This is a genomic window from Enterobacter cloacae complex sp. SYL003 (assembly GCF_049236925.1).
Lineage (GTDB): Bacteria > Pseudomonadota > Gammaproteobacteria > Enterobacterales > Enterobacteriaceae > Enterobacter > Enterobacter intestinihominis.
This window is the reverse complement of record NZ_JBMKJK010000021.1, coordinates 1-54939: the sequence shown is the minus strand read 5'-3', so window position 1 is coordinate 54939 and position 54939 is coordinate 1. Positions and strand designations below refer to the sequence as shown.

Here is a 54939-nt window from a genome sequence, read left to right as displayed (position 1 = left end):
CATATGCGTCTGGCCAGGCTGACAATGGTACCTATGTCCGGAACCATCATGAACGAGGCTCTGCTGGACAGCATCAGCTGGGTTAAGGTGGATTTGACCTACTTCTGGCAGTACGAACAGCTCAGCTCTCATCTGGGACCCATCCAGATAACCCACAAGGCACTTGTACGCTTCGGGCACCTGGCAAAGAATGATGAAAACTCCAGTGCCATAAGAATTCTGCGTCAGCGTCTGTCTTCAGAATTCTTACAAGAATTTCAGATGGCTGAGGATGAGCTAAAGCGCAAACAGTCGTTGATGGGCACCATGGACGTGAAAATGCTGTTTCATGCTCATTACCCCAGCCAGAAGATGCTGGTGGCTCGATATAAAAATGGTTGGGTAATGGTGGATTGTTTTCTGTTTCACCATACCAAACCTAAGAAAAAAGCAAAAAACAAAACTACTGTGGCTAAGCCTCAACTTAAACAGACTAAAAGAGAAGGGAGTGAAAATGGAACTGGGCATTATGGTGTGCATCGTGTTGTTACTCTCAGTGGCGGCGGCGTGGATCAGTAATAAGACAGTTGATTTGCTCGAAAGATTCTATTTCAAGCGTCCGCTGAGCATGGAGTACGCGGCATGGCTACGTGTAATGTGTGCAGGCTTGTTATTAGTTTTTATTCAGGTTGCTCCCCAATTTACACTCCTGTATACCCTTAAACTTGTCACGCTTATTAATCTTGGAATCCAGACAATGAAATTAAATGGCGTGTACAAATATAAAAGGACGGGAATTTTGCCTCCGGGAGGGGCACTCTCTAATCTCACCAGACTTAACCCGTTCAAGAAAAAATAAAGTTATGCGCCCGTGAGGGCGCTATTCATCAAAGGCATTTCGCATAAGCTTGATCATGGCTTTTTTACCAGCTTCAATATTGCGAATGTAGCGCATAACCATTTCTTCATTCGACCAGTTCCCCATTTCCATAATCTGTGGTAGCGAGTAACCTTCAATATCCAGCTGTATCGCACCGCCTACACGAACGCTGTGCCCTGTCCAGTAACGGGTTTTAGTCTCATTTGGATAAAGCTCATTCCACATTTCTTTAAATGCCCGTAAAAGGGAATTTTTGCTGAGCATACCGGCATCGTCCACAGTGTCTTCCTCATCTTCATCGTTCAGAAGACTTTGTTTAGCACGGTAGGGCAGGTTATGCCGTTTAAGAAGCTCAGATAGCTCATTCCCTTTACTCCGAAGCTTCCAGCCGGGTGGCATATAGCCTGTATCATGGAAATTTACGGCCTGGAAAAGGTATTCATCCGGATGACTGTGCTGATCCATTTTCACAAGGTTCATCAATCTCAAGAGGCAGTTAGTTAACTGACGTGTCAGCCGGTAGGTAAGAAGTGTACTGATGTTCGTTTTTGTACGGTATACCGTCAGGTTAAATTCACCGGTCATACTATCCAGAGACAGATCTTTCAGACGTATACGGCGAATTTCGGATGAACGGAGCAGTGTTTCAAAGCCTGTCCAGATCAGGCACAGGTCACGAAGCTTACGAACTGAGTTTGTAGTACTGCGTAACTTTATCAGAGCCTTGAGATCGCCAATAAGAAAGGGAGTTGCCTGTTTAGTCGTCTTTCGCTTCCGGGCTTCCGATTGTTTTAAGGCTTCCAGCATGTACCATGCTTCAGACGTAATAATCCCGGGCAGGTTAAGCCCTTTTTTATGGATACTGTTTAAGGCCTGAAGACAGCTGTTTATGCTGCTTCGTGACAATTTGCCTTCAAGATGCCCCATAAACGCCAGCAGAGCTTCCTCAGACACGGGGAGCGAACTTACTGGCCAGTCTGTATGCAACCGGGCATTCGCCTGATACCATTCGTTCCATACTCGTAGCCAGTGCAGATAGGTTTTAGCTGTGTTGTATCTCAGATGGGAAAAGTAACGGATCAAGCGTGAAAGCTGTTTATCATGGTTGCCGAACGTTTCCAGCTGCTGATGCAATTCGCTTTCCGAAAACTGTCTGATCACTGATTGATTCTTCATCCTGCTCACCGGGATACACTGGTTTTATTTACAGTCATTTTAGCACTCATGTACCTGGTTATGAACAGGGTGGAAACAACGAAAAAGGTTGTGAAATCGTTAGGCTTAAGTGAAAAATGATATTAAGATTATCCCTGGCCAGTTGAGGCCTGTCTAAAGAAGGTTGATTATGTCTGACACAAAGCAGTCTTATTTAATGAAATTCCGTAAGTGTAGTTCGTTCGAAACGCTCGAAAAAGTATTTGAAAGGTTATGTGAAAAAAACTCGGGTGTCGCCTCTCTTGAAATTTCTGGTGCTTATGATCATCGTAAAGCTGAACTGACAATGAAAAAGTTATATGACAAAGTTCCTGCGAGTGTGTGGACCTTTGTTCGCGAGTAATTATTGATATTGGCACAACAAAAAGACTGTGTCTGGATTTGAAAATAGTTTATGCCCCTTTCGGGGCTAAAGGCACTGTAATAGCCTGTCTTTTTAACTTTCTTATTAAGTTCGGAGAAAGACTTTAATCATAAGCCAAGCCCACTGCTAAATACATCCGATATTCTCCTTAATTTTAGAAGTTGTGATAAAAGTTACTTTACCTAAACTTCTCTCTCCATATTTGTAAGGCTCTCATTTGATTCTTGTCAAACATTAATCTGGAAAACTAAAAAATCATTTCTTTTAATTCGTTTTACAGAAATCCTCCTCCGTTATTTCGGATATAGTTTGAATAATTATCAAAAACGGGGTGCAGCCATGCGTAAGAGTTACACATTTGGTATTCCATTTGGACTCCAGAGAGAATCAGGACTCTTTTTAGATATTACAGAGGTCAGCCGGGGTATCGACTGTAACTGCATCTGCCCCGCTTGCAAAACTGATCTGTTAGCAAAGCAGGGGGAGGTCAAGCTTTGGCATTTCTCACACAGTACTGCTGTAGCCGGTGACTGTGATGGTCTGATGGAAGCCATCCGGGGAAAAATTATTGAAGTCATCAACGAGCACCAGGTTCTTGGTTTCCCAAATCTTCTCGCTGGCGACGATGGTGGGCCGGTTTCACTGAATGAGGTTATTGGAAGCGGCAGTATGTTCGGAGGCACAGCTGATCTGTTCGTAAAGGTTAATGATTTATGTGTGGCCGTCTTTCTGGACAGGGATCGTAGCATTTCTGCGAAGTTAACCTTTGACCACCTTCATCCTTCCGAAAGAGTTGCCGCATTGCGTATCGATCTTCCAGATATTGAATATGAAATCAGTCAGGTGCAGCTCGGGCGACGTAAAACAACATACAGTGAGTGCATTGAAAGCCTGATCATTGATGAGACCAGTTCCCGGGAATGGCTATATCATCCATTAATGCATGAACTTGAATCTGAACCTCTTCAGGAGTATCGGGGACGGGAGCCTTCAGAGGAAGGGCCTCTTCTTCAGCGCCTTGCTGACTGTAAGATGAAATTGCCTGATATCCTTCCGGGCAGTCATAACGCGTTAGTCAGGTTACAGCAGGATACGATTGTATGTCTGTGTAGGTTAACGGTTCGGGCTTATGACATCGCTCAGACCGATGAATTTCCTTTGTTCCTTCGCTATTTCAGGTTGCACTGCCTGGAAAACAGCGAACATGTCAGTTACGAAAGACTGATCTGCTGGCAGGAAATGATTTCAAAAACCCAGGAAGGCCAGTCCTTGACACAAAACGAACTTGAATATCTTCATGAGATTGTCCGCATCGCCTTATACAATCACCGGCTTAACAATGTCAGTATTTCAGATGTTAAAAACCATGACACAGGAAAGGAGAGCGGCAGGGTAGAGCCACAAAACTATTCACTCTTATAAATAAATTGGGCTTTGCGCATTAAACCCTTGCCGCAGGAGGTGTACCGCATATCCGGCACAGACAGTCAGTTTTTCTGGCAGCTTAAATTTGACACAGCTTAATATAGTGATTCATTAAACAGGTTCAGTATGCTGCCAGAACGTTTTAGTCGTTATGGGCGTCCGTTAGTTTTCTACTAACTGAACGACGACCAGCCTGCCGCCTTCCTCCTTTGACAGAACAAACTGAGCGTTATTCGTCAGTTCAATTTTTTCCCCAATGGCAATCTGTCGTTTATCCGGTAATGACATAAGCCCATTTATGCCTTCATTTACTAACCACCACTGATCGTTATGGAAAACAAAATACCCAACTCGTTTCCTTTGCAAATCGGTTGTACGCTCATTTGGCGCAATGAGGCGATTCACATGCCACGCATAGATTGACTGCCCGCTCCACACCATCAACCGGTGGTCGTCAGGACGATAACTGCCTTCCTTTCGGGAAGAATATAAATTTAGAACCGGTAATTTACCCTTGTATGGCGTACCGCAGTAGGGACAAACCGGCTTTGTCTTACCCGAGAAAACGTACCATTTCTGTTCACACGCCTTGTTCTGGCAGGGCTGTATCAGATCGACTGTTTTAACCAGGGCGCTTTCCCACTCATCGGCGGTCGGGCGTTTAGTGGCATCGTGTAAGCCATCTATAAAGGCGCGCTCAAACAAAGGTGTCAGATAAGGGCCCATGATGGTGTAAGGAATTTTCTCCGGGTCAGCCCAGGGCAGTGAAAAGGACGATAGCTGACTGACTTTGACTGCATTGCTTTTGTCTGTCGGATGTTCAATGAAGAGTGCCTTCTCACCCATAGATAAGGTCTCATCACGTACTTCATCCGACATGTCATGTATTTTTCCGCCACGTAGCGGATGACGGAAGAACAGATACATGTAGATAAGCACCGACAGCGCATGACGGTCAGTAGTAATGCTTGGCAATACGCGGTTCGGATCCTCTTTGGAAAGATGACTGGTTTTCACCACTTCCGGAGCGATAAAATCCGGGGTGCCCACCACGTCGGGAGGATACTTTCCAGGGACAACCAGGCCGTCTACGTCAATGATGCAGGCATGTCCCATTTCTGGATCGATAAGCACGTTTTTATAGCTTAGATCGCTGTGACAGAGACCTGCCGCATGCATCCTTCTGACGGCTCTTGTCAGCAGCAGACAGACCTTGAGATAGGTAAGCGTATTGCCTCGTTCACGTGGGTCGAGAAATTTGTTCTGGTTGCTGGCGCTGGCAAACCATTTGCCTTCCTTTTCACGACCTTTTATGCCAAGAAAATCATCGTTTTTAGAGCCGTATTTAAAGAAAAAGTAGCTTTTGTAGGTTGGAACCACGATGCCGATTTTATGCCCATGCTCAACAACATGGGTCGGCCAGCAAAACAGGTCCTTCCAGTATTCACCTCCGGACTGGCCAAAAATGTTTTGCCTGTAGCGTCCGGTGATCATATCAATCCGATCCCGGGCCTGCTCGTTCTGCGGTTTATGATAAAAAGCGACGACGTATGATTTATCAGGCGAAAAGTAAACATCCTTCATCGAGCCCGAACCAATTACCTCGTCAACATACTGGACTGTTTCGCCGTCCTTTGTTTTGCACGTAACGATATTTGCCATATTGATCACCGAAAAAGCGTATCCCTTACCACAACACCGCAATAGTGCGGTCATCATGGTTCCCTGTGGAGAAAAAGTTAAGCCAGTCGCCTAACCTCTCAGGCGCAATACTGGCGTCTGTAAGGACAGGGTTGAGCTCATCAACGAGACGGGTCCATTTTTCGTCACTGCGAAGCCCATTATCCGTCTCAAACAGAGGGTCTGAGACGCCGTCTGTCATGAGGATCAAGTGAGATACATCATTCCATTTACCCACGCTGATGCGGCCGCTAAACGAGGGGTCTGCGATAATGCTCTGGTCAAGGAAACGGGTTTGTCCTGCGTATTCTCCGCTATCGGGATTTCCCAGTATCCTGACTTTACCGGAAGGGCTGTATGCACCTATCGCACCATCACCAAGCCAGAATGCAGCCGCAAACAGCTCGTTATCAGTTCGTAGCGCTACAGTTGCCAGAAGGGTTGTTGAATAGGATTTCACAGGTTGTTCTGCACAAATGGCTTCGTTCTGGATACTGTTGACCGCGAGCGTAGCTGCCTGTTTAAAATGATGAAGCATGGCGTTTATTGTTGCCTGCTGATCGCTCCCTTCCCACGCCGTGATGTGCTGCTTTAAATGGACGCCTTTCACACCACTGAGCTGATTTAAAAGGTAATCGCCAGCCGTTTTGACTGCAATCCGGGAGCCTTCCCGGGAATTTACCGCACTACCGGCTCCGTCTGCGACCAGCATGACAGACCATCCTGTTTCCTGGCAGTGGTTGATGTAGAAGTCGTCATCTCTGAAGCTTCCGGCATGCTCATGAGAGCGTCCCCGGCGACTGGCGGCAGCAATACGTATATCACCCCTGACCAGGCCAGCAGCGTCCAGATGGGACTTAGGGTAGGGAGCGTCTGCTGGTGGCTCTACCACCTTCCACAGGCTTCTCGGATCGGGATTGATTATAAATAGCTGTTTTGTTTCACATTCGTCGTGCGACGTGCATGACCAGATTACTGAAAGCTCTATATCGCCGCTTTCGGTGGGAGTACCTGTCAGCAACTCCTGTTCTTTGTCAAAAGACAGGCCAATGTTCCGGGGAAAGACAACGTCCCTGACAGTAGCCTGCTGGCCCTCACCCAGAACGATAGCAACCGGCGAAGAGAAACGTTCGCCTGCGCGGGCGTTGGGGATCGTTATTTTAGCTCTCGGGGGAACGGCAGGTGGCACAGCTAAGCTGGCCCGCTGCTGGCCTGTCGGTATCTGCCCGGGTTTTAATACCAGGGAAGACAGGTTTTCGTCTTCCCTCTGTGCTGGTTTATCAAATTCGTAATAAGGCATCAGCTTCCAGAACGGAGGATGAGGCTCATTTTCTGGCAGGGGTTGCAGTGCTGATGTATCGGTAGCGTCAATGCCCGGGTTATCAGCAACACTTACGACCGTTTGTTGCTGATCGGAAAGACTGGATGCTGACGAGGCGGCAATCTCTGCGTCGTTATCACCTTCGCTAACCCGCGCAGATAAACCCTGTGCAAGGCTCTCAATCCGCTCTTTAAGCCGCATAATTTCTTCGGTAAGGGATGGGTCCTGCGATAGAAGTAAAAGCCGCTCACCTTCAACAGGGTGGCCCAGCTCAGACAGAACTAAGCGGATAATCTTCTCTTCAAGTAAAGCATTTTGCGACATCAACCTCTCCCTCTGTTTACGTCGAAGTTAGTGTTTCCGCCATCATTGCTGAATGACAGGCCTGTTTCACACCACGGGCAGATCACGTCATCCGGGCCGTCAATACACAGCAACTTTCCGCATGAGCACAGGGCAAACGCACTGGCATTACCGCAGTGGGGGCAACCCGGTACGCCATGCAGTTCGCTGGTATTTACCTGCAAACCGGTAGCGGTGGCATCTGACCACGCAAAATAGTCCTCATCGATGGGATAGCATCCGGCAATATTAAAGCTGTTCAGGTTCAGACTGAAATCGAGCCCGGAAACCCTTGCTGGTGGCCGTTCATACTTCATCAGGTACGGACGACGGGTCTTGCTGCAACGGCCGGTAAGCGTAACGCAGTTTTCGTCGTACGCTTTTACTGGCTCGTCCTTGGCCAGCCGGACTATGTATTCAGTCTGGCTGAGCTCAGGTTGTTTGTCGTCCCCGACGCTGCGGCTGTGCGCCGTAACCGAGGCCGTGATCCATTTGATGAAGCGGGTAAAGTCCCCTTCCTGAGATTCGGTGAACAGCATGACATTCTCTGTCAGTTGCCGCAGGATATTCAGGTCCGCTGACGGCCCCAGGCCAACGGCAATGAGATTCACTTTACTCGCGTAGTGATCCTTCCAGCGCTTCACTTCTGCGGTTGTGTCGTCAGTCGGACGTCCGTCGGTAAGGAGATACACGACGGGTTTCCAGTCGCCTTTAGCCTCATGAGTGGTTTTTCTGACCTGGGTATCAATTTGCACGGTCAGCTCACGCAATGCAGCTCCAAGGCTCGTACCGCCGCCAACGGGAAGGCGGGGAGGGTAGAACGAGGCAATTTCGTGAAGAGGTACAATCGTACGGGCTACACCGGCAAATGCGATTACCGAGACCCAGGCTGTTTCAAGTGCGTGTGGATCCTTTCTTAAATCTCCGACGATCATTTGCAGACCATCAGTCATTTTTTTCAGGTTTTCACCAATCATGGACTCTGAACAGTCCAGGACAAAAAACACGGGAAGGCGTCTCATAATTTTCCTCGTACGGCTGGTACGGCCAGCAGAAAACGTTGCTGTACAGAAAGGTGCTGCCCGGAAACAGCACCTTTCTGTCTGTCAGAGCACCAGCTGGATTTCTGGTGGAGGAGGGGGAAGGGTATCAGTTCCGTTATTAATCCCCGCGCTTGTGCTGCCGGAAGACACGCTGGCCGATACCCATTTAAAGAAACCTGCAAACGCGGTTGAATCTAGCGTCTCCAGAGACACAACCTTATCGGTGAGCTGTTTTAAGTGCTCATGGCCTGCTTTAGGACCAACGGCGCAGGCAATGATGGATCCGAATCCCCGGCCGCGAATCGCTTTTACCGCTTCACCGTACGCCAGGGCATCAGAAGGGGTTCCATCAGTCATCAGGAATACCAGAGGACGCCAGTCTCCTTTGGTATCACCATCTGAGCGACGTACATCCCGTTCAACACACTGCATCAGACATTCAAGGGCAGCACCGGTGAACGTCCCGCCTGCGCTTGGCACAACGATGTCAGAAAACTGGAAGTCTTCCAGCGGCGTGAGAGGAATGAACTCACGCGCCTCATTGTCATAGGTGATAATGGAGATATGAACGCTTTCGAGGGCGTAGGGATCCTGGCGAAGAGCGCTAAGCATCGCCTGAATTCCAACGTTAACGGAATGGATTGACTCACCGCGCATCGAGCCGGATGTGTCGATAACAAGGTAAACAGGCAGGCGGCGCATCACATGTAATTCCTCAGGTGCGAGACAAACGAATCTGATTCTGAAGGCTCACCAATTGCCCTGAGTTTCCAGCCTGTAGCCTCGCGTATCAGCTCGGCAAAGACCATGGAGCGCTGGCTGGCGAAGGCGGGTCCGCCAGAAAGATCGAATCGTGCCATTTCAATATTACGGGCATCTACTGCCCGGATGAAGGCATTCTGAACTTTACCAAAGTGCTGCTGGAGCTTTTCACCATTGTAGATCTGAACGATGAACACAATTTTCTCGTACTGAGCGTCAAGGGAATTCAGGCGCACAATAATTTGCTCATCGTCACCGTCACCGGCTCCGGTTCGGTTATCGCCCGTCAGCCAGATATTGCCTGACTTATGGCGAAGGCTGTTGAAAAAGATGATATCGCCATTCACAAGCGTTGGTTTACCATTTTCCACATTGCCGAGATCGGTCACCTTTCCGGCTGAATTACACAGGAAAGCGATCACATCAAGGTCGTATTCTTCTTCTTTTTTACCAAAGATCCCGCCGAGAAAACCTTTCTTTTCCTCATTAATATCCCAACCGAGGCCGATAGTAACGGACGAGAGATCGTATTCATTTTTTTTCAGGCTTACGCCCTGGCCTTTGCTCAGACTGACAGACATGATATCCCCTTAATCAATAAAATTATAAGACCACATTTACTTCTGGCGGCGGCGGTGGCAGGTCTTCAAGACCGATCACTTCTTTTTTGCTGGACTCCACTTTCTGACTGCCTACCGAAATGCTCGCACTGACCCATTTAAAGAAAGCTTTAATCGTCGAACTGTCAGCTGTATCGAGCTGAACCACGATTTCAGTGATTTCTTTGAGGACGCTGGTATCGGCATCATGCCCGGCTGCACATGCCACAACAACGCCGGTTCTGGCCGCTTTAAAGTCATTCAGGCCTTTACGCCAGTCATCATTCGGACTTCCATCCGTCATCAGGAATACAAGGGGACGCCAGTCACCTTTAGTGTCAGCCGTCGTTTTCTGTACTTCTTTGGCAATGGAGCTGGCCGTGAGGGAAAGCGCTTCGCCAAGAGACGTGGTGCCGCTGGCTGTTAGTGCTGGCATCTGGAAACTCAGGAGGTCTGTCAGGGGGACTGCCTGTCGGGCTGAAGAATCAAAGGTGATCACTGACACGTGAGCCGTTTCGAGTGCATACGGATCCTGTTTCAGCGTGGTAAGCAGCGTCTGAACGCCATTTTTAACCGCTTCGATAGGCTCTCCGTGCATAGAGCCGGACGTGTCGAGTAGCAGATATACGGGTAAGCGTCTCAAATGTAATTCCTTCTTAAGAGATCGGAAGAGGAGAGTAGTTTCAGGAAGAGGCCAGGGTTTGTTGATTTGATAAAACGGCACGACATCTGTCGGGTGGAGATTAAATACTCAGAAGCGGCATTAAAGAAATAAGTTAACCACCATAGAATTACCGACATGTGAATGGCCTCTTATCAACAGAAAAATAATTCAGACCGGACTGGAATATAAGATTTCTGAAAAAACTCGGACAAATAAACTGTCTTATGTATGAAATTCATCATACATCACAGATCTGCATGAATGGAGTGTAAAACGCCCAAAGATTGATGTGTAGCACAAGAGGATGTCAAGACACCAGGTTTTGTAGTCAGTAAGGCGCTGCTGGCATTGCGGGAGGAGAATAGATCAAAACTACGTCACGCCAATACAGAGGTAAAATATGACAAAACCGGGGTTTTCACCCCGGTCTGAGATTTAGCGTCAGGACTTTTTAGCGCTGTATTCTTTTATCAGTTCGTCAACGGAGTGCAGAGCCAGCTTCTCTACCGCTTCACTTCGGGTCGAGCCACTCAGCGCAGCCAGACGGTCAATTTTTCTTAAGATCCGCATGCGTAGCGATAAGGACACGGCTGTTTTTTTATCCTTATCGAGTACGACCTTCCCTGTAGACTCACCGGTTTTCAGTTCAGCATTCTGTGCGAGCGCTTCATTCATCCGGCGAAGGGTCTTTTTATCCAGCTGGCCCGGATTAACGAGATGGTAGGAATGACCTGCCTTGCTGTATTTGATCTCCGCAGAATATGACTCGCGTAGCTCTTTGAGGGCCCGGGTTAATGTCGGCTCTGAGCATTCCAGACTGGTTATAATGTCGGCAGCGGAAACGGGCTTGCCGGTGCCCAGTAAGTTGGCAAGCTTAAAAATCCGGGCCTGTCTGGTATTTAATTGCATCGTAAGATTTAGCCTGCTTAAAGGGTTAGTGGTTCAATAGGCTGAAAAATGAAGGTACTGCTCATCTTTCGAATAACCGGGTGATCGCCTAACGCTTCAACCGGATCAATGTGTTCTATGCCTGCAAAATTTACTGACGACATCTGGCTGCGAGTGCATTTGCAGGACAGGATATACTCATCCTCCAGATAGCCGGTCCGCTTACTGACCCGTTGCGTAAAGCCTGACACAATCACGTTGTCGAAAGGTAGCGTATGTAAAACGATACCGACCAGGCGGAACAAGCAGCCATGGACGTGGCGGGCATAGTTTTCGCGTACGGCTTTTTGCGTCATGGCTTTTTCCGTCAGCTCCGTGCCCCGGGCATTAACGCCGTAAATCTTATCAGGGAAATCTTCAATCTCAGCTAAATCAACGTCCAGCAGGACTGCTGATAGCTCCGGCTTTACTTCAAATGCAACAATCGTTTCACGCGGCCATTCAGTTTCTGCCAGCACACCCGCCAGGTATGATTCGAAAAACGCGGCGTCTGTCCGGAACTGCTGCCGGGCATCTGCCTGAGCCGTGGCGAGCCGTTTTTCATGTTCTTCTGCTTCAAACTTCCAGTTTGCATACTGTTCGGCCCAGGCCGTCCGTTGTTGCTGGTACCGGTGCTGTCGAAGGGTATTCTCACGCTCCACATCAATCAGCTCCTGCTGCCACCGGCGAAGATTTTCGGCGTGGCGCTCAGCTTTAGCTGATTCCGATTCAAACCATTTACCCAGAAAACTAATGCCTTCGCTCTCGGCAGGCTTTTCCGGCAATGCAAGGTAGTCTGGCTTTTCTGGACGCACCGGTGCCGGAACCTGAAAAGGCGACGTTCTGTTATGCAGGTATACTGCTTCCAGCTCTGCCCAGCTGATGCCTGTTTTTGGATCCGGCGTCAGCTCGTGAATATTACGGATTGCGGTTACCGCTGACATGAGTTCAGCGGCTTCCTGCTCAAGCGCCTGTCTGAGCCCCGGGTCGGTTGCCGTCCGGTTTCCACCTCCGGAACGCGCGGCCCGGTCAAGCCGGGTACGGTAACTCAGCCCGGTACCGGGCAAGCCCAGATTGGCATAGGTCCCCCGGCTACCAAAAGAAACGGAAGCACCTCTCGGCCCGACACTCAGGCTCGGTGCACCGTTACTCAGGTTGAGGCGAACGCCAGGAATAATGTTGATCGACTTTCTGAACCTGAACCCCATTATGATTTCCTTAATGATGCTGGGTCACGGTAAGTAATCTGATTCCATCAGCGCTTTGCTCGTTCTGTAACCCATAAAAACGAGCTCTGTCCAGAATGCCAGCCGCCCAGCGGCGATGTGTGGCGGGTTCACACATTGCTCCCTGCGACTTAAACACGGCCTGGGTAGAGTTCAGGATCCGCAGAGCGTCAGAATACTCACCCTGAGTGACCATCAGCGCGTTTTGAATGACCTCTATCTGACCCGGGTGAATGGCCGTTTTCCCAACAAGCCCATGTGCCATATCAAGAGCCAGCTCTCTGGCCATAACGGCATGATCGTCAATATGCTCACATACGGGCGCGGTCAGGGCAAAATCACGCGGGCCGAAGACTGAAACGAGCATTTTGATGACGTAGCCCATCGGGCTGTCATACAGCGTCAGGTCCCGGGGGCGGCGAAGCGACACAACGTTCATAAGATCGTTGCCGCCGATTCGAAGCGCAATAATGCGGTCGTGGCAGGGATGTTCCACCAGGCGAGTGGCCAGCTCGCGCATCTGAACCACGTCAAAGACGTCTTCTGTTTCCAGCGTTGGCATCATGCACAGGTGAGTCCCGCCCATGATATCCCACCATTCAGCTAACGAACTGAGGGTAAATTTCGGCAACACAAACCCATCGACAGCGGAAAGATCATAATGCGCTTTTAACCATCTGCCCATTTCGGCATGCCGAGGGCGAATGAACACCAGAGGCCAGTCATTTTTACCCAGGCTACGCATGCTGTTACTGAGCTCGTGCAGCAGGTGCTCCAGATTTTTGAGGGCGATGGGGATGTCTGCTTCACTGACAGCATCCTCCAGGCAAATCACCAGAGAGCGCAAACCCGGGATTTTCCCGTGCAGGACGGCATCAGCAATATCTTCCCGTGTTGCAGGCATGTATAGCGTGGCTCCCAGATTCCAGGGAGAAAGACGATTTTTCATCAGAGTACCTTCTTGATAATGGTTACAGCCCGATACTGGCCGAGGGTTCCCCCCATTTCTGTAACAACTATTCCCTTTTCACGAGCAAGCCCTACAAGCAAGGCAACGTCCGGGTCGTCAATAGAACGCACAAATACATGGTCCGGTACCCGACGTAATACAGCCCGGGTTGCTTCAGCAATACCGGGTTTAATACGATTGACGCTGTCCACTTTAAATTCATCGGCCAGGAACGCGATAACGTCGCGACTTGTCTGCCATAAGACCCGGGCTGACTCCATATTCCAGCTCAGGGTAGCGAGGGATGACGGGGTTAACTTCTTACGGAAATGGGCGACGGTATCGACAAGCATCCGGCTGCATTCGAATTCACTGAGATGCTCGCAAACCATGCACCCATGTAATCCTTCAGAGGACCATACTGACCGGGAGATCAGGCCTGATACCGGCGCACCCATGATGCCAAAAGGAATGAGCCAGTCATCATCACTGGCTGCAAGCCAGGAGCAGCCACAGGGATCGGCCAGGACAACCAGTCGCGGCTGCTCAGGATAGCCCGGGCGATCTTTCAGTGCGCGTACAAGCTCTCCGGTAATTGCGCCTTTACCTGTCCATCCGTCAACAAAGACAATACCGCTGGTACCATGGCGCTCTTCAATGACGTCGAGGGCTGCACCGTCAATTCCACGATCCCGGATAATGCTGATACCGTAATGCCATGAGGTTTTCCCCATGTCACGCAGGGCCTGGTGCAGCATAACGCCGAGCGGCACGCCAGCTCTGACGAGACTGGCCAGTACAATGGGCTCATCACCGAAGCGTTCGGCCAGAGCAATAGCGAGCTGTGTGACTTCTTTTGCAAGTCTCTCTGCGCCCCGATCCAGCGCCCGGTGAAACAAATCAAGATGCCATTGTGTTGGCGCTGGCTCCTGACTGAGCATGTCCGAATAATGTTTCTTCCCTGACTGAATCAGCTCTTCTTTTTGCTCAACCGGCGTCATCTCAATGACTACCGGCTTTAGCAGAAATTCCACGTCACCGGGCTGGTATGAGCCGGTAAATGTGTCATGTGGCTGCATTTTAATTTTCTCCAAAAATTCGCTGTGAAATGGCATCTGCAAACTGACTCTGACGCGGGATGCCAAACCAGCTGCACAGTTTCATAAAACGATGATCGCTCAGGCTGTCGCCCAGACCAATTACGGGGAAGACTCCGCGTTCAGCCCGAAGTTTTTCAAGAAGCCATCTGACTGCCAGCCCTTTCTCAACCGCGGTGGGAAGCCAGGCCACGTTATTACTGTTGCGGTGGATGTAGAAGCCCTCGGTCGGAAACACCGTTTCTATCTCATCTGCAATGGCATTGAGCTCGTCAAGGCGGGTGCTGTCGCGGTGCTTCATCACCATATAAACCGCCGTTTCACCGTATTCGAAGTTCAGCCTTGCCCAGGCATTGATCCCTTTTGCGTCCATCATTTCAGTGATCAGACGCTGCATCGATGTCAGCTTTTCCTGATAGGGAGCCAGCTGGCCGAGCATATGGGCCTTCCACTCCTCGTCGGGTTTGCCTTCTGGCGTGAGAATGACGGCCCCGTGAGTGGTGATTGCCCAGGAGTGGAAAGGGATCCGTACGCGGCTGATTTCTTCAGTTCCCCGTGCGGTAACGGGTATGAGTTCAGCCTGCTCCAGGAGCCAGTCCACCAACATGGACTGTTCTTCCGTCATAAAGCTTCGTGGATTCAGGGTGCGATCAACGGCACCGGTACGGAATGGCTCCAGGGCCAGCTCGTCCACCATTTTACGACGGGTCTGAAAGAGCGTGTCGTCAAGGTCGCTCAGAACAACGGGTTTATTCATAGGTAACAATCTCCACGACGGCCGCAACCTCAGCCAGCGCTTTAAGAAGCTGCGTGTCAATACTTTCTGCGGGTGTCTCAGTACACACAAGAATGCGGTCAAACTGCTGGTGGGCGACGTTATAGACAAAATTGGGGATGCCCAGCCCGTAGTTATCCGTAAAGGAAATGGCGGACTCAATGGCATAACCAACGGCGATAGGGGAGCGGGTGGTCGATCCATAAAATGCCTGTGCTCCGGCAGCTTCGAGCCGTTCAGCAAGCAGGAACGGCTCCCAGACGAATTCCCCGGTCCCGAGAACCAGAATACGTTCCCCCTTGTGGACGGAGACCTCATGGCCGAGATCGGCCGCAGGTGCGAGCATCCCCAGTCGGCCCCAGGACTGTTTTCCCTGGATGTCCCATTCTCCTCGTGAAGTTACGTTGACTTTCGGCATGTCCGGGACAGGTGCATCAGGTAATGGGGTCCATCCCCACTTACCGCTTACAAGAGAAACCGAAGTGACTGGTAAGGTGCTGCGCTCGGACAAGGCTTTGCCACTCCAGTCGGTAAGCGTAACGGCTATAACCTGTTCAATATGTTGAAGCTTGCCGGTATTACGCAGGGCTGAAAGCAGGTTAATAAAGGTATTACCGGTGGTTGCCTCGTCATCAATCAAAACCAGCGTTCGTGCGTTGGTAACACGACGTCTTTTCTCTTCATCATCTGGCAGATAGATCAGATGATCGGTGGCGTGGCTGTGTTCTTCCTTGAACTCGCAAAGCAACGTGCCATCAACCGGGTGACGGGTAGAGGTCAGATAGACAGATTCAGGATGCTGGTGGCGCACTTCATCAAATACACCGGCCCCAAGCCCAACGGCGGTTTCAGCCATACCGATAAACAGTACGGGTCCTGTCAGTGTCGAGGGGAACTGGCTGGCAAGCTGTCTGTAGGCCTGCCGCATGACTGAGGGTGGCACGGGAATGTGCCTGCCGAGTACTTTGCTGACAAACAGAAAGGCGCGTTTCGGGTTACGTCTTTCAGCGATGTCAAACAGGTCATCGAGCGAAACTTCACCCTGGTCGCGGGTTACCTGAATCGTACCGCATGAGAGGGTACGGCGATAAATCATATCTTCGAGGATATCAGACATAAATACGCCTTAATTCAGAAGGTTAGAGAGTGATTCCGGGTATGCAATTACATCCGTAATGGATCTCACCGCAACCGGAGAAAAGGTGTTTTTAGCGCTCTGGCGCACCATATCTTCAGACATCAGACCGAGCTTAAAGGCAGCAAATAACCCAGGAAGGTTCACCCCGCTGTGAAGGGTATAACCCACCCCCCCTGACGGACGCATGTTGGTTTCAAGCAGCACCGGGTTGCCATTCACATCGTTTCGCGTCTGAACATTCACCAGCCCGTCGGCCTTCATAACCCTGGCGCAGTCACACGCCAGTTCCCAGGCGCTTCCTTCGTTTACCAGATACTGGATAACCCCTTCCTTACGGCGTCCCACGGCTGCGAGTATTTCGCCCTTATCCGCGAGGATATCGACGGAAAATTCCGGGCCTGGCAGGTACGGCATCAAAACAAGGGGTTTAAACGACTCAGCAGCTGATGCTGCTGCAATATACTGTTGCGGACTGACCAGACGATGTTCGGGATGATTAAAGACGGCCATAGGCGAAGCACTGTCATCAAAGCGCCAGAATCCCATGCCATAGATACCCGTCACCGGCTTCACGCATACCGGGCTGTCAGTGAACGGCGGGGCCGCGAGGTGTGTTTTTAATTCTGCCAGCGTATTCACCCGCCAGGATGGTACGACCGGGAGACCCTTTTGCTCCATAAACTGAGCAAAAGTAACTTTTTCGTCAGCCAGAGTTAACCAGTCGACGCCCGTTGCACCGGTAGTAAGGGTGGCACCGGTCGATTCAATGGCTGAACGGTGTTCTTCAAACCACTGGCTGTTACGGCCAGTATGAATATGGTGGATGCCGTAGGACTGAATGGTTTCCTGGATAAACTGAAGACGTTTTTGAGGATCTTCAGGTTCAGTCAAAGAATAGTCGGCAACGGAAAGGATTTCATTTCTTTCGTTACGGTGGGAGGCAAAAACGGTAATGGCAAAATTATTTTTTTTTGCAAATGATTTTACCCCCTGAATAATATCTCGCTGGGAGGATAAACCTTCCATAAACCAAATTTTCTTGTTCATTTTTTTTAATTATCCGGAACGCCATGCAAATTTATGATTGAGAAGTGAGTCTATGAGTGTCTAAGCTACATGTCAATCATAATATGATTAATAACTCCTGTGGTTATGGAGTGCGTCAGGTTTTTTGGATTCCTGATAACACATTGATATTTAAATTAAACTTAGAAAATTAACACCCTGAAAAGGATTTCTTTTTGTGTTTTTACAGAAAACTACCAAAATTTCCCTTGTCAGAGAACTTCATCATGATATGATTTTCTTCGTCAGTTACTAAATATACCTTTGATTGTCTCGGTCATTACCATTTTAAGGAATAAAACATGGTTTCATTAGTTAAGAACCAGACGGTATCACTCAGCAAAGAATCATCTGCATTAAGCCAGCTTCATTTCGGTCTCGGTTGGGATCCGGTTAAGAAAAAAGGTCTTCTTGGAGGATTGTTTGGAGGCAACGACTCAATCGATCTCGATGCTGGCTGCGTATTAATGGACAGCACCGGTAAAACAATTGACACCATCTGGTTCCGCAAACTGGAATCCACCTGCGGCGCTGTTGTGCACAGTGGCGATAACCTGACCGGTGAAGGTGACGGTGACGATGAGGTGATTAATGTCAACCTCTCCCGACTGCCTGCAAACGTTGAATACCTGGCGTTTACGGTAAACAGCTTCCGTGGTCAGTCGTTCAATGACGTCGAAAACGCGTTCTGCCGCGTTGTCGATCAAACCGGCAAAGAGCTGGCTCGCTACAAGCTGACTGAGCAGGGCTCACATACCGGGATCGTTATTTCTTCGCTGCGCCGTAATAACGGCAACTGGGACTTTACCGCCCTTGGCCATGCCTGTCGCGGCCGCACAATTGACGATATGCACTCCGATATCGTTTCAGCGGTTATTCGCTAATGAACCTGACGCCGGGGGGCAATGCCCCCGTTCCAGCCCAGGAGTTGCGGGTCCGGATCACCTCGGGCGGCCAGGTGGATGCTTCGGCGTTTCGCCTGTATGCCGACGGGAAGGTGCAGGGTGATGCGGACATGGTGTTTTATGGTCAGCCACGTAACGATGATGGTACCGTCAGCCTGGTCAGTGAAGGCCAGTACTCAACCTTTACTGTCGCGCTCAACCGGCTGAAACCTGATGTCCAGAAAATTGCGTTCACCGTGACCTGTGACGGTGGGCAGACGGTGTCCGGTCTTCGTAATCTTTCCATCGACGTGGAGCAAGGGGCTACCGGCCTGGTTAGCGGCAGTGTCGAACTGAGCGGCCGTCAGGAAGCAGCCTTAATTCTGGGTGAATTTTACCGTCGTAATAATGACTGGAAATTCCGCTTCGTTGCGCAGGGGTTCAACGGTGGACTTAAACCGCTGGCAGAGCATTTCGGCGTAAATATTGCCGACGAACCGGCTCCCGCAGCCCCGACTCCTCCGGTTGTAACCCCTCCGCCAGTTGAGACAAAAATCAGCCTGAGCAAGGTATCGCTGACAAAAGAGAAGCCTGCAATCAGCCTGACCAAACGGGATAACTTCGGTGAAATCCGGATCAACCTGAACTGGCACCGGGGCAGCGGCAAATCAGGCTTTGCAGGCATGTTCGGCTCCAAAGGAATCGACCTGGATCTGGGGGCCTTTGTTGAGCTTCAGGACGGGTATAAATCGGTCATTCAGGCGCTCGGTAATGCATTCGGTGATTATCGCGATGAACCGTATGTTCAGCTCAAGGGCGATGACCGGACGGGTGATGTATCAGACGGCGAGTGGCTGCATATCAATGGACGTGAATGGAAGCATATCCGCGAAGTGCTGATTTACGCCTTTATTTATGAAGGTGTTCCCAGCTGGGACAAGACTGATGGTGTGGTCACCATTCATGTGCCGGATCAACCGCCCATTGAGACCCGCCTGACCGAAGGTGAAAACCGTCGCACATTGTGCGCCATTGCCAGACTCGTAAACGAAAACGGCGCAATTAAAGTCGAGCGAATTAACCAGTACTTCAAAGGCCAGGACGAAATGGACCGGGCATTTGGCTGGGGATTTCGCTGGAGCGCCGGTTCTAAATAACACAGCAACAAAGGAAACAGGTATGAGCTTTTTCGACAAAGTTAAAGGTGCCATTAACTCAGGCCGTGACGAACTGACCCGCCAGGTTGGCCGTTTCAAAAACAAAAAATTCATGCAGGGCACCGTTGCTGTATGTGCCCGTATTGCCGTATCGAGTGACGGCGTAAGTTCGGAAGAAAAGCAGAAAATGATGGGCTTTCTGCGCTCTTCAGAAGAGCTGAAGGTCTTCGATACCAATGAGGTGATTGAGTTCTTCAATAAACTGGTTTCAAGCTTCGATTTCGATGTTGAAATCGGCAAGGGCGAAACCATGAAATACATCCTGGCGCTGAAAGATCAGCCTGAGGCCGCTCAGCTGGCCTTACGTGTTGGTATTGCCGTTGCGAAAAGTGACGGTAACTTCGATCAGGACGAGAAACTGGCCTCCCGCGAGATCGCTATCGCGTTGGGCTTCGACCCGGCTGAATTTGGCCTCTGATCCACATCCCTAAGGGTAAAATATGGTTTCCACACACATCGGCTTCCCGACTGAAACGGTCATTGTTTTTATTGCGCTTTCAGTCGGTGCCATCTTTATTGACCTGTTTATGCACCGTGATGACAAGCCTATTTCGCTGAAGAGTGCGGCGCTCTGGTCCGTATTCTGGGTTGTGGTTGCGATGGCATTTGCCGGTTTCCTCTATATCCACCACGGTGCTGAGGTTGCCAGTCTGTTTGTCACGGGTTATGCGCTGGAGAAAGTGCTGTCGGTCGATAACCTGTTCGTCATGATGGCCATCTTCTCCTGGTTCGCCGTTCCGGATCGTTATCGCCACCGTGTTCTCTACTGGGGGATCATTGGTGCCATTGTCTTCAGGGGCATCTTTGTCGCCATCGGTACGAGCCTGCTGAGTCTGGGGCCGTATGTTGAAGTTGTCTTCGCTATTATCGTTGCCTGGACAGCGGTCATGATGCTTAAAAGCGGTGATGACGATGATGAAATTGAGGATTACTCCCAGCATCTGGCTTACCGCATGGTTAAACGCTTCTTCCCTATCTGGCCGAAGCTCAGAGGGCATGCCTTCCTGCTTAACCAGAAGGAAGTGGATGCTGAACTGGCGAAACCAGAAAACAGCGATGTCACCATTGGCCGTGGTAAAAAAGCGGCGCTGTATGCGACCCCGCTGTTCCTGTGTGTGGCTGTGGTTGAACTCTCGGACGTAATGTTCGCGTTTGACTCGGTACCGGCAATCATTGCCGTCAGTCGTGAACCGCTTATCGTCTATAGTGCCATGATGTTTGCTATCCTGGGCCTGCGTACTCTGTACTTTGTCCTTGAGGCACTGAAACAGTACCTGGTTCATCTGGAGAAGGCCGTTATCGTGCTGCTGTTCTTCATCGCGGCAAAACTCGGCCTGAATGCGACCGATCACATCTGGCATCATGGTTACAGCATCGCGGCAACAACCAGCCTGTATGTTGTACTGGGTGTACTGGCGCTGGGCATTCTCGCAAGCGTCATGTTCCCGGGCAAACCTGAATCTGAGGAAAAGGGGAGTTAATCCCCTTAAGTGTTAACCTGAACAATTACTAATCGAAGAGGTTATTTTATGAGTGTTTCTCTTTCCAAAGGCGGGAACGTCTCCCTAAGTAAAGCAGCTCCGTCAATGAAAAACGTCCTGGTGGGCCTTGGCTGGGATGCGCGTTCAACAGACGGTCAGGACTTTGACCTGGATGCTTCAGCATTCCTGCTGGCCTCAAACGGCAAAGTGCGCGGCGATTCAGATTTCATCTTCTATAACAACCTGACGTCATCCGACGGTTCCGTAACGCACACCGGCGATAACCGCACCGGTGAGGGCGATGGTGATGATGAATCGCTGAAAATTAAACTGGACGCCGTCCCGTCTGAAGTTGACAAGATCATCTTCGTTGTGACCATCCACGATGCTCAGGCTCGTCGCCAGAGCTTTGGTCAGGTATCCGGTGCGTTTATTCGTCTGGTTAATGACGATAACCAGACTGAAGTTGCTCGCTACGATCTGACCGAAGATGCGTCCACTGAGACTGCCATGCTGTTCGGCGAGCTGTATCGCCACAATGGTGAGTGGAAATTCCGCGCAGTAGGTCAGGGTTATGCTGGTGGTCTGGCATCTGTATGTGCTCAGTACGGCATTAACGCGTCCTGATCAAAAAGTAACTTTTCTACCCGGGGCTGTTAATGCAGCCCTCATTCAACTGTTTGCAGGAGCTAAAAATGGCAGTTTCTCTCGTAAAAGGCGGCAATGTATCTCTGACCAAAGAAGCACCAACCATGAATGTTGCTATGGTTGGCCTAGGCTGGGATGCCCGTGTAACCGATGGTCAGGGTTTTGACCTGGACGCTTCCGTGTTCGCAGTAGGCGAAGACGGTAAAGTGTTGTCAGATGCGCATTTCATTTTCTTCAATAACAAAACCAGCCCTGATGGCGCGGTAGAGCACCAGGGCGACAACCGTACCGGTGAAGGCGACGGCGACGATGAGCAGGTCAAAATCGATCTGACCAAAGTCTCAGCAGATATCAAAAAACTGGTGTTTGCCGTTACCATCTATGATGCAGAAGCGCGTAAACAAAACTTCGGCATGGTGAGCAACAGCTTCATGCGCGTTTACAACAACGACAACGGCACGGAAATTGCCCGTTTCGATCTGTCTGAAGATGCCTCAACCGAAACCGCTATGGTCTTCGGTGAACTGTATCGTCATGGCGCTGAGTGGAAGTTTAAAGCTGTCGGTCAGGGCTTTGCCGGTGGCCTGGCGGCTCTTGCCTCCCAGCACGGCGTTAACATCTAAAATAACGCTGAATCATACCCCGGCAATGCCGGGGTTTTTTTTGGTTGCGATCCGCTATCAGGAGGGGGGGGGCAGAAAGGGTTCGGGAATCTCAGAAAGCAGAGAGATGTTAATTCTGACGTGAGCCTTTTAAAGGCAGGAAACGGATTTTTCTCTGGTTGCTGGTTAAAGCCTGTATTCCGTGCCTTATATCAACAGCATGCCCCTCTGATATATGTTACGTTTGCGACTTATGAAGGCACGGGTTCTGGAAGATAAAATACCCGACCAATGGAAATTCCAATTCAACAGGTATAGAAACTTCAACGTGATGAAATATGGTGTCACACCATATATACGCCTCACCAGAAATCCAGCGTCCTGAACTAAGCCAGGGGAACCTATATAAACGCTGCGCTTTAAAATAATCAAAAATCAGGAGAGTTAATGTGAATCTACAATCCGGACAAAACATACCACTTCAGCAATCTGCGATCAGGCTGAATCTTCAGTACCCTACCAAATCCGGCTTTAAAGGCGAACCCGATACCTGCCTGTTCCTGCTTAATGCTCAGGGAAAGGTCAGCGGCGATTCTGACTTTATCTTTTACAATAATCTGTCTTCTCCTGAAGGGGCAGTAAAGCTCGTTACCGGTTCTCAGCAGTCCAGCATTGAGATAGCACTGGATCGTGTTCCTGCGAACATCAGTAAAATTGCAATCACAGTTGTCATTGATGGTGAAGATACCATCAGTGGGCTCAGTTCGTTGAGCATGCAGGCTCAAGGAATCGCTGAGTTCCAGGCTGAGACTCAGGGCCGCAGTGAGAAAGCAATTATCCTGGGTGAAGTATATCGGCACAATGGCGCCTGGAAGCTTCGTGCGCTCGGGCAGGGTTTCAACGGTGGTCTTGAGCCTCTGGCCATTAGCTATGGCGTTGATGTCGCACAGCCAGCTCCGCAGCCAGCAAAGCCTGCTCGTATCAGTCTGGAAAAGAAACTGGAAACCAGATCTCCGCGCCTTGTAAGCCTCGCTAAAAAAGCCTCGGTCAGTCTTACTAAAAATAAACTGGACACCCTTGAGGCAGCGGTTGCATTTGTACTTGACGCATCCGGCTCAATGAGTGGCCAGTTCAGTAAGGGTAACGTTCAGTCTGTGCTGGACCGCATCGCCGTTCTTGCCGCCCAGTTCGACGACGACGGTGAAATGGATGTCTGGGGATTTGGAGAGAAGCATAAGAAGTATCCAAACGTCACACTGGACAACCTGGACACATATATTCAGTCCATTCGCGGGGCTGGAAAGCGTTCAGCCTGGGAGAACCTGCCGGGCCTCGGAGGGACAAACAACGAGCCTCCTGTGATGGAAGAAATAGTCGACTACTTTAAGGACTCGAAAATCCCGGTGTATGTTGTATTTATTACCGATGGCGGGATCAGCAAGACCCGGGCGATTAAAGATGCAATCCGGCGTTCTGCCAACTACCCCATCTTCTGGAAGTTTGTCGGCCTGGGTGGTTCAAGCTACGGTATCCTCAAAAATCTGGATGACTTTACTGACCGCCGGGTTGATAACACCCACTTCTTTGCCATGGATGATTTCGGTTCGATTAGCGATGAAAAGTTATATGATAATCTACTGGAAGAATTCAGACCGTGGATCGATGAAACAAAAAGGTTAGGCATCCTTTAATACGCACAGTTTGAGCTTGGTTGAATGAGCTCTACAGCAGCTTAATACTGTAGAGCCTTTGTTCATTGGAAATCGTACAGGGAGGCGCATATGGACCGCATCAAGTACCTGAAATGGATAGCTGAAGAATCACCAAGTACGGCTCAGCAGCTGGTGGCCTGGTTAAACAGAGCAAGGCACTATACGCCCGACATGAAAGAGCATCAGGCAGGTGTACAGATTCAAGAAAAGGGGATTGTTGTAGGGCTTAGACAAAGTACTAATCGTTATCATGGAGATTGTCTGACCATACATGTGGTACGGCTTCCGGAAGAAATACAAAACAAGGGATGGTTTAAGTCTTTTCTGAAGCTTTGCTGTGAATCGAATCCCTGGTGCGATGTTGTAATAGAAGACGTGAAAAACCCATATTTATTAAGCTTTTGTAAGAAACTAAACTTTACTGTATTAGATGAATTTTACCCGAATACTTACATAGTAAACACAGATGCCATTATGAGTTTACCTATCCCACCCTTAGGGAGATACGAAACCTATCTTTATTAAACCTGCGAACCTTTACCGGTTGCGTGGGGAGCGGATGGACTTCGGCTAAAGAAAAATCACATCGTCTATTTTGACCAGAAAAAGCTAATCTGCTTGATGTAATGCAGAAACGCATTACATTAATATCTTCTCCCAACAATCACCTGAACAATTCCCTGATTGCTTTTCACCTCATACCAGTGCTGGCTCATAGTTAGTCCTTAAGCAAATTTGTTATCGGAATAAAGAACGAAGCCAGCCTCATCGAGGCGCATAACCTTCTTCCCTTAACGCCTGTTGTAATTTTTCAATTGCGCTTTTCATTACCCAGGCTTCTTCGTCACTCACAGCACAGCCACGAAGATCGCTCCAGCTCAGACGTTTAACTAATTGAGCAAGGGCCATAGTTTCATTCTCATCAAGCTGCAAACTCAGTGTCTCAATACCTTCCACTATCTAACCTCCCTTATACTGAAAAATGGCGCTTTATTTCTGACCAGATGCCGAAGCCTTGAATGCGGCCGGAACTGCCGTTGTTTCTACTTTACAGAAATGGAATTAAAAAGTGGTGGTGCTGGGCACGTTTCTTTTCCAGTCGGGGTTTAAGCCAGAGCCGAAACTCATTCAACTTCTCAGCAGCCAAAACCGCTTCAACGGGGAAAACTTTATATTTACCCTGCTGCTGAGGTTCACCCAACCATCGCCTGATGGCTCCGTCAGTCCATAAACGAGTCTCTTTGAGCCTGGTTACAGTGACCCATTTCCTGGACCATTCATCAAATTGTCGCTGGCGATCCCGATAACGTTGTTCTTCCTGCTGACGAAGCCAGTCACGATCAACAGCGAATTTTCGGTATCCAACAAAGAGCCCTTGTACTTTGGCCATGACAACATTCCGGTTTGCTTAGAACTGTTCAGACAGACATGTCAGGGATAAAGCTGAAGAAAAAGGTACAACGAAGAATAACCAAGACATAGGCCTGCCGGGTAAGTGGTGCGGTGCACAGGACTGTCGGAAAGTACGCTCAGAGAGGGTCGTTTAAGCATGATGCACCACCGCCAGCCAGCCTTAATAATGGTAATGTACCACTGGGTTACCAGACAGACCAGTAACGCATCAAACATAAAACTGTTTTTTAAAAAACGTCAGGAACGTAGCCTGACCTTTTAACCAGTGGTGTAAAAAACATACAGATTGCTCTGAGGTATGAGGTTCAGCAACTAGCCTTGTCGACGCAGAAACATTAAGTAATCAATAGCAGCTATCGCAAACAATGGTGAAAACCACCACGTGCTTTTCAACAAGCCAAGCGGCAGAAAGAGTACAGTTGCCATCGAATAAACAAAAACACGAACCATACCATCTGTAATAAACATAGGCTATTTGCAATCTGAGGTTGGATTGTAGATTTTAGTTAGAAATGGATCAAAGTCCGTTTTGTGCAAAACTTGGTTGACAACCCTCTTTTGGAAGATGTGCCGTTTCGTGCAAAAGTTGGTTGGAGGCCAAGATGGCAGAGTTCGTAGGTTCGGCTGCTTCGCAAGCTGATTTCATTTGGAAGAACGCGGAAGACCTGTGGGGGGGGATTTCAAGCATACCGACTTCGGCAAGATCATTTTGCCGTTTACTCTGCTGCGTCGATTGGAGTGCGCACTGGAGTCTACACGGGAAGCATCGCTCGATAGCCAACCAGCCACGATTGAGTTCTTAGAAGCAGAGTTCAGTGTTGATTTCGATGCGCTGCTATCTTGACCGCCAATCAGACCCGCATGGTTCAGGTTTGTGTATGAGAGTCCCCAAATGGCTGTAGTTCTAACCAAAGCCTTGATTGAAGCCGGCCGCGCCGGAAATAGTGGGTACAGAAAAGGCAGTTGCTTGCGCTGGGCGTAAGTTACCCGCCGAAAAGCGGCTGGATCGAACGACTGATCGGCACTGAGGTATCTGACGAGCAGTACGAACGCTTTCTGGGGCACAGCACGAGCAAGCAGGCTGAACAGATCCTACGCGGAGAGCAGCCAGCCAAGGGGCTTCAGTATGCAAAGCGAGCGAAGAAGCTCGCTTCTGAAAGAAAAGCCACAATTGATCTGGATAACGAGCACCTGTCTGAAATCGAAAAGTATCGGTAGCCCTAGACTTTTAGCCGCTGAAGATCTCTTAGATACCATTGGTGAAACTTGCTGAAGTCAGCCTTCTGTTTCTCTACCGTGCTGTTATAGATCGCATCACTGGTAACCGCACAAGCAGTCCAGCCAGCCTCATAGACGAAGCGAGTAGCTATCGGTGACTTCTTCGGGGTGCTATCCCAGCGGTTTTTGAGCCACCGCGCAAGCCCTTCATCAAGAGGGACCACCAGATTTAGCTGCTGTTTTGTGCGAGTGATACCGACATAAAACAGCCGACGTTCCTCCTCGATTTCCTCTTCGGCCGGAGGGGTGTTCATCGATGTGCGAACGCTGTAAACATCATCGGGTTTGCCGCCAGGAAATTCCTGCTCATTCAGCCCGATCAGTATTACGTTATCCCACTCCAGCCCCTTGGAACCATGCAGTGTGGAAAGGATGAAGGGATCGCAGTCAGTAGCAGCCTCGCCTGGATTCAAGATAAGGTTTAAAAACGTGCGGGAATCGATCTTACTGGAGTCAAGTAGCTCCCCGATCCTCACGACCCCTCGTTGCTGGTCGTTCGATCCAGTGCGAGTTACACCCTCAGAGCCAACACTATCAATGAAACCCTCCATACTCAGGCGTCGTAACACATCGATAGCAGGCGTTTCCTCTCCGTCTTTCTGGCAGATAGTGGCGAGCCTGCCCAGCCGATCTTTTTGGTATTGTGCGCCCTCGAATAACTGACCTAGAGCAGACCATAGGTCGGCGTGCGGAGCCATCAATCCACTGAGCGCCGCTTTGAATTGCCCTTTCTGCCATCTAAAACCAGCCTCCTTCAGAAAGCCGTAAACAATCGCTTGTTTGTTGGGATGGTTTTCCAGTAGCCGCAGATCGCCGTACACAGACAGCAAGACGCCAACTACCAGTATCCCGATTTCGGTGCGGGTGTGTAATGCGCTTGAACCATTGAGGTAGCGATAAGGTAGCCCACACAGGCGTAAAGCAATTTCCGCCTCAGCAAGGTTCGCCTTAGTGCGGGACAATATGGCTTGTGTTCCACTGCTCACCGAGAGGTTTGATAGCACCTTGGATAGGCAGTTATCAAAGTGCAATCTGACCTCTGTTTTGGGGGTGCTAGGATGACTGACACAAAGCTTGGTCAGCTTTGTAGAGTTGCGCCGAATTACCGAGTTAGCCATCAAGGAAAGCTCATGGCCAAATCTGAACGTGCATGACAGTTGAAACACCTTCGTATTCGGGTAGTGCCTTTCAAACAGTCCGCCGATAAAGTCTGGTCGAGCACCACGCCACTCATAAATACACTGGTTAACATCACCAACAGCCATAACCGACGTATCCGACTTAGATAGCAAGCGGGTCATGTCATGCTGTATCAGGTTAACGTCCTGATATTCATCAACAATGATGTGCTTGAAGTGGGCACCAAGGCTGCTGTCATTACGCAACAGTGCGACAGCCTCAATCAAACAGTCATCAAAGGTTCGCAGACTGTTTTCCTCCAGCAGCTCACAATAGCGGCCATAGGCGTGAATAAACTCCCGTTTGATGTTGCTGAACGTTGGATCATTGGCAGCATCAACAGGAGTTACGGCCGCCGCCCGGCAGCGAGCAATAAACAGCTCGAAGTTTTCAATTTCATTGGGGTCAATATAATTCGCCTCATGGTCAAAGCCATAGCGGTAGGCTTGCTTTACCAGTTGCTCATAGCGGTAGTCGCTTGGAGTAATGAGGTCTTTCTTCTTGATTATCTGTTGGCGTTCTCCGTAACCAACAATCTTTAAGGCCAAGCTGTGGAACGTGCGGATTTCTGGAATCACGCTCGACATCAGTGCCGTCTTCAAGTTCTCCGTGAAGCTCACCTGCGCCGACTTGTTGTACATCAGGATCAGAATGGAGCGAGGATCAGTTCCCGTCTTGACCAGCCGCTCAACGCGCTTTACAAGTGTGGTTGTTTTCCCGCTACCAGGTACGGCTTTTACCAACGCATGTCCGGTGTCATGGCTGACAATACTTTTCTGCTCCCAAGTCAGTCTTTTGGTCATGCCTTAACCTTGTAATTGGCGCACTGACGGGCCTCGGTGTAGGGAACGATCTTTGCCTTACTGTGACATTGCAGATAGCCATCCTCCCATCGGCCTGCTTGCTCGCACATAATGCAGTTGGGAAATAGTGAATGAGGATCGGCGTGACGGATAAAAGCTCGTAAGTTATCAGCCAGCTCAGCGGCCCCTAACGATCTAGGCCATGTGTTCACGTCAGAATTGATTGTTAAATCCACTTCAGCGAGCGGCATCGTTTGTTCGTTGAGTCGGCCGGAACCACTTAAACTCCAGACAGACATATCCACGTTACCTACTGAGCAGACGCCGCTACAGGTGTCCACAGATTGAAACGGGGGAAGCCAGTTGAATACTCTCAGGATCTTCTCCTTGATCGAGTAGGCCCCGGTAAGCAACATCTGAATATCAGAGGCAGATTGGACCTTAAACTCAAGAATCGGGATACCGGCTTCGATCTTGTCTTGAGAGCAGGGGTGTGTGACACAAATCTCTACGTAGCAACGCCTTTCGCCAGTCGTATCATACAACATCACGTCTGGTCGCAGCCCTGTGACCTTATCGTGTTTTTCCAGCTCTGCCTGATCGAAAAATTGAGTCAAGTTGTAGCGTGCAGGCACGGATTTTACGCACTGACGTGCTTCGTCTCTAACCAAGGCTAAACGAGAACCATTACAGGCAACCCGGCGCTCCAGCTCAAGGCTAATAGGCATTTCACGGCTGAGAGCTTGTTGGTAGCGATAGAAGAATGCTTCTTTGCCGCACTTGTGAAGATAGGTTTCAAGGGCACAGCATTCTTCCGAATGGCGAAAGTGCTTAGCGTTGAACTCGCCCATTACCGGGGTCAGGGGGCTCTTACAACCTGGGCAGGTGTAAGTATGTGAGCGCAGGGCAGCGCCAATGTGCGTGAGGGTGCCCTCGCCGTCTAGCGCGTAAGCGTATTGTATTGAGCTGGATTGAGTTGTCATGACTGCGTATCCTCCCAAAAAAATCCAGCTAAGAACAGACCTTACGGCAGGCAAATGGTAAGTAGTGCTTCTTGAAGCAGTCGAGTGTACAGCGGCTCAGTGAAAAAGCTAATCGCCCGCTCAACAACCTAGTGATACTGGTGCAGATTCGACAATGAGTTAATGCCCGGAGAGCATCTGCAAGACTTCTAGCTGGAAGGCATTCCAACCAGCCCTCGCTTCTGAAAAGCCGTCAGGAAACGGTAAAATCCAACCAAGTGAGCAACTTCACTTGATCAAAGATCTAAGGCTAGAATGATGGAATTCCAACCTTAGTTTGCAAATAGCCTAAACATATAACTTCCTCTGAGGATTTAAAAGAATTCTCAGATGTCTTGAAAGCTACTTTTTAAACTTTCTCATTCTGAGAAGCATATTTAATTTTGCTGCGTCTGCTCGTGCTGCTGCTACAGAAAGGGCTTTATGCAGTGAAACTACCACGACAAACAAACAGAACATCGACCAGAATCCATCCATTTCGTTTACCTAATCGTTGAGGTTTTTATTCGGGATATCTGGCTAAATAGGACTACACAGATACCCAGTTAAACCCCCCGCTTACATAACACTCCGGTTCCTCACCAGACGTTTTATTCTATCGCGGTCTGTGGTTATCAGAAGCTGCATAAACCGGTTATTTAGTCCGTTACGCGAAAATTATTGAGGATCCGGGCTGTTAAACTGTTCTTCCTCTTTCGCTTCCGGAGAAAAGGGGAGGTGTCACCCTGCGGCCGGGTAGTGAAAGGGATTTGACGTAATTCAGGCGAAGGGCGAACAAGACCGCAAAGGACGCCCGGGCGACCGGATACCTGCCGGGTTGTGCGAAGTAAAAACCGGAAGCAGTGATAACACAAACAGGCCCCTACAGCGTAAGGATTGTGATGGACGATAAAGAGCAATTTACGAATCTTGTGGCAAAGCATGCCTCCGGACTCACCGAAGAGCAGCTGGCCGGTTACGATGCCTGTTCCCTGGATGGTGAATGCGTCACGCCTTCATACGAGGTTTTCCGGGGGTATCGTACCCGCCATACCCTGGATGAATTTCTGGAGATGGCCATATCGCTGAATGCCATCCACCCGGATGAATATTTAACGGATATGCTGCTTAAGCCTCATGAGGTGATCGGCGCTCTGGCCGATGAAGGCGACCAGCTGAACAACGCCACCCCGGTTTATTTCTTCCCGGATACCGGCGTCTATGCAGCGGCCGTCAGTGAAACCCGGGTGCTCGATGCCTGGCTTTGCTGGCCATGCTACCCGGCGAACTGGTAACGCGGCCGTTGGAATTGCACCGGCAGGATACGAATTTAACCGACCCCGTGGCGGGAAGGTTATCACAATTGCATGTCCTCATCCCTCAAGCCCCCTGCCAGGCCCTAACGTGCTGTCAGGCTTCGCCTGATTCCCGATCTGCGCCGGTACTTCAGCCGATAACTTTTTGTTTTCTTTTTATTTTCTCCCCATTTCCTCAAAGTTCGCGGGCGGCGTGGACAGGGCACCATTGCCGCATGTGGGGTCTTAATAAGGGCAGGGTGGTCAGGTTTGCTCGATGCCGGGGGTAGGCCCTACCCTTTATGGGATGAGGACATGCAATTCACTAAATTAATCGACAGCACCGGTGGTGACTTATCTGTAACGGGTCAGTTTTGATACGGGGAATGTTTCAGGGTTAAGATCTGGAATCATAAAAATATACGCTCCCGTTCAGGACATACGACTTGAAATGGATAATGCCATTAAAGGAATTCCAGCCTTTCGTCGATAACAGTTTCTGACCATCGCCATAACCATGTCATGGAGGAGACTAACCGTGTTTCAGAGGTGAGCTGGTGCCTGGCAAAACATACAAACTCAAATATCAGGAAGCGAGTTTAGTTGTTTATAACATGCAGCCGTGTAACTGATTAGGTACCGGCAAAAGGAGGAAATAATGTTTGAAAACTACGTTTGTAAAATCTATGTAAGCAATGATCCTCATTTTAGTAGCCATCTCGAAGCAACTGCGTTTGGTTTCGATAATGGTCAGCAGCAAAAGATTCTCACCGCAGCCCATGTTGTTACCAATGCTCTTGGAAAAATTTATCCCGTCAGCAATACACTTAAACTTTACGTCAAATTTCTTAACCATCAAGGACTGGTGAACGAAGAGCCTGTTCTAGTCGATTTCATTCTCAATGAGGCTAATGACAGGGCAGACTTTAAAGACGGCATTCCGTTTGTTGACAGTGCAGAAATCGTATTACCAGCTGGAATACAACAGCCTGTAAGTAGTTACTTTAAGGTCCTGGCTCCCGCAGCTGGCATGGGTACATTGGGTGTCGGATATCCAATGAATGAGACAACAATTTCGACATTCCCTGGTGAAGTTTCAGGCATTTGGCCTTTAAATTGCTCAAATCATTCTCCCCAACATCTCACAACTCGCTTTGTAATAGCACATTTCAACACCGATGGTTGCTCTGGTGGACCCTATGTCGTCTCCGAGAATGACGAGCATTTTGTCATTGGAAGTCTGGTTGGAATAATGTCTGGAACCTGCCCAGATTCAAATCCACACATGTCTGTTCAGTCCGCTACTGATTTTTAGCAAAGTCAGTTCCAAAATGACGCTGGCACGATAGTTATTTTGGGTCTGCCCGATATGGCGTCTGCCCTTACTAACAGCAACAGCATTGAAACTGACAAACATGAACTCGAAAGTGCCACAATAGTAAGTCATGATTTCTTCATCACTTTTATGGTGCTCTTTTTCACCTATCACACAGCAAGTTATGAATACGAGGCCTGTAATGGACGCTACCGAAACTGAAGAGCTCGAAAAAATTCGCAAGAAGGCAATGGATGAAGTTACAAGTGCTCTTCAGGCGCTTGAAAATAAGTTCCCGGGTATTACTGAGGGCGCAGCAGCTTTGGCGGGGTCAGGCGTAGGCGCAGCGGCTTCCTTCGGTGCTCTCTATACGCTTGGTACAACGGGAGTGTCAGCAGCAGGCATAACCTCCGGGCTCGCTACAGCAGGGTCTATCGTCGGTGGCGGTATGGTTGCAGGCATTGCGGTATTGGCCGCACCTGTAGCTGTGTTAGGGATTGGCGGGTACGCGATAGTGAAACACAAAAAAAATGCGAAACTGACAGCCGCCCTTAGTCAGGCCATCCAAAAGCTCTACGAAGTTCAGGAAAGGTTGATGTCGAATGCGGAATATTTTAAGGCAGAAATTGCTGGCATCAAGGCAACAATCGACATGCTTACTAAGAAAGCTCCAAAAGGTAGCCTGGTCGCGGTGAGGTAAACACATGAGTCAGTCTCCTTATGATGATGAGTTCAGGGCCATCCGTTATATTCAGCTCCGTGGTCAGGATATCGCGAACGCTCACGAGACAATTAACAGTGATATAGAGAGCCTTAAGGCACAGTTGACCGGGCTAATCAGCGGCACTGAACTTGATGAAGCGGAGCATCTGGCGCTTAAAGAACATCATCTGCGAGAAATGACCCCTTCAGATACTGCCATGCATTCTACTGGTCTCAAGACTATATATAGCGAGGCTAACCAGCGTGTATGCGGTGATATTGGACTGGCCACAATACTCTCCACGGATGACTTGGCTGTTGTAGATGCCCGGATCCAGAATCATATTAAAGAATTTAATGATCGCTACGCACTCGACGCCTGGGATTATGCTATTGCCTGCGGATGCGGGCTCATAGCATCCATGCTGGATTTACTTTGCGTCAGAGCCCCGCCAAAACCTACGGTGAGCTTTACGGCAGAAGTGGATGGTATTTTCAATAAACAGGTGCAGAAAGCCTTCAATGCCATTTTGCCGGAGGACCTGAGTACAAAACTCTCAGATTTGTTCCCTATAGGGGCACCAGACAGTTCGATCAGCAGCGATTTAGTGGGTGCGGCCGGTGGCGTTTTGTCTCCCACAAATCACCGCTTAAGAGCTTTGTCACACGATCCCGTACTGGGCATTATTTTCGGTATAAAGGATATGCTGAACGGGACCTGTACGGTGGTTCAGAATGGACAGATCGTGGTTTATCCTTCCAGTAAAGGCGTTACAGACGAAACCAATATTTTCAGGCTCATCGCCAGAATGTTTGGACACCTGGCATCGGATGTTAATGCCCCCTCAGCAAAAGGAAACCGTGGCATGGGGTTACCGGCTCCTTTTATGGGGCTACTTCGTATGCTTGAGGGGATCCCTGTGGGGAGTTCTAACTTCGGCAAACAAATAGAGTACATGTATGTCAACGGGTATGACTTTCGTCAGTTTATCGTGACAAGTATTCCGATGAGCATAATGGAAGTTTTGATGCGGGTTTTCTATGTGGCGAAACAGGTATCGCTGGGAAAAGGAGCTTTTGGGGAGACCTTACTGGATACCATGCCGTTGCGGCTAAATCCACGCTTCCGGATGATGCTTGCCCTGGGTTATGGAACTTCCAGTGCTGTTAACGCAGGTAAAATGTATATCACCGGCAATATTCTCAATGCGAATTACGCCTCCTGGATGGGGTTGGCCTGGAATGGTTTTCACTCACTCAAGTGGTCCCTTTATCAGCGACACTTAAAGCTTTGGGCCGGTATTGAAAAGGCAGAACTGGAACGGCTTCAGAACAATATAGACAGCATCGAGGCATTGACCATCATAGCAGGAAACTTGCCAGTCAAGTAACATTCACCGGAGCACCTCCGGAACCCCATAGCCCACCAGCTGCTAAAAATGTCTGCCTTTGCTTTTAATACTCTCTCTGCCTCCTCCCCGAGGCAGAGAGTAGCTCGTAGTTATTTATACAGCTCACAACAGGGCCATAAGATACTCCGCTTCTCGTTTACCGATGATCCTGATCTGTCAGCTCTCTTACCGGATGCTGTACGAGCGTAACGGCTTATTATTGATAGTTCTCTCATATCAAACCTCATAAAGATTTATGCTGCCACTTAGTAACAGCCTAAAGGTTGTACTCTCTATTTAACAGCTTTTAGGCTGTTAATTTGATATTACAGCTTTTAGGGTGTATGTTTAGAAAACAGCGTACAAGGTGTATCAGAGGAACTACTGAGGCCAGCTTATGATCAATAATGATTACCCGTTAAACACGCTCAACCAGTTGCGTCCCTTGCTCATTGGTTTTCGCAAGGCGAATGGCCTGACGCAAAAAGACCTGTCCGAAAGGTTAGGGGTCACTCAACAGACATACTCACGTCTGGAAGCCAACCCTGCCAGTGCGAGCATTGAACGGCTATTCAAGGTGTTTTCTATCCTGGGCGTAAAAATCAGCTTCTCCTCGACAACCGCCTCTTCAGAGGGGAAGCAGACGGAAGAAATGCTTAAATCAAACTCACCTGCACGACAGGAGAAATGGTAACGATATGAGCCGGAAACAGCAGCGTCTGGCAATCTGGATGAACGGAATCAAAGTCGGATACTGGGAAAAAAGTAAAGGGGTAGACAGCTTACAATACCTTCCTGACTGGAGTGCAGACGAACAGGGAAGGCCGCTGTCATTGTCCCTTCCTTTTACTCCCGGGAACCAGGTCTGGCGTGGAAATGTGGTACGTGACTATTTTGATAATTTACTCCCGGACAGCGAAGGCATACGCAGACGTCTGGCAATGCGTTACAAGGCCGATAGCCTGGAGCCTTTTGATCTTCTGACGGAGCTGGGAAAAGACTGCGTGGGCGCGATACAGCTGCTTCATGACGGAGATGAACCCACAGATTTATATTCCGTGAAGTATCACCCGCTTACTGAATCAGAAATTGCGGCAACTTTGCGTAATACCACGGAGACATTGCTACCGGGCAGGCCAGAAGATAACGACGACTTACGTTTATCTATTGCCGGTGCTCAGGAGAAAACAGCCCTACTGTGGCATGAAGATCGGTGGTGTATGCCGGAGGGTAATACACCAACGACGCATATATTCAAGCTACCGCTCGGACTTGTGGGGAACATGAAAGCCGACATGCGCTCGTCGGTTGAAAATGAATGGCTCTGCTCGGTACTTCTCGAACAGTACGGGCTCCCCGTGGCAAGAACGCAGATTGCTCACTTTGAAGATCAGAAAGCGCTGGTGGTAGAACGTTTTGACCGAAAATGGTCAGGAAACGGACAATGGATCATTCGTTTACCCCAGGAGGATATGTGTCAGGCCCTGGGCATTTCGCCATTACGAAAATATCAGGCGGACGGCGGGCCAGGTATATCGGAAATTATGGAAGTTCTGAGTAATTCAGACCGTGCTGAGCGTGACAAAGCGCAGTTTTTTATGACGCAGATAGTTTTCTGGATGATGGCCGCAACAGATGGCCACGCTAAAAATTTCAGTATTTCTATTGGGCCACAGGGACGTTATCACCTTACACCACTCTATGATGTGTTGTCGGCATGGCCGGTGATCGGTCATGGGAACAATCAGATATCCTGGCAGAAGTGCAAACTGGCGATGGCCGTACGTGGCAGTAGCAACTATTACCAGATATATCGAATACAACGACGCCACTGGATCAGGCATGGTGAGATAACCGGCCTGAGTAAACAGCAGACAGAGGCGATGATAGAGGAAATCATCGCCAGAACCCCGGGTGTCATTGAACGTGTTAGCGGGCTTCTTCCGGACCAGTTCCCCCAGCAGCTTGCGGAAAGTATTTTTGATGGAATGAGGCAGCAATGCAGGCGCCTGGCTGAGAAATGACAGCCGCAATTTATAGTGTGCATGTTTTCAGAATAGCTGATGTAAGCGTGAGGATTCAGTATGACTGAAGAACAAAAAAGAATAGAGCGGGCTATTGAGTTGGCTTGTCGTTACGGCGGAACCGATGAAATGCATCATCTGCAATGGGTCGTGGATCAGATGGTAAGAGAACTTGCTGGAGAACGTTATGCACAGATTGTAGCAGATGCCACCAGCGGAGAAGATGGGCCTGATACTTACAAATGGAGTGTTGGGATCGCGCCTTAGCATCTGTCAGTCTGGGGATGAAAACGTACTTAACATCCAGCGAATTCCCAGACTTCACATTAAGACTAGAGTAACGGCCGCAATCACGTGAGAGAAAAAAATGGCAATTTTAGCAATCATTGCAGTTATCGCCCTGGGTGGGTACGCCTGCGGGTTTATTAAAGCCCGTGAGCTGAGCGCTTTGCGTAAAGAAATGAAACTATACGTGGATCGCATGGAAGCGGCGGAGCTGGACTTACACGCAATCAGAAGTGTAGCGGAGCACCGGTTGCACGGTGCAGGTAAACAGTTTGCCGACCTTTACAGCCGTATCGACGGTGCAACTGTGACGCTGACACCCGAAGATCAGCTGTTACTGGCAACGATGCCATTTAATATTCAGGATGTAGAAGACATCGTAAACGAGCGCGGTCCAAAGACAATTAGCGGCCGTCCATTCTGGGAAGTTGAGCCAGGCCCGCATGACTATGAATATGGCCCGCAATATCCGTATTTCCCAGACCAGCGCTAGGAAGAGATCAAGATGAGAGAGCCAAGACCCCGCCATACCTTGCAGGTCATTCGAGTGCCTTCTCTGGAGGTTCAGGATCTGGGGCTGACCAGCTTTGATAGCTGGCTTGACGAGAACGGTTATGACAAAACGAATGCCAGAAATAACCGTACCATCTGGGCGAGAGAAGGCGGATGGCATCTGAAACGTTGCAGAAATCTGGAAACTGGCACGGACGATTTCTGGTTTATCGCTTTCGATGGTAAAGGCGGAAAGATATACCCGCTGAAAACCCAAAGAGACTACCGGGCTGCATATCGTAAGCTGGAAGCAGAAGGTTATGCACCTGCGGTCATCGAGCAAATGACCACAGGCGCAGCATATAACCTGGCCTATCCACGTTCCACCCTAAAACAAGCTGAGACGGCCACCAGCGAACCAAAGCGGAAACCTGACGTAGATGGGGTCGTCTCAGAAAACGGAATCTATGGTCACTCCCGTTTTTGCAACACCGATTTTGACGACAAGTTGGCTTGCTTGAATCTATCCGGCGTCTGAATGGGATTTTATTCCCGCGCCTTGATGAGTTCCGCGCCTGATGAACCTCCAGAAAATATACGGCTTCAATGAGCCTTTCCGTTTTACAGGTTCCTCAACAGGCCGGTGGGCCGTTAGTATCATCAATATCAGTATTCGCAAAACCAGATCAGTAATTCTTTAAACCGGTGTATTTCTGCCGTTATGCTACATAAGTTTGCTGTCGTGCCGTTAGGGCCCAGGCTATTCTGGCCAGCTTGTTTGCCAGAGCACAAGTGACGACAAAGTTGCTTTTCCGGCACAGTAAATCCCTGACCCAATCGGCCAATTTGCCAGACTGGTGTTCCAGTTTTTGTATGAATACCCTGGCACATTGAACCAACAAAGTTCGGATCTTTTTATTACCTCGCTTACTAATTCCCAGCAATGTCGTCCTACCTCCCGTGCTGTACTGCCGAGGTACAAGCCCTGTTGCCGCCGCAAAGTCACGGCTGCTGGCGTACTGCTTCCCGTCGCCAATCTCAGTTGAAATAGTACTCGCTGTCAGTGTTCCGACGCAGGGAATGCTCAGCAAGCGCTGTCCAACCTCATCTTCGTCCAACTTTCGTTTCAACTGGGATTCCAAATCTTTAATCTGCTCAACAAGATAGTGATAATGCTGTTGTAATTTCAGCAATAACTGGCTGAGGTAAAGAGGCAAACTATTATCCTCAAGAATGGTACTCAGTCGGCTAATAACGGCAGCTCCTCGGGGAACGCTAATGCCAAATTCCAGCAGAAAAGCATGCATTTGATTGGTTGTTTTTACCTTATCCTGGGCTTTGTTGAATAAATAAGATTTCGTGCGAACGACCCTGTAGCTGGCTGGATTTTCAGGCAATACGCACGCTTTCTGGCATCCCGGCCTTTGTCATCCTGTTCAACGCACGCACCATGGCCATAGCTTCCGATACCTGACCATCGTAGTCACGCAGCGTCAGTGAATCTCCCAACAACTGCTTCATTCTGTACATTGCCGTTTCCGCTATCGAGCGACGGTTATATTCCGTTGTCCATTTCCACCGTGCATTGCTTCCGCTCAGCCGCTGATTAGCAACGGCACGGTTGCGGTCTGCGTACTCACCGGGCCAGTAACCTGCTCCTTTTCGGGGAGGAATAAGCGCGCTGATTTTTTTGCGGCGCAGTTCATCGTGACAGAGCCGGGTATCGTAAGCCCCGTCTGCCGCGGCTGCCCTGATTTTTCTGTGAGTCTGCCGGATAAGGCCCGGGAAGGCTTCTGAGTCCGTGACGTTATTCAGCGACAGGTCTGCACAGACAACTTCATGTGTGTTGCTGTCAACAGCAAGATGCAACTTTCGCCAGATACGACGGCGCTCTTTGCCGTGCTTTCTGACTTTCCATTCGCCTTCACCAAAGACCTTCAGCCCGGTGGAATCAATCACCAGGTGTGCGATTTCACCCCGGGTGGACGTTTTGAAACTGACATTAACCGACTTTGCCCGCTTACTGACACTGGTGTAATCCGGGCAGCGCAACGGAACGTTCATCAGGGCAAAAATGGAATCAATAAAACCCTGCGCAGCCCGCAGGGTCAGCCGGAATACGCGTTTAATCACCAGAACGGTGGTGATGGCGAGATCAGAATAGCGCTGGGGCCTTCCTCGTGATGAAGGCGTTGCCGACTCATACCAGGCCTGAATGGCCTCATCATCCAGCCAGAAAGTGAGGGAGCCACGGTTGATGAGAGCTTTGTTGTAGGTGGACCAGTTGGTGATTCTGAACTTTTGCTTTGCCACGGAATGGTCTGTGTTGTCGGGAGGATGCGTGATCTGATCCTTCAACTCAGCAAAAGTTCGATTTATTCAACAAAGCCCTTATCCTGAACCAGGGATTCACGGACACGATGCAGAGCCCGCATTGCCTGCTGAGATTCCGTTCTGGGCTGCACAAAACGCATAGACGGACGCGATGCAGCTTCACAAATAGCTTCGGCGTCGACAAAGTCGTTTTTATTGCTTTTAACGAACGGGCGGACAAATTGTGGTGATATCAGCTTTGGGGAATGCCCCAACTCTTCCAACTTGCGTGCCATAAAGTGAGAACCGCCACAGGCTTCCATTGCGATGGTTGTAGCGGGGCATGTCGCCAAAAATTCGATCAACTTTGGCCGGGTAAATTTTTTACGGTAAACAGCCTTCCCGCGACGATCCTGGCAATGAATATGGAAAGAGTTTTTACCCAGATCGATACCAATGAGCGCAATGTTTTCCATGATAGTTCTCCGAATGAAAGCCTGTCCTCAGCATAGTACCGGGAAGGAGGGAGTGACCATCTCATTAAATAAAGCACGCTAAGCCCTTACTTACCCAGATGTTTGACTGTTCGTGGCACTTTCACCATGGCAATTGCCCAACCCTTGCAAAATGCCGCACGCCTCTACAGATCGAGAGCCAGAACACTTCTCGCGCAAATCAACCAAGTGCCGTTTTAACTGCAACAGCGCGGACACACGCATTTCCACCTGTTGAATATGGGCCTCCAGCAGCGTGATGACCTCCCCACAGTCCTGCATCGGGTTGTCTCGCAGACCCAGCAATGCGCGAATCTCGCTCAACGTCATGTCGAGCGAACGGCAATGACGGATGAATTGCAAGCGCTCAATGTGCGCCTCACCGTACAACCGAAAGTTGCCACCGCTTCGCGCTGGCTTTGGCAGTAGCCCTTCCTTCTCGTAGTAGCGGATGGTCACGACCTCGCACCCAGAGCGCTTGGCGAGGTCGCCAATTCTGATTTCCATGCATCAATCTCCAATTATCACTTGACTCTATAGTGACTATAGAGATTTTAATGGAGGCTGAATAGAAGATTTTCAGGAGTTACTCATGAGCGAATGCGCTTCAAAGGGGTGTGGCTGCACGACTGAGCCGATCATCCAACCCACGGCACCGGCCCCGCTGGCAACCGGATCGGCTCAAGCGGTGTACCGCATCGAGAACATGGATTGCCCGACCGAAGAGGCGCTGATCCGAAGCAAACTGGCCGGTCTGGCGGGGGTGGCGGGTCTTGAATTCAACCTGATGCAACGTACCTTGACCGTGCGACACGAATTGCCTTCGTTGTCTCCCGTCGAGCAGGCGCTGAAGGCCATCGGCATGCAAGCTGTGCGCATGGATCAGGCGTCGGCCGAGCAGACGACCAAGCTGTCCATTGCCAAGATGGATTGCCCGACCGAAGAGACGTTGATCCGCAACAAGCTCGGCACCGTGGCCGGTGTTGCTGATCTCGATTTCAACCTGATGCAGCGCACGCTGTCGGTACGCCATGCGAACCAGGTTCTGCCAGACGTGCTCGTGGCACTGCAAGCGCTTGGATTCGAGGCGCAGGTCGTGGACACGGCAGAGGTCGCATCTCCATCCGCCGCCCCTGTGACCACGCCGACCAACTGGTGGCCGCTGGGCATCTCCTTGGTCACTGCATCGGCGGCCGAGGCGGTCTACTGGCTCCACAACGGCAATCACTGGTCGGTTGTCGTTCTGGCGCTTGTCGCGGTCTTCACGGGTGGCCTCTCCACCTACAAGAAGGGGTGGATCGCGCTCAAGAACCGTAATCTCAACATGAACGCCCTCATGTCGATTGCGGTCACGGGTGCCATGTTGATCGGCCACTGGCCCGAAGCGGCAATGGTGATGGTACTGTTCGCGCTGGCCGAGGTAATCGAAGCCAAATCGCTGGATCGCGCTCGTAACGCTATCCGTGGCCTGCTCGACCTGACCCCGGAACAGGCCACGGTACAGCAGGCTGACGGCACATGGCGCGAGGTGGGCGCCAAGCAAATCACCATCGGCGCCCGCGTCCGGGTCAAACCAGGTGAGCGCATCGCCCTTGATGGTGAGGTGCTGGAAGGCCGCTCTGCCGTCAACCAAGCCCCGATCACGGGTGAAAGCCTCCCGGTCGAAAAATCCCCCGGTGATTCGGTGTTCGCTGGCACGATCAACGAATCCGGCTCGTTCGAGTACCGCGTCACCGCCTTGGCCAACAACTCCACTTTGGCCCGGATCATTCACGCGGTAGAGGCTGCGCAAGGTAGTCGTGCGCCGACTCAGCGTTTTGTCGATCAGTTCGCCCGCTGGTACACCCCCGTTGTATTCGGCGTTGCCATCGCCGTCGCGTTGTTGCCGCCGCTGTTCATGGGTGCGGCATGGCTCGACTGGATCTACCGTGCATTGGTTCTGCTGGTGGTCGCCTGCCCGTGCGCACTGGTGATCTCTACACCGGTCAGCATCGTCAGCGGCCTGGCCGCCGCCGCCCGCCACGGCATTCTCATCAAAGGTGGCGTCTATCTGGAAGAAGGCCGCAAGCTGCGCTGGCTGGCTCTGGACAAGACCGGCACGATCACGCACGGCAAGCCCGCACAGACCGACTTTGTCACATGGGGCAATGCACTCGCCTCGGACAGCCGCAGCATCGCTGCCAGTCTGGCGGCCCGCTCGGACCATCCTGTATCCAAGGCGGTGGCACAGGCCGCGCAGACGGACGGGGTTGCCTTGCTCGACGTGGCCGAATTCAACGCGCTGCCCGGTCGGGGTGTGCAAGGCCAAATCAACGGTGCGACCTACCATCTGGGCAACCACCGGATGCTCGAAGAGCTGGGGCAGTGCACACCAGAGCTGGAGCAGCGCATCGCTGCGCTGGAAACCGCTGGCAAGACCGTCGTGATGCTGGTGGGCGCAAAAGGGGTACATGGCTTATTCGCCGTTGCGGACACCATCAAGGACAGCAGCAAGAGAGCCATCGCCGAGCTGCATGCTCTGGGCATCAACACCGTGATGTTGACCGGCGATAACCCCCACACGGCACAGGCCATCGCCGCACAAGCCGGCATTGACCGCGCGCAAGGCAACCAACTGCCCGACGACAAACTGCGCGAAGTGGAGCAATTGTCCAGAAACGGCAAGGTTGGCATGGTCGGTGATGGCATCAACGACGCACCGGCCTTGGCGCGTGCGGACATTGGCTTTGCAATGGGAGCGGCGGGCACAGATACCGCTATTGAAACCGCCGACGTGGCCCTGATGGACGATGACCTGCGCAAGATTCCGACCTTCGTGCGCCTGTCGCGTGCGACAGCACAGGTGCTGATGCAAAACATTGTGCTGGCCCTTGGCATCAAGGCGGTATTTTTGGTGCTCACCTTCACGGGTCACGCGACCATGTGGATGGCTGTGTTCGCCGATATGGGTGCCAGCTTGCTTGTTGTCGGCAACGGCTTGAGGTTGTTGCGCCGATGAGCTGGAAACTCTTTCTCTATGACTGGGGTGGCCTGAACATCGCGTTGTTTCAAGCCATCAACACAGGCACGCCCGCCACGCTGAAACCACTGGCATGGTTCTTTGGCCTCGTGGGAAGTTACTGGACAGCGCCGCTGATGCTGTTGGGTCTGTGGTGGTGGTCGAAATCGGCTACAAACCCGGCGCGTGGTACGGCCGTTCGGCATCGCCTTATTGGTTTTAGCGCGGCCTTCTTGCTGGCGTTATTGGTCGCCACCGCCTTGAAGCTATGGTTCGACTTTCCACGCCCGCCTGCCGTCCTTGGCGACCTGGCGCGCGTCATCGGGGACAAAGAGCTTCACTACAGCCTGCCCAGCGGGCATGCCACCTATGCCGCGATGGTGGTCGGTGCGCTCTGGCCTTTGATGGGCCGCCGTGGTCGTCTCAGTTTAATGCTGTACGCCACATTGGTCGGCTGGTCGCGCATCGCGGCCGGAATGCACTTTCCGGCCGATGTGTTGGCGGGGTGGACGCTGGGATGGAGCTGCACGGCACTCGCCGGGTGGTTGCTGCCGTTGGCCGCCCCTGTGTGGCAATCGGCCCGCCGCACATCGGCTTGGGTCTGGTTCACCGTGGCCGCCAGTGCTGTCATGACCGATCAGCTCACGAAGTTCGCCATCATCCGCACGTTTGCCTACGGTGAGCAAGTCGAAATCACCCCGTTTTTCAACCTCGTTCATGTCCTGAATCCGGGTGCGGCATTCAGCTTTTTGGCGAACGCTGGTGGCTGGCAACGTTACTTTTTCATCACGCTGGGTCTGGCTGTTTCTGCTTGGCTGGGGCGCATGCTGTGCCAGCAACGGCCACGTCTCGAAGCGATGGGCTACAGCCTGATCCTCGGCGGTGCGCTGGGCAATGTCGCGGATCGTGTGCTGCGTGGACAGGTTGTTGATTTCCTTGACTTCCATTGGCGACTTGCGCACTGGCCCGCCTTCAACCTCGCTGATGTGGCGATAACTATCGGAGCGCTCTGCCTGTTCTTGACGGTTGTACCGAAAAGCAGTAAAGGCACAGAGGCCGAGGTGTCCGGTTAAGCTATGCCTCAATCTGACGGCTGCGAACCGCCAGGGACAGGCGCAATGTCAGATTCTGTCGCGGCCTTGGCGCGTGCCTGGAAGCGTTCATAGCAATCCAGCCCGCAGAAATGTTCGACGTATTCCGCGCCTTCCGGGGTGAAGGCGGCATCGAGCGGAATTTCTTTGCAGCATACGCAGCAGGTGGTGCAACTGGCAGTGTTCGGGGCGTTTGCGTTCATGGTGGTACTCCTCCAGATTGGTAGCGAAGCTCAAAGCTGCCCACTCTCGGCTGGCTGGGAAGCGGTCATGATCTTCCCTTGAAGGCCCGCAGCAGCCGCGTCACAGACAGGACAAACAAGCCGGTCAGCGTGAGGGCTGCAATACCCCAGTGCTCCCCGATGAACGCGCCGGCCGTCGTGCCGGCTAGCACAATGGCGAGAATCGGCAAATGGCAGGGACAGGTGAGCACGGCCAGCGCGCCCCACAAGTAGCCGGTGATCGGTTTGTGCGTCTCAGACGGCAAGTGCTCTGGGCTGTTCATGGCAGACTCTCCGCGTGCTGTGCCGGTTCGGTTGGCATGGCGGCCAGTTGCATTTCGAGGCTGGCCAGGGCCTCGCGCCGACGCTCGACGAGTTGCCGCAACACGGCAAGCTGCGCAGACGCACCGTCACCGTCCGCAGCATCCAGCGCCCGGCACAGCCGCGCCAGTGCGTCCAGGCCGATACCCGCTTCGAAGGCAGCCCGTACAAAGCGCAGCCGTTGCAACGCGGTGTCATCGAACAAGCCGTAGCCGCCCGTGGTGTACGCGACCGGCCGTAGCAATCCGCGCAGCAGGTAGTCGCGCACGATATGCACGCTCACCCCGGCATCAAGGGCCAGCCGGGACACTGTGTAGGCGCTCATTGAACACCTCCTTTTCCTCATCCGGCGCAGCACGAAAGCTGCTTCACGTCCTTGCTGAAGGTCTGCGCCGCGAGCTTCAGCCCTTCGACCATGGTCAGGTAGGGGAACAATTGGTCGGCCAGTTCCTGCACGGTCATACGGTTGCGAATGGCGAGCACCGCCGTCTGGATCAGTTCACCCGCTTCCGGGGCCACCGCTTGCACGCCGATGAGCCGTCCGCTACCTTCCTCGATGACCAGCTTGATGAAGCCGCGTGTGTCGAAGTTGGCAAGCGCACGCGGCACGTTATCCAGTGTTAGCAGGCGACTGTCGGTCTCGATCCCGTCGTGATGTGCTTCCGCCTCGCTGTAGCCCACGGTGGCGACCTGCGGGTCGGTGAACACCACGGCCGGCATTGCGGTCAGGTCCAGGGCCGCATCGCCGCCAGTCATGTTGATCGCCGCACGAGTGCCGGCCGCTGCCGCCACATAGACGAACTGCGGCTGGTCGGTGCAGTCGCCGGCCGCGTAGATGTTCGGGCTACTGGTGCGCATGCCCTTGTCGATGACGATGGCCCCCTGCGCATTGACGGCTACCCCCGCCGCTTCCAATGCCAGGCTGCGCGTGTTCGGTGTCCGGCCGGTGGCGACCAGCAGCTTGTCGGCGCGCAATTCACCGTGCGTGGTGGTCAGCACGAATTCACCGTCCATATGGGCGACCTGGCTGGCTTGCGTGTGCTCCAGCACCTCGATGCCCTCGGCACGGAAAGCGGCTGTCACCGCCTCGCCGATGGCCGGGTCTTCACGGAAGAACAAGGTATTGCGCGCCAGGGCCGTGACCTTGCTGCCCAGCCGGGCAAAGGCTTGCGCCAGCTCCAGCGCCACCACCGACGAGCCGATTACGGCAAGGCGTTCGGGAATGGTGTCGCTCGCCAGGGCCTCGGTGGAAGTCCAGTAGGGTGACTCTTTCAAGCCCGGAATCGGCGGGACCGCCGGGCTGGCACCCGTGGCGACCAGGCAGCGGTCGAACATCACGACGCGCTCGCCACCCTCGTTCAAACTAACGATAAGGCTCTGGTCGTCCTTGAAACGCGCTTCACCGTGCAGAACGGTGATGGCTGAATTGCCGTCCAGGATGCCTTCGTACTTGGCATGACGGAGTTCTTCGACACGGGCCTGCTGCTGGGCCAGCAGCCGCTCGCGCAAGATCGTCGGCGGTGTGGGTGGCATGCCGCCGTCGAATGGGCTTTCCCGGCGCAGATGGGCGATGTGGGCGGCGCGGATCATGATCTTGGACGGCACACAACCGACGTTGACGCAGGTGCCGCCGATGGTGCCGCGCTCAATCAGCGTGACCTGCGCGCCTTGCTCGACGGCCTTCAGTGCTGCCGCCATCGCGGCTCCACCGCTACCAATGACGACGACCTGCAACGGGCTTTCGTTGCCACTGGGCTTATCAGCGGCCCCTATCCAGCCGCGCATCTTGTCGAGCAGGCCGGCGCGGTTGTCCGTCGGTGGCGCATCGGCAAGCGTTGCCTCGTAGCCCAGTCCGGCCACGGCGGTAGTCAGCGCATCCGATGACGTGCCCGCCTCAATGGCGAGTTGCGCTGTGCCCTTCGGATAGGACACCAGCGCCGATTGCACGCCGGGCACTTTCTCCAAGGCTTCCTTGACGTGAGCCGCGCACGAGTCGCAGGTCATCCCGGTGATTTTCAGGGTGGTCATGTATTTTTCCTTTTCTGTGGTGGCTACGGCTGTTGCCGTCAGCCACGTTGTTCTGGCAATTCACAGCTGTCCGGCCCGCAGCGGCGATGTGCTGGCGAGATGAAATCCCAGACCGACACCCCAACCATCAAGGCCAGGCCGACATAGAGCAGTCCACCGCTCTGCCAGCCGTAAGCCCGCATTAAAAACACCGCTGCCAGCACCAAGATCGGGCCTATCGTGCCGAGCGCCGTGCGTCGCCACTGTCGATGATTGAGCCAAGCGATAGCATTGGCGAGTAACGCGATGCCGGCGAACATCGGCAGCAGGATGCCAATGAATAGCCCCTCGTACTGGCTCAAGAAGCCCAGTCCGATGGCCGCGCCAAAGCTGGCGATGGCAGGAAAACAGGCGGCGCAGCCCATCGCGGAAACGACGCTGCCGAGCGCGCCGGTTTTGCCAGCGATGCGCGTGATGAGTCCCATGTGTCGCTCCCGAGTTCGGTTAACGGATCAGCGTTTGAGGCTGGACGGATAGCCCGCGTCCTCGGTCGCCTTGGTCAACTTCTGGACGTTGGTCTTGGCATCGTCGAAGGTGACGACGGCCTGGCGCTTGTCGAAACTTACGTCGGTCTTGCTCACGCCCTCAACCTTGGAAAGCGCGTGCTTGACAGTGATCGGGCAAGAGGCGCAGGTCATGCCAGGCACGGACAGCGTGACGGTCTGGGTGGCGGCCCACACGGGGGCAACAACGGCAGCGAGGGCGAGGGCGGCAAACAGTTTTTTCATGATGAACTCCTGTGATTAATAGAAAAATGGCATGACGTAGGGAAATCCGAGCGAGACCAGGACCAGCGCGGCCACGATCCAGAAAATGAGCTTGTAAGTAGCTCGCACTTGGGGAATCGCGCAGACCTCACCCGGTTTGCAGGCTTGCGCCGGGCGGTAGATGCGCCGCCAGGCGAAAAACAGCGCGACCAGCGCTGCGCCGATGAAGATCGGGCGATAGGGTTCCAGCACCGTCAGGTTGCCGATCCATGCCCCGCTGAACCCCAAGGCGATCAAAACCAGCGGCCCCAGGCAGCAGGCCGACGCAAGAATGGCGGCCAGCCCACCGGCGAAGAGCGCGCCGCGCCCGTTTTGTGGTTCAGACTTTTGTGGTTCAGACATACGCTTGTCCTTTCAAATTTGGTTTGGATAGCTTAAGCTTACTTCCGTAGTTATGTACGGAGTCAAGCGATATGCAAATTAATTTTGAGAATCTGACCATTGGCGTTTTTGCCAAGGCGGCCGGGGTCAATGTGGAGACCATCCGGTTCTACCAGCGCAAGGGCCTGCTGCCGGAGCCAGACAAGCCCTATGGCAGCATTCGCCGCTATGGCGAGGCGGATGTAACACGAGTGCGGTTCGTGAAATCGGCCCAGCGGCTGGGCTTTAGCCTGGACGAAATCGCCGAGCTACTGCGGCTGGAGGATGGCACCCATTGCGAGGAAGCCAGCGGCCTGGCCGAGCACAAGCTCAAGGATGTGCGCGAGAAGATGGCCGACTTGGCACGCATGGAGGCCGTGCTGTCTGAACTGGTGTGCGCCTGCCATGCGCGGAAAGGGAACGTTTCCTGCCCGCTGATTGCGTCACTGCAAGACGGAACGAAGCTCGCTGCATCGGCGCGGGGGAGTCACGGGGTGACTACGCCTTAGCGTGCTTTATTTTCCGAATTCTGAGACGACCCCTAGATATCCAGGGTGAGCACTGCGAGCGCGTAGTGACGCAACGTAGTGGCGTGGCACAGGGTAAATTTAAAGCTCTGCTCATCGAGAATTTCGCGGGCCGTTGTGCGGTAACCGGTTGGGTTAATGGCGGTGTCCTGGATGCGGCACACATTGAACATGGAACCCGGTACAATCCGTCTAATGGCATCCTGATGACTCCAACAATGCATGCTCTGTTTGATGCCGATCTTATGGGCATAGATCCGGCCACCCTGACCGTTCATTTTAAGCCAGGCATTGAGCTGGGCGAGCTGTTTGAAGGCCGTAAAATCACACCGCTGGTGTACGATCTGGACTTAGAGCGGCTGGCCGTACGCTGGGCAGGATACCAGGGCCTGGCTCATGAACAATGATGGGTTACAGCCGGGATGTGTGAAAACCCGTCAGTGAAACCTGCATGCGCCATACCTTTAAATTTAAACTCAAGAGCCAGGCTCAAGATAAAACCGAAATGAAAAGGTAAAATCCGGTGCACCAGATCTCTTAGGTTTAATACCTGAGCCGGTATACTGGCAGGCGCAGGCATGTGGGTATTATCCAGTCCATACATCTCCACACAGTGTTAACCGCAACATTTAAAGTTCAATAAGGACGGTTTCAATTTTATGTATAAAACAGCATTAGTGATGATTATCGGGATCCTCGGATGCAGTAAAGCATTTGCAGCCACTGAATTACAGCTCCAGCAAAAACGCGTTATGCAGTTCTGTGCCAACGCCAGTCTTCCATTGTTAGTTGCGGGTACAACGTACGCGAATACGTCTGACAACGGGCGACCAGAAAAAGAAAGATTGGCAATCCTGAAAAATTCAGTTGCAAGCTCGACAGCTTATAAAATGGCATCTCCCGGAGTTCAGATTGCCATGATGAGCGTGGTGGAAGATATTGCCGATCCGAAAGAATTAGCTCTACATCAAAAAGAAGTTAGACGTCTTGGGGCTAGTTATCTTTCCGACAGCGGTGTTTCATGGGCTTCAAAAACTGTTTCACCATTTACAGCCTGGTGTAACTTTAACCGTTTAGAAAGTTAAGGCTGGCAAGGCGGTTCCTGTTCAGGAAAGTTACTTTCCGTGCGGGGACCGTAAGATACAGATAAAGCTTAAGGCCTTTGAATTTCTGGAAAGCATTTGAAAATTTCATTGCGCTTGTCTGATATGAAACAGCCCCTGCATTTCTGCAAAGGCTGAAAGAGTGTGTACGGACTTTGGAAGGAGTGATGATATACGCCTGAGCCATCCCATCACCGCAGACAGGGTAATTAACCCTGACTAAAGCTTTCACCTATTCCGTCGCTCGCAAGCGGCTTTCGCACACTAACGAAGGTATGGCCTTTCGTCGGTGTTAAATTTTTCAAACTTTGCTTACTTTGTCAAGGAAGGTGACCGCAGTAGTAGGCACAACTACTTTAATCTGTATGAATAATAAGGTAGAACCGGCCAGTGAATGAATGCTTTCCCTGAAATCAGGCGGACAACCTTCAGGAATATTGATAGCAAGACTGAATCTCTCGCTGCGGCGATAAACATTTCGCCATAACCCTGAACGAGAGTGGTTCATCCATCATATACAGGAGCGTTACATGCGCAAATTTAAGTACATAATCTGTCACCAGTGCGAAGGCCACGGGACCATGGAAAACCCGGCCTTTGAAAATGGATTCACCCAATCAGAAATGGCTGAGTGGGAGCCAGAAATGCGTGAAAAGTATTTTGCCGGAGCATTTGATGTTCGCTGTGACGTTTGTGCCGGTGACGGTAAGCTCAGCGTACCAAACGTAGCGGCTATGTCTTTTTCAGAACGACGGGTTCTGGCAGCACGGCGGCGTGATGAGCGTCTTCAGGCTGCTGATGAACGGCTGTCCCGCCAGGAACGAGCAATGGGGTACTGAGGTGTTACAGCAAAGATGAAAATGACGAAGCCAAAACCGGTAAGCCGGATGAAAAGACCGTTTATTAGTGAGCTTGCAGAGCTGGGTTTATCGGGTGAAATTCTTTCAATTCGAACTGACGGCATGCAGGGGACGCTCATACCCGATCTTACCGCAGGGGTGAGTGAAGCAGGCCGTGTGAAAACCGGCAACTGGGTAATCTCTGACAAGAGAACCTTCGACCATGTCGTTCTGTGTGTTGAAAGACAAGATGAGAACCATGATGTGTACGTAGGTAAATTCATCCAGTTACATGTAGCCGCTAATAAGAGCCTTAAGATCGTCGAAATGGGCGATGTGAAACTGGTGGCCATAACCAGCTCGATTCCTACCACTTTTAATGGTGGGATAAAGAGATACAAAGGGGTTACGTATGTGTCACTTTCCCAAACAGCTCAAACCACTATCGACTTCCCGAAGCGTATCTACAAAGAGGGCCAGGAATGTACTTCTGTCACCAGTCCTGACCAAGGTCCTTTCGCCCGGGATGTTAGGTTGAATTGCTACGGGCGATGTGTTGTCACCGGCGTAAGGTCCCCCTGGCGTACTGAGGCCGCGCACTTAACGCCACGTCATGAAGAAGGCATTCCCGACGTAACGAACGGAATTTTACTTCGCCGTGATATCCATACACTGTTCGACAATGACCATTGCGCCATAAACCCTGACACTATGAAAATTTACTTCAGCCGGGAGGCCCGGGAGTTGGATGATGATCTCCTGAAATGGCATGGGAATGAGATAGAGACGACACGCATGCAGGTTCCGGTTAACATCGAAAACCTTCGGATACGATGGCAAAAATTTAAGGCTAAGGATCGTCAGCGTAAATAAAGCCATAAGCTGAACCACGGCGAGGATTAGTCTTGTTCACTAAATGACAGCGAGAGATTAAATGCAAACCCAAAAAGATATTACAGTTGGCCAGATCTGGGAAGAAGTGGATCCAAGACTGATCCGGAAAGTGCGAGTTGTTGAGGTGGCCTCGTTAGAAGGGCCCAAAGGCATCCTAATCGAAAACGTGGAGTCTGGTCGTAAGAACTGGGCGTCGTCATCCCGCTTTAATGGAAAGCGTGGAGGGTATCGTCTTATTTCCTGAAGGTTTTGCCAATATGGGAAACTGAAGAGGTTGAAACCATCCCGGTGAGGGAGCATATCTGGTAAAGAAGAGTCTTTAAAAAGGTTTTACGCGACCTGGGATAATAAACGGGAAAACGATACCCAAAAAAAGAATACAGCGATGATAACGATAAGGAATGGTAAGGGCTTCAATATTTTGAGAAATGACCTGGCTTCCTTTGCATCTGCATTTCTAATCAAACTGTCCACATAGGGATCACAGCTCTTAGGTTCTGAATTTTTCATATGTTCTGTACCTGAAATTGATTCCGTATGAGAAAAGGCCACCGAAGTGGCCTCTATCAAAACTGGTGGCAAAAGTTAGATCAGGAAATCATCAAGACTTTTACCGGCTGCAATTTGTTCTGCCAGAGCTTTGGGGGTACGGCCCTGTCCAGTCCACGTTTTTGTTTCGCCATTTTCATCAGTAAATGAGTATTTGGCCGGGCGTGGTTCACGGCTTTTCTTGGTAGCCGTAGATTTGGCCTGGAATGAGCCAAGCAGCTCTTCCGGGTTGATACCATCTTCTTCCATTAACTTACGCAGGGCGTCAAGTTTCTCCTGACGAGCTTGCAGTTCGGCAGCTTTGGATGATTCTTCCTGACGACGCTCATCAACAATGACATTAAGCTTTTCGAGGATTTCCTCAAGTACTTCTAAAGGCAGCTCGCGGCCCTGGGCGCGAAGAGTACGAATATTGTTTAACGATTTGAGTGCTTCAGACATACGACCTCACTTTCTAATTCTTTGATAAGGATTTACTTAATCATAATACACTCTATAAGGAAAAAGATGCCAGCTTTATGTCTTCAGGTACAAAGATATCTTGCTAAGAATACTCCTTATCTTCCTTGTGCAGACTGTTTCGTGCTTTCGATGTTGTTCATGAGTCTTAAAATCTGCTCACTGTTTAGGGTACTCATGCTGTAAATCATCAAGAAGGAAGCGCAGAACAACATAAGCAATCGGAAAAGGAAACCATGCCAGTGACAGGCCATATATGGCGGAGATAAACATAGGGTAATTTAACTCACTTACAAAATTCGCTTCATTGTATTGTTGAATCGAAATGGCAGAAGCAAAAATTATAATTAAAGTAAGAAAAATCCACTCTAGCCATCTCTTTTTATAACAAGCATAAGCGAAAGCTGTAGGGTAAAAAATAAAGCAAAAAATTCCAGCTGCAATTACGTTCATAAAAGTAACTTTCCTGATAGCGCAGTTATTTTTCGAATGCAGCATCATGAACAACTGCCATAACATTGATGATTGGCTTTCTTTTTCTGAAGAACCTTCCGCGCGGCAAAGTTTCTCCCGCTTTGAGACGATAAAGCCAGAAAACATAAGCCGGAGGAACATTGCTGTCAAAAATATCTGAACAAGTTTGAACTGTGATGCCTACTGTATTGTCTTTCCTCATCTCTTTAAAAGTGCCTTGCAATGCAGCGGATAACGTCATTTTTAAGAAACCTTTTTCTGTTTGAACGGATAGACTTGACTTAGCTGGCTTGACTGTAATGTTTGCCACTAAAGATCCCTCGTTCTGAGGATGCAGGCACTACAAAGTTACCGTCAGGTCTAATCATACGAGTTTGGATGAAATTTTTGCCGGATTTGGTTTTTTCAACCTGGTGCTCGATCTTCCATTCTTCTTTGACGGGACCGGATGACAAATGAACTAGAACCGGTACTTTTTTACGTGTTCTATCCAGAACAATACAATTTGATTTATCCGTATCAACGCTTCCCTGAAGAGTATTCAAAGAGCAATTATCATATCCCTCAACCGGAACTGCATTACCTTGGATATCAATTTTGAATCCTCCAGCTATTACAATTTCGGGTGCATTATCATTTAAAGTCTCGTCATAGGCAGCATCAACTACATCGCAAGCAGTAAGAGTAAGTGACGATGCCACAGCAAGACACAATAAAGAAAATCTGTTTTTGAGCATATTTGAGACCTTTTATAAAAATAAAATAACAGGAGAATTGTATCATTAACAGTCTAGTTCTAACGACTACCACTTTTAAGTATGTATTGAGCCAGTTTTATATTCAGGCACACCATATTGCACTCTAGCTCTTTCATCATCCTAGAAGAACTCTTAATTAAGTATTCTTCAAGTGGGCCAGCATATGCCCCTGATGTCACGATCGTTAGTTGCGTAAGAGGATGAGTCAAACTCTCAATGCCCTTCAGGATGTCATTCTGGACAGCAGCAATATAAACAGGCGAAGCCGCAATCAAATATTCATCATTCGGACTGGACTGCATTAACTGGCTTATAGTTGCGCAACGGTTATGCTTTCCTAGTGATTTTGTGATGGCTTTCCACCAGAGATCATGCCTGAATGGTACTTGATGAAATGTCGCCTCGTAAGAGGGCACCCGATCTCGACTATTTAAAAACCCCATCCCGGCAGAGATTATCCACAACTCCAGATTTCTGGTTGAGTTTAAAATTTCCTTTGCCGTAGACCAGTGATTACCTGAATACAAGGACAATGCCGGTACCGCCTGATTACTTCTGGCGTCGTCTACAATGTTACTCCAGGCATATGCTGCGTCGTCCGGGGTTTGTTTTGGATCTATGTCCAATGTCGGCCAGACGTGGCCCTGATGATTCTTGCCCTTTGTACAGGAAGTGATTAAGTGTACTGAGCGTTCAGAGAACATTATCTTCCTTACATACCCATAGAACAGCTTTCTAAGAACGGTGGGCTCGCCTGAAAATTACAAATCAGCCCCTTTCACGGCATCATTTTGATTCTTCGCGTCTGCCCCCAGTAAGATGACCGGTTTTCTGCATGACAGTGTTATTCCTAACAAACGCAACACAAAACCACGCCAGCCAGAGCAAATTTTTTCATTTGCTGCGTAAAGCCTATTGTTTTCTCTTTTAAGCTTCGCCCACTCGTTACAGAGGGTAACATCATCAAGCGCTGTTATATGCTTCGCCTCACCTTCGACGATAACGGTATGGATACCGTATGCTGTAAATCTCATACTATTTTCCAGAACCCAGTTGCGGTATTCGTTGAGTCCACCTTCGGAACCGGTAGCTCTGCGCCACATTTCAATTTGCTTGTGTGATGGGTCAAGTGTACTTGTCATTGAAGCCTCGTCTCAGCGATAACGCTTGAAATAGCCCGCTTTGGTCAAAATGAAATTAGCCATCTGACTGGCGATTTGATTGTATCTTACTCATAGTGCCCAACCTATAGGTTAAAAAGGGGCATTTTCGCTTTATAGCGTGTTCAACATCATCAATCATCCCAAGAAAGGCTGGCTTATTAGGGGTCTGACGCTCAGTGGAACGAAAACTCACGTTAAGGGATTTTGGTCATGAGATTATCAAAAAGGATCTTCACCTAGATCCTTTTAAATTAAAAATGAAGTTTTAAATCAATCTAAAGTATATATGAGTAAACTTGGTCTGACAGTTACCAATGCTTAATCAGTGAGGCACCTATCTCAGCGATCTGTCTATTTCGTTCATCCAT

The 54939-nt window shown here is 50.7% G+C and carries 63 protein-coding genes and 3 pseudogenes (1 of these 66 only partly in view); 30 read left to right on the top strand and 36 right to left on the bottom strand.

Translation table 11 applies throughout. The features are described from left to right. Nucleotides 1-558, top strand: partial view of a hypothetical protein gene (locus ACOT1A_RS21025; RefSeq protein ID WP_001198595.1) — the 3' portion only. The gene continues 348 nt to the left of window position 1, outside the view; 558 of the gene's 906 nt are visible here — the last part of the coding sequence; the start codon falls outside the window, past its left edge; it ends in the stop codon at nucleotides 556-558. Continuing rightward, nucleotides 494-838: a hypothetical protein gene (locus ACOT1A_RS21020; protein ID WP_001805195.1), complete on the top strand. Its 345-nt coding sequence runs from the start codon at nucleotides 494-496 to the stop codon at nucleotides 836-838. Before ACOT1A_RS21025 ends, ACOT1A_RS21020 begins: the two co-directional genes overlap by 65 nt. A gap of 21 nt (nucleotides 839-859) precedes the next feature. Here ACOT1A_RS21020 and ACOT1A_RS21015 read toward each other — a convergent pair whose 3' ends face one another. Beyond that, nucleotides 860-2035 (bottom strand): tyrosine-type recombinase/integrase, encoded by a 1176-nt coding sequence (locus tag ACOT1A_RS21015; RefSeq protein WP_000795949.1) that lies wholly within the window; start codon nucleotides 2033-2035, stop codon nucleotides 860-862. Between the two features lie 169 nt (nucleotides 2036-2204). On the opposite strand from ACOT1A_RS21015, the gene ACOT1A_RS21010 reads away from it, so the two are divergent. Beyond that, entirely contained in the window at nucleotides 2205-2417 is a 213-nt protein-coding gene (locus ACOT1A_RS21010) for an Hha/YmoA family nucleoid-associated regulatory protein (protein ID WP_001285422.1), read from the top strand. 360 nt (nucleotides 2418-2777) lie between these two features. Then, nucleotides 2778-3860: a hypothetical protein gene (locus ACOT1A_RS21005; RefSeq protein ID WP_001232447.1), complete on the top strand. Its 1083-nt coding sequence runs from the start codon at nucleotides 2778-2780 to the stop codon at nucleotides 3858-3860. A 165-nt stretch (nucleotides 3861-4025) separates the two neighbouring features. On the opposite strand, the gene ACOT1A_RS21000 is transcribed toward ACOT1A_RS21005, so the two are convergent. From ACOT1A_RS21000 to ACOT1A_RS20940, 13 genes are all read right to left on the bottom strand, one after another. Next, on the bottom strand, nucleotides 4026-5525 hold the full coding sequence (locus ACOT1A_RS21000; protein WP_001284318.1) for a helix-hairpin-helix domain-containing protein: 1500 nt from the start codon (nucleotides 5523-5525) through the stop codon (nucleotides 4026-4028). A 25-nt stretch (nucleotides 5526-5550) separates the two neighbouring features. Then, on the bottom strand, nucleotides 5551-7188 hold the full coding sequence (locus tag ACOT1A_RS20995) for a PP2C family serine/threonine-protein phosphatase (RefSeq protein WP_000081059.1): 1638 nt from the start codon (nucleotides 7186-7188) through the stop codon (nucleotides 5551-5553). Then, complete coding sequence (locus ACOT1A_RS20990; protein ID WP_001253656.1) at nucleotides 7188-8228, bottom strand: TerY-C metal binding domain-containing protein; 1041 nt, start codon at nucleotides 8226-8228, stop codon at nucleotides 7188-7190. Before ACOT1A_RS20990 ends, ACOT1A_RS20995 begins: the two co-directional genes overlap by 1 nt. A gap of 84 nt (nucleotides 8229-8312) precedes the next feature. Further along, entirely contained in the window at nucleotides 8313-8951 is a 639-nt protein-coding gene (locus ACOT1A_RS20985) for a vWA domain-containing protein (protein WP_001253658.1), read from the bottom strand. After that, nucleotides 8951-9592: a TerD family protein gene (locus ACOT1A_RS20980; protein WP_000116681.1), complete on the bottom strand. Its 642-nt coding sequence runs from the start codon at nucleotides 9590-9592 to the stop codon at nucleotides 8951-8953. Before ACOT1A_RS20980 ends, ACOT1A_RS20985 begins: the two co-directional genes overlap by 1 nt. 22 nt (nucleotides 9593-9614) lie before the next feature. Further along, nucleotides 9615-10253, bottom strand: a complete 639-nt coding sequence (locus tag ACOT1A_RS20975) for a vWA domain-containing protein (protein WP_001253657.1) — start codon at nucleotides 10251-10253, stop codon at nucleotides 9615-9617. Nucleotides 10254-10715: 462 nt separating this feature from the next. Then, nucleotides 10716-11183 carry a tellurium resistance protein TerW gene (terW, locus tag ACOT1A_RS20970; protein ID WP_001176767.1) on the bottom strand — a complete coding sequence of 156 codons (468 nt, stop codon included), beginning with the start codon at nucleotides 11181-11183 and terminating at the stop codon, nucleotides 10716-10718. A gap of 17 nt (nucleotides 11184-11200) precedes the next feature. Beyond that, nucleotides 11201-12409 carry a DUF4236 domain-containing protein gene (locus tag ACOT1A_RS20965; protein WP_011152964.1) on the bottom strand — a complete coding sequence of 403 codons (1209 nt, stop codon included), beginning with the start codon at nucleotides 12407-12409 and terminating at the stop codon, nucleotides 11201-11203. A gap of 10 nt (nucleotides 12410-12419) precedes the next feature. Further along, nucleotides 12420-13376 (bottom strand): HpcH/HpaI aldolase/citrate lyase family protein, encoded by a 957-nt coding sequence (locus ACOT1A_RS20960; protein WP_011152965.1) that lies wholly within the window; start codon nucleotides 13374-13376, stop codon nucleotides 12420-12422. Beyond that, nucleotides 13376-14455, bottom strand: coding sequence for a cysteine protease StiP family protein (locus ACOT1A_RS20955; protein WP_001585166.1), 1080 nt, complete (start codon nucleotides 14453-14455; stop codon nucleotides 13376-13378). The genes ACOT1A_RS20960 and ACOT1A_RS20955 overlap by 1 nt, the downstream gene beginning before the upstream one ends. Before the next feature lies 1 nt (nucleotide 14456). Continuing rightward, nucleotides 14457-15230, bottom strand: coding sequence for a hypothetical protein (locus ACOT1A_RS20950; protein ID WP_001040058.1), 774 nt, complete (start codon nucleotides 15228-15230; stop codon nucleotides 14457-14459). After that, on the bottom strand, nucleotides 15223-16365 hold the full coding sequence (locus tag ACOT1A_RS20945) for a phosphoribosyltransferase domain-containing protein (protein WP_001280115.1): 1143 nt from the start codon (nucleotides 16363-16365) through the stop codon (nucleotides 15223-15225). Before ACOT1A_RS20945 ends, ACOT1A_RS20950 begins: the two co-directional genes overlap by 8 nt. 9 nt (nucleotides 16366-16374) lie before the next feature. Further along, the gene (locus ACOT1A_RS20940; protein WP_012695441.1) at nucleotides 16375-17433 is read right to left on the bottom strand and encodes an ATP-grasp domain-containing protein; all 1059 of its coding nucleotides are present in this window, start codon (nucleotides 17431-17433) and stop codon (nucleotides 16375-16377) included. Nucleotides 17434-17753: 320 nt separating this feature from the next. Here ACOT1A_RS20940 and ACOT1A_RS20935 point away from each other — a divergent pair, with 320 nt between their 5' ends. From ACOT1A_RS20935 to ACOT1A_RS20900, 8 genes are all read left to right on the top strand, one after another. Next, nucleotides 17754-18335 (top strand): tellurium resistance-associated protein TerZ, encoded by a 582-nt coding sequence (locus tag ACOT1A_RS20935; protein WP_000254137.1) that lies wholly within the window; start codon nucleotides 17754-17756, stop codon nucleotides 18333-18335. Further along, nucleotides 18335-19492, top strand: a complete 1158-nt coding sequence (locus ACOT1A_RS20930; RefSeq protein ID WP_001054786.1) for a TerD family protein — start codon at nucleotides 18335-18337, stop codon at nucleotides 19490-19492. Before ACOT1A_RS20935 ends, ACOT1A_RS20930 begins: the two co-directional genes overlap by 1 nt. Before the next feature lie 22 nt (nucleotides 19493-19514). Next, on the top strand, nucleotides 19515-19970 hold the full coding sequence (locus ACOT1A_RS20925) for a tellurite resistance TerB family protein (RefSeq protein WP_000007449.1): 456 nt from the start codon (nucleotides 19515-19517) through the stop codon (nucleotides 19968-19970). 22 nt (nucleotides 19971-19992) lie between these two features. Then, nucleotides 19993-21033 carry a tellurium resistance membrane protein TerC gene (gene terC, locus ACOT1A_RS20920; RefSeq protein WP_000255079.1) on the top strand — a complete coding sequence of 347 codons (1041 nt, stop codon included), beginning with the start codon at nucleotides 19993-19995 and terminating at the stop codon, nucleotides 21031-21033. A gap of 48 nt (nucleotides 21034-21081) precedes the next feature. Continuing rightward, on the top strand, nucleotides 21082-21660 hold the full coding sequence (gene terD, locus ACOT1A_RS20915; RefSeq protein ID WP_000116680.1) for a tellurium resistance membrane protein TerD: 579 nt from the start codon (nucleotides 21082-21084) through the stop codon (nucleotides 21658-21660). Between the two features lie 68 nt (nucleotides 21661-21728). Further along, nucleotides 21729-22304, top strand: a complete 576-nt coding sequence (locus ACOT1A_RS20910; protein WP_000301247.1) for a TerD family protein — start codon at nucleotides 21729-21731, stop codon at nucleotides 22302-22304. Between the two features lie 428 nt (nucleotides 22305-22732). Beyond that, nucleotides 22733-23974, top strand: a complete 1242-nt coding sequence (locus ACOT1A_RS20905; protein WP_001053340.1) for a vWA domain-containing protein — start codon at nucleotides 22733-22735, stop codon at nucleotides 23972-23974. A gap of 90 nt (nucleotides 23975-24064) precedes the next feature. Continuing rightward, nucleotides 24065-24520 carry a hypothetical protein gene (locus ACOT1A_RS20900; protein WP_000374058.1) on the top strand — a complete coding sequence of 152 codons (456 nt, stop codon included), beginning with the start codon at nucleotides 24065-24067 and terminating at the stop codon, nucleotides 24518-24520. A gap of 240 nt (nucleotides 24521-24760) precedes the next feature. On the opposite strand, the gene ACOT1A_RS20895 is transcribed toward ACOT1A_RS20900, so the two are convergent. Together ACOT1A_RS20895 and ACOT1A_RS20890 are read right to left on the bottom strand one after the other, a co-directional pair. After that, nucleotides 24761-24952: a DUF7706 family protein gene (locus tag ACOT1A_RS20895; RefSeq protein WP_000398479.1), complete on the bottom strand. Its 192-nt coding sequence runs from the start codon at nucleotides 24950-24952 to the stop codon at nucleotides 24761-24763. Between the two features lie 91 nt (nucleotides 24953-25043). Next, nucleotides 25044-25385 carry a hypothetical protein gene (locus tag ACOT1A_RS20890; RefSeq protein ID WP_001151572.1) on the bottom strand — a complete coding sequence of 114 codons (342 nt, stop codon included), beginning with the start codon at nucleotides 25383-25385 and terminating at the stop codon, nucleotides 25044-25046. Nucleotides 25386-26010: 625 nt separating this feature from the next. Between ACOT1A_RS20890 and ACOT1A_RS20885 the strand changes: the two are divergent. Both ACOT1A_RS20885 and ACOT1A_RS20880 read left to right on the top strand, forming a co-directional pair. Then, nucleotides 26011-26231: pseudogene (locus ACOT1A_RS20885) on the top strand (type I restriction-modification system subunit M N-terminal domain-containing protein); the annotation flags it as partial. A gap of 140 nt (nucleotides 26232-26371) precedes the next feature. Beyond that, a complete protein-coding gene (locus tag ACOT1A_RS20880; RefSeq protein WP_000880375.1) occupies nucleotides 26372-26626 on the top strand; it encodes a hypothetical protein in 255 nt (84 codons plus the stop codon). Between the two features lie 2 nt (nucleotides 26627-26628). Here the strand turns inward: ACOT1A_RS20880 and ACOT1A_RS20875 are convergent, their stop codons facing one another. Beyond that, nucleotides 26629-28668 carry an ATP-dependent helicase gene (locus tag ACOT1A_RS20875; RefSeq protein WP_000166877.1) on the bottom strand — a complete coding sequence of 680 codons (2040 nt, stop codon included), beginning with the start codon at nucleotides 28666-28668 and terminating at the stop codon, nucleotides 26629-26631. Continuing rightward, nucleotides 28665-29651, bottom strand: a complete 987-nt coding sequence (locus tag ACOT1A_RS20870) for a hypothetical protein (RefSeq protein ID WP_000211823.1) — start codon at nucleotides 29649-29651, stop codon at nucleotides 28665-28667. The genes ACOT1A_RS20875 and ACOT1A_RS20870 overlap by 4 nt, the downstream gene beginning before the upstream one ends. 920 nt (nucleotides 29652-30571) lie before the next feature. Between ACOT1A_RS20870 and ACOT1A_RS20865 the strand changes: the two genes are divergently transcribed. The 9 genes from ACOT1A_RS20865 (at nucleotide 30572) to ACOT1A_RS20825 (ending at nucleotide 37711) form a co-directional block, all read left to right on the top strand. Further along, a complete protein-coding gene (locus ACOT1A_RS20865; protein WP_000341066.1) occupies nucleotides 30572-30964 on the top strand; it encodes a hypothetical protein in 393 nt (130 codons plus the stop codon). A gap of 658 nt (nucleotides 30965-31622) precedes the next feature. After that, a complete protein-coding gene (locus tag ACOT1A_RS20860; protein ID WP_000462754.1) occupies nucleotides 31623-32279 on the top strand; it encodes a trypsin-like serine protease in 657 nt (218 codons plus the stop codon). A 202-nt stretch (nucleotides 32280-32481) separates the two neighbouring features. Further along, nucleotides 32482-32979, top strand: coding sequence for a membrane protein (locus tag ACOT1A_RS20855; protein WP_000340139.1), 498 nt, complete (start codon nucleotides 32482-32484; stop codon nucleotides 32977-32979). 4 nt (nucleotides 32980-32983) lie between these two features. After that, complete coding sequence (locus tag ACOT1A_RS20850; protein ID WP_012695445.1) at nucleotides 32984-34372, top strand: hypothetical protein; 1389 nt, start codon at nucleotides 32984-32986, stop codon at nucleotides 34370-34372. Between the two features lie 400 nt (nucleotides 34373-34772). Beyond that, nucleotides 34773-35066, top strand: a complete 294-nt coding sequence (locus tag ACOT1A_RS20845; protein ID WP_012477377.1) for a helix-turn-helix transcriptional regulator — start codon at nucleotides 34773-34775, stop codon at nucleotides 35064-35066. Nucleotides 35067-35070: 4 nt separating this feature from the next. Continuing rightward, the gene (locus tag ACOT1A_RS20840) at nucleotides 35071-36396 is read left to right on the top strand and encodes a type II toxin-antitoxin system HipA family toxin (RefSeq protein ID WP_000088044.1); all 1326 of its coding nucleotides are present in this window, start codon (nucleotides 35071-35073) and stop codon (nucleotides 36394-36396) included. A gap of 60 nt (nucleotides 36397-36456) precedes the next feature. Then, the gene (locus ACOT1A_RS20835) at nucleotides 36457-36663 is read left to right on the top strand and encodes a hypothetical protein (protein WP_000134171.1); all 207 of its coding nucleotides are present in this window, start codon (nucleotides 36457-36459) and stop codon (nucleotides 36661-36663) included. Nucleotides 36664-36763: 100 nt separating this feature from the next. Continuing rightward, nucleotides 36764-37174, top strand: coding sequence for a hypothetical protein (locus ACOT1A_RS20830; RefSeq protein ID WP_000985909.1), 411 nt, complete (start codon nucleotides 36764-36766; stop codon nucleotides 37172-37174). 12 nt (nucleotides 37175-37186) lie between these two features. Next, nucleotides 37187-37711: a hypothetical protein gene (locus tag ACOT1A_RS20825; protein ID WP_001805097.1), complete on the top strand. Its 525-nt coding sequence runs from the start codon at nucleotides 37187-37189 to the stop codon at nucleotides 37709-37711. Nucleotides 37712-37892: 181 nt separating this feature from the next. Here ACOT1A_RS20825 and ACOT1A_RS20820 read toward each other — a convergent pair. The 4 genes and pseudogenes from ACOT1A_RS20820 to cadR form a co-directional block, all read right to left on the bottom strand. After that, nucleotides 37893-38507, bottom strand: a pseudogene (locus ACOT1A_RS20820) (IS110-like element IS4321 family transposase); the annotation flags it as partial. A 55-nt stretch (nucleotides 38508-38562) separates the two neighbouring features. Next, a complete protein-coding gene (locus tag ACOT1A_RS20815) occupies nucleotides 38563-39531 on the bottom strand; it encodes an IS5 family transposase (RefSeq protein ID WP_072202995.1) in 969 nt (322 codons plus the stop codon). A gap of 32 nt (nucleotides 39532-39563) precedes the next feature. Beyond that, nucleotides 39564-39962, bottom strand: a pseudogene (locus ACOT1A_RS20810) (IS110 family transposase); the annotation flags it as partial. 90 nt (nucleotides 39963-40052) lie between these two features. Then, a complete protein-coding gene (cadR, locus tag ACOT1A_RS20805) occupies nucleotides 40053-40487 on the bottom strand; it encodes a Cd(II)/Pb(II)-responsive transcriptional regulator (protein ID WP_000405672.1) in 435 nt (144 codons plus the stop codon). Nucleotides 40488-40572: 85 nt separating this feature from the next. Between cadR and ACOT1A_RS20800 the strand changes: the two genes are divergently transcribed. Then, complete coding sequence (locus tag ACOT1A_RS20800) at nucleotides 40573-42978, top strand: heavy metal translocating P-type ATPase (RefSeq protein WP_001287661.1); 2406 nt, start codon at nucleotides 40573-40575, stop codon at nucleotides 42976-42978. Beyond that, nucleotides 42975-44051, top strand: coding sequence for a signal peptidase II (gene lspA, locus ACOT1A_RS20795; protein WP_000118563.1), 1077 nt, complete (start codon nucleotides 42975-42977; stop codon nucleotides 44049-44051). The genes ACOT1A_RS20800 and lspA overlap by 4 nt, the downstream gene beginning before the upstream one ends. Before the next feature lie 8 nt (nucleotides 44052-44059). Here the strand turns inward: lspA and ACOT1A_RS20790 are convergent, their stop codons facing one another. From ACOT1A_RS20790 to merT, 7 genes are all read right to left on the bottom strand, one after another. Continuing rightward, the gene (locus ACOT1A_RS20790; protein ID WP_000993245.1) at nucleotides 44060-44272 is read right to left on the bottom strand and encodes a DUF3330 domain-containing protein; all 213 of its coding nucleotides are present in this window, start codon (nucleotides 44270-44272) and stop codon (nucleotides 44060-44062) included. A 65-nt stretch (nucleotides 44273-44337) separates the two neighbouring features. Then, nucleotides 44338-44574: a broad-spectrum mercury transporter MerE gene (gene merE / locus ACOT1A_RS20785; protein WP_001087807.1), complete on the bottom strand. Its 237-nt coding sequence runs from the start codon at nucleotides 44572-44574 to the stop codon at nucleotides 44338-44340. After that, complete coding sequence (gene merD / locus ACOT1A_RS20780; RefSeq protein WP_001277466.1) at nucleotides 44571-44936, bottom strand: mercury resistance co-regulator MerD; 366 nt, start codon at nucleotides 44934-44936, stop codon at nucleotides 44571-44573. Before merD ends, merE begins: the two co-directional genes overlap by 4 nt. Before the next feature lie 17 nt (nucleotides 44937-44953). Beyond that, entirely contained in the window at nucleotides 44954-46639 is a 1686-nt protein-coding gene (merA, locus tag ACOT1A_RS20775) for a mercury(II) reductase (protein WP_000209297.1), read from the bottom strand. 38 nt (nucleotides 46640-46677) lie between these two features. After that, a complete protein-coding gene (merC, locus tag ACOT1A_RS20770) occupies nucleotides 46678-47103 on the bottom strand; it encodes an organomercurial transporter MerC (protein WP_000522996.1) in 426 nt (141 codons plus the stop codon). A 27-nt stretch (nucleotides 47104-47130) separates the two neighbouring features. Next, the gene (gene merP / locus ACOT1A_RS20765) at nucleotides 47131-47406 is read right to left on the bottom strand and encodes a mercury resistance system periplasmic binding protein MerP (protein WP_000732275.1); all 276 of its coding nucleotides are present in this window, start codon (nucleotides 47404-47406) and stop codon (nucleotides 47131-47133) included. Nucleotides 47407-47421: 15 nt separating this feature from the next. After that, entirely contained in the window at nucleotides 47422-47787 is a 366-nt protein-coding gene (gene merT, locus ACOT1A_RS20760) for a mercuric ion transporter MerT (protein ID WP_001294656.1), read from the bottom strand. 71 nt (nucleotides 47788-47858) lie between these two features. Here merT and merR point away from each other — a divergent pair, with 71 nt between their 5' ends. Further along, entirely contained in the window at nucleotides 47859-48314 is a 456-nt protein-coding gene (merR, locus tag ACOT1A_RS20755; protein ID WP_001166628.1) for an Hg(II)-responsive transcriptional regulator, read from the top strand. Nucleotides 48315-48346: 32 nt separating this feature from the next. Here merR and ACOT1A_RS20750 read toward each other — a convergent pair whose 3' ends face one another. Further along, nucleotides 48347-48505 carry a hypothetical protein gene (locus ACOT1A_RS20750; protein WP_223230173.1) on the bottom strand — a complete coding sequence of 53 codons (159 nt, stop codon included), beginning with the start codon at nucleotides 48503-48505 and terminating at the stop codon, nucleotides 48347-48349. A gap of 33 nt (nucleotides 48506-48538) precedes the next feature. On the opposite strand from ACOT1A_RS20750, the gene ACOT1A_RS20745 reads away from it, so the two are divergent. The 4 genes from ACOT1A_RS20745 (at nucleotide 48539) to ACOT1A_RS20730 (ending at nucleotide 51147) form a co-directional block, all read left to right on the top strand. Beyond that, complete coding sequence (locus tag ACOT1A_RS20745) at nucleotides 48539-48739, top strand: hypothetical protein (RefSeq protein ID WP_065945227.1); 201 nt, start codon at nucleotides 48539-48541, stop codon at nucleotides 48737-48739. A gap of 252 nt (nucleotides 48740-48991) precedes the next feature. After that, entirely contained in the window at nucleotides 48992-49417 is a 426-nt protein-coding gene (locus ACOT1A_RS20740; RefSeq protein WP_000278471.1) for a hypothetical protein, read from the top strand. Between the two features lie 548 nt (nucleotides 49418-49965). Then, nucleotides 49966-50274, top strand: coding sequence for a hypothetical protein (locus ACOT1A_RS20735; RefSeq protein ID WP_001224686.1), 309 nt, complete (start codon nucleotides 49966-49968; stop codon nucleotides 50272-50274). Nucleotides 50275-50289: 15 nt separating this feature from the next. Further along, nucleotides 50290-51147 (top strand): HNH endonuclease signature motif containing protein, encoded by an 858-nt coding sequence (locus tag ACOT1A_RS20730; RefSeq protein ID WP_000784387.1) that lies wholly within the window; start codon nucleotides 50290-50292, stop codon nucleotides 51145-51147. 606 nt (nucleotides 51148-51753) lie between these two features. Here ACOT1A_RS20730 and ACOT1A_RS20725 read toward each other — a convergent pair. From ACOT1A_RS20725 to ACOT1A_RS20700, 6 genes are all read right to left on the bottom strand, one after another. Beyond that, nucleotides 51754-52158, bottom strand: a complete 405-nt coding sequence (locus ACOT1A_RS20725) for an H-NS family nucleoid-associated regulatory protein (RefSeq protein WP_001287391.1) — start codon at nucleotides 52156-52158, stop codon at nucleotides 51754-51756. Nucleotides 52159-52335: 177 nt separating this feature from the next. Then, nucleotides 52336-52629 carry a hypothetical protein gene (locus ACOT1A_RS20720; RefSeq protein ID WP_001100635.1) on the bottom strand — a complete coding sequence of 98 codons (294 nt, stop codon included), beginning with the start codon at nucleotides 52627-52629 and terminating at the stop codon, nucleotides 52336-52338. 25 nt (nucleotides 52630-52654) lie between these two features. After that, a complete protein-coding gene (locus tag ACOT1A_RS20715) occupies nucleotides 52655-52960 on the bottom strand; it encodes a hypothetical protein (protein WP_223152485.1) in 306 nt (101 codons plus the stop codon). Beyond that, nucleotides 52932-53387, bottom strand: a complete 456-nt coding sequence (locus tag ACOT1A_RS20710; protein WP_000916941.1) for a hypothetical protein — start codon at nucleotides 53385-53387, stop codon at nucleotides 52932-52934. Before ACOT1A_RS20710 ends, ACOT1A_RS20715 begins: the two co-directional genes overlap by 29 nt. A gap of 59 nt (nucleotides 53388-53446) precedes the next feature. After that, the gene (locus ACOT1A_RS20705) at nucleotides 53447-54112 is read right to left on the bottom strand and encodes a hypothetical protein (protein WP_000490638.1); all 666 of its coding nucleotides are present in this window, start codon (nucleotides 54110-54112) and stop codon (nucleotides 53447-53449) included. A gap of 57 nt (nucleotides 54113-54169) precedes the next feature. Further along, nucleotides 54170-54550 carry a hypothetical protein gene (locus tag ACOT1A_RS20700; RefSeq protein ID WP_001371925.1) on the bottom strand — a complete coding sequence of 127 codons (381 nt, stop codon included), beginning with the start codon at nucleotides 54548-54550 and terminating at the stop codon, nucleotides 54170-54172. Between the last annotated feature and the right edge of the window lie 389 nt (nucleotides 54551-54939).

Excerpts from the sequence above, each read along its gene's own strand:
- merE (WP_001087807.1), bottom strand. The coding sequence starts at position 44,574 with ATGAACAGCCCAGAGCACTTGCCGTCTGAGACGCACAAACCGATCACC.
- ACOT1A_RS20900 (WP_000374058.1), top strand. The coding sequence starts at position 24,065 with ATGGACCGCATCAAGTACCTGAAATGGATAGCTGAAGAATCACCAAGT.
- ACOT1A_RS20865 (WP_000341066.1), top strand. The coding sequence starts at position 30,572 with ATGGACGATAAAGAGCAATTTACGAATCTTGTGGCAAAGCATGCCTCC.
- ACOT1A_RS20960 (WP_011152965.1), bottom strand. The coding sequence starts at position 13,376 with ATGAAAAATCGTCTTTCTCCCTGGAATCTGGGAGCCACGCTATACATG.
- ACOT1A_RS20800 (WP_001287661.1), top strand. The coding sequence starts at position 40,573 with ATGAGCGAATGCGCTTCAAAGGGGTGTGGCTGCACGACTGAGCCGATC.
- ACOT1A_RS20965 (WP_011152964.1), bottom strand. The coding sequence starts at position 12,409 with ATGGGGTTCAGGTTCAGAAAGTCGATCAACATTATTCCTGGCGTTCGC.
- ACOT1A_RS20945 (WP_001280115.1), bottom strand. The coding sequence starts at position 16,365 with ATGTCTGATATCCTCGAAGATATGATTTATCGCCGTACCCTCTCATGC.
- merP (WP_000732275.1), bottom strand. The coding sequence starts at position 47,406 with ATGAAAAAACTGTTTGCCGCCCTCGCCCTCGCTGCCGTTGTTGCCCCC.
- ACOT1A_RS20825 (WP_001805097.1), top strand. The coding sequence starts at position 37,187 with ATGAGAGAGCCAAGACCCCGCCATACCTTGCAGGTCATTCGAGTGCCT.
- ACOT1A_RS20940 (WP_012695441.1), bottom strand. The coding sequence starts at position 17,433 with ATGAACAAGAAAATTTGGTTTATGGAAGGTTTATCCTCCCAGCGAGAT.
- cadR (WP_000405672.1), bottom strand. The coding sequence starts at position 40,487 with ATGGAAATCAGAATTGGCGACCTCGCCAAGCGCTCTGGGTGCGAGGTC.
- ACOT1A_RS20980 (WP_000116681.1), bottom strand. The coding sequence starts at position 9,592 with ATGTCTGTCAGTCTGAGCAAAGGCCAGGGCGTAAGCCTGAAAAAAAAT.
- ACOT1A_RS20855 (WP_000340139.1), top strand. The coding sequence starts at position 32,482 with ATGGACGCTACCGAAACTGAAGAGCTCGAAAAAATTCGCAAGAAGGCA.
- merR (WP_001166628.1), top strand. The coding sequence starts at position 47,859 with ATGCAAATTAATTTTGAGAATCTGACCATTGGCGTTTTTGCCAAGGCG.
- lspA (WP_000118563.1), top strand. The coding sequence starts at position 42,975 with ATGAGCTGGAAACTCTTTCTCTATGACTGGGGTGGCCTGAACATCGCG.
- terC (WP_000255079.1), top strand. The coding sequence starts at position 19,993 with ATGGTTTCCACACACATCGGCTTCCCGACTGAAACGGTCATTGTTTTT.
- ACOT1A_RS20745 (WP_065945227.1), top strand. The coding sequence starts at position 48,539 with ATGACTCCAACAATGCATGCTCTGTTTGATGCCGATCTTATGGGCATA.
- ACOT1A_RS20725 (WP_001287391.1), bottom strand. The coding sequence starts at position 52,158 with ATGTCTGAAGCACTCAAATCGTTAAACAATATTCGTACTCTTCGCGCC.
- ACOT1A_RS21000 (WP_001284318.1), bottom strand. The coding sequence starts at position 5,525 with ATGGCAAATATCGTTACGTGCAAAACAAAGGACGGCGAAACAGTCCAG.
- ACOT1A_RS20860 (WP_000462754.1), top strand. The coding sequence starts at position 31,623 with ATGTTTGAAAACTACGTTTGTAAAATCTATGTAAGCAATGATCCTCAT.
- ACOT1A_RS20840 (WP_000088044.1), top strand. The coding sequence starts at position 35,071 with ATGAGCCGGAAACAGCAGCGTCTGGCAATCTGGATGAACGGAATCAAA.
- ACOT1A_RS21010 (WP_001285422.1), top strand. The coding sequence starts at position 2,205 with ATGTCTGACACAAAGCAGTCTTATTTAATGAAATTCCGTAAGTGTAGT.
- ACOT1A_RS20705 (WP_000490638.1), bottom strand. The coding sequence starts at position 54,112 with ATGTTCTCTGAACGCTCAGTACACTTAATCACTTCCTGTACAAAGGGC.
- ACOT1A_RS20950 (WP_001040058.1), bottom strand. The coding sequence starts at position 15,230 with ATGAATAAACCCGTTGTTCTGAGCGACCTTGACGACACGCTCTTTCAG.
- ACOT1A_RS20995 (WP_000081059.1), bottom strand. The coding sequence starts at position 7,188 with ATGTCGCAAAATGCTTTACTTGAAGAGAAGATTATCCGCTTAGTTCTG.
- merA (WP_000209297.1), bottom strand. The coding sequence starts at position 46,639 with ATGACCACCCTGAAAATCACCGGGATGACCTGCGACTCGTGCGCGGCT.
- terD (WP_000116680.1), top strand. The coding sequence starts at position 21,082 with ATGAGTGTTTCTCTTTCCAAAGGCGGGAACGTCTCCCTAAGTAAAGCA.
- ACOT1A_RS20730 (WP_000784387.1), top strand. The coding sequence starts at position 50,290 with ATGAAAATGACGAAGCCAAAACCGGTAAGCCGGATGAAAAGACCGTTT.
- merC (WP_000522996.1), bottom strand. The coding sequence starts at position 47,103 with ATGGGACTCATCACGCGCATCGCTGGCAAAACCGGCGCGCTCGGCAGC.
- ACOT1A_RS20835 (WP_000134171.1), top strand. The coding sequence starts at position 36,457 with ATGACTGAAGAACAAAAAAGAATAGAGCGGGCTATTGAGTTGGCTTGT.
- merT (WP_001294656.1), bottom strand. The coding sequence starts at position 47,787 with ATGTCTGAACCACAAAAGTCTGAACCACAAAACGGGCGCGGCGCGCTC.
- ACOT1A_RS21005 (WP_001232447.1), top strand. The coding sequence starts at position 2,778 with ATGCGTAAGAGTTACACATTTGGTATTCCATTTGGACTCCAGAGAGAA.
- ACOT1A_RS20740 (WP_000278471.1), top strand. The coding sequence starts at position 48,992 with ATGTATAAAACAGCATTAGTGATGATTATCGGGATCCTCGGATGCAGT.
- ACOT1A_RS20870 (WP_000211823.1), bottom strand. The coding sequence starts at position 29,651 with ATGACAACTCAATCCAGCTCAATACAATACGCTTACGCGCTAGACGGC.
- ACOT1A_RS20735 (WP_001224686.1), top strand. The coding sequence starts at position 49,966 with ATGCGCAAATTTAAGTACATAATCTGTCACCAGTGCGAAGGCCACGGG.
- ACOT1A_RS21015 (WP_000795949.1), bottom strand. The coding sequence starts at position 2,035 with ATGAAGAATCAATCAGTGATCAGACAGTTTTCGGAAAGCGAATTGCAT.
- ACOT1A_RS20990 (WP_001253656.1), bottom strand. The coding sequence starts at position 8,228 with ATGAGACGCCTTCCCGTGTTTTTTGTCCTGGACTGTTCAGAGTCCATG.
- terW (WP_001176767.1), bottom strand. The coding sequence starts at position 11,183 with ATGCAATTAAATACCAGACAGGCCCGGATTTTTAAGCTTGCCAACTTA.
- ACOT1A_RS20925 (WP_000007449.1), top strand. The coding sequence starts at position 19,515 with ATGAGCTTTTTCGACAAAGTTAAAGGTGCCATTAACTCAGGCCGTGAC.
- ACOT1A_RS20700 (WP_001371925.1), bottom strand. The coding sequence starts at position 54,550 with ATGACAAGTACACTTGACCCATCACACAAGCAAATTGAAATGTGGCGC.
- ACOT1A_RS20985 (WP_001253658.1), bottom strand. The coding sequence starts at position 8,951 with ATGCGCCGCCTGCCTGTTTACCTTGTTATCGACACATCCGGCTCGATG.
- ACOT1A_RS20935 (WP_000254137.1), top strand. The coding sequence starts at position 17,754 with ATGGTTTCATTAGTTAAGAACCAGACGGTATCACTCAGCAAAGAATCA.
- ACOT1A_RS20910 (WP_000301247.1), top strand. The coding sequence starts at position 21,729 with ATGGCAGTTTCTCTCGTAAAAGGCGGCAATGTATCTCTGACCAAAGAA.
- ACOT1A_RS20830 (WP_000985909.1), top strand. The coding sequence starts at position 36,764 with ATGGCAATTTTAGCAATCATTGCAGTTATCGCCCTGGGTGGGTACGCC.
- merD (WP_001277466.1), bottom strand. The coding sequence starts at position 44,936 with ATGAGCGCCTACACAGTGTCCCGGCTGGCCCTTGATGCCGGGGTGAGC.
- ACOT1A_RS20955 (WP_001585166.1), bottom strand. The coding sequence starts at position 14,455 with ATGCAGCCACATGACACATTTACCGGCTCATACCAGCCCGGTGACGTG.
- ACOT1A_RS20875 (WP_000166877.1), bottom strand. The coding sequence starts at position 28,668 with ATGACCAAAAGACTGACTTGGGAGCAGAAAAGTATTGTCAGCCATGAC.
- ACOT1A_RS20790 (WP_000993245.1), bottom strand. The coding sequence starts at position 44,272 with ATGAACGCAAACGCCCCGAACACTGCCAGTTGCACCACCTGCTGCGTA.
- ACOT1A_RS21020 (WP_001805195.1), top strand. The coding sequence starts at position 494 with ATGGAACTGGGCATTATGGTGTGCATCGTGTTGTTACTCTCAGTGGCG.
- ACOT1A_RS20850 (WP_012695445.1), top strand. The coding sequence starts at position 32,984 with ATGAGTCAGTCTCCTTATGATGATGAGTTCAGGGCCATCCGTTATATT.
- ACOT1A_RS20720 (WP_001100635.1), bottom strand. The coding sequence starts at position 52,629 with ATGAACGTAATTGCAGCTGGAATTTTTTGCTTTATTTTTTACCCTACA.
- ACOT1A_RS20750 (WP_223230173.1), bottom strand. The coding sequence starts at position 48,505 with ATGTTCAATGTGTGCCGCATCCAGGACACCGCCATTAACCCAACCGGT.
- ACOT1A_RS20710 (WP_000916941.1), bottom strand. The coding sequence starts at position 53,387 with ATGCTCAAAAACAGATTTTCTTTATTGTGTCTTGCTGTGGCATCGTCA.
- ACOT1A_RS20890 (WP_001151572.1), bottom strand. The coding sequence starts at position 25,385 with ATGGCCAAAGTACAAGGGCTCTTTGTTGGATACCGAAAATTCGCTGTT.
- ACOT1A_RS20930 (WP_001054786.1), top strand. The coding sequence starts at position 18,335 with ATGAACCTGACGCCGGGGGGCAATGCCCCCGTTCCAGCCCAGGAGTTG.